Here is a 57,671-nt window from a genome sequence, read left to right as displayed (position 1 = left end):
CGCTAAACTTTCGTTATCAATAGCGCTTTCCACACCATGGATCTGCCCTCGCAACGAATCAGGTAGGTTATCTACCGAGATGTTCACCTTTCGGCTCATTGTTCTTACTTCCAAAATATTATGACAGCTTATAACAACATATTCATAAGCAAAAGTTAATGCCTTAAGTTAGTAAAAATCAGATCCAAATAGAACTTTTCATCTCAGATCGATATTTTACTAAGTGAATCAGCAATGGATCATTATTATACTAAGATAGTTCGTTTAAGTCCCATTCAATGTCACAAAAAGGCGCCAAATCGGTAGATAAATCACTGATTTTTAATCGTCCTGTGAATAACTAGCTAATGACTTAGTAGAGATCAGATCTAAACCAAGAATAGATCAGATCTATACTTGCTGAGAAAGAGATTTACACAGAAACCTGTGTGTAATTCTTTGATTTTACTTAGTAAAAACTTGATCTTCAGTCACCAAATTGTGGATAAGCCTGTTAATAAGCAGTTCATAAGTAAAAGCCTATAAATCAGCTTAGTAAAAGTTCGATCTGTGACTGGATAAAGATCTGATCTTTACTGAGTAAAAAGCTGATCCAAAATTTTAAGTAATACCTATTAAAATCAATAAGTTGCATACTTAATATAGTACTCTAGTCTTTAATACCTATATATTTAACCATACTTAAACTCTTTATTTATTCTTATAGTAGGTAATAATTCATATGTCTCTTTATTTTATTGTTTACTACTAATTTAATGGACATTATAATGTTAGGTATCAAGTAAAGGATATCGTGTATGTCAATCAATAATAAAGCACTATCAACTTATAGTCTTTTAAAAGCAACTGCAGAAGTAGCAGAACAATCTCTTGAAGGACGAATACAACACTATAGAGCACATCTAAAAACTGATGATAAAGAATTAAGAACATATACCCAAAAGGCGGCTGCTGATTTACTCGGTTGTAACAATAGAACCTTAAAAAGAAGACATGATCAGGGCGACTTTGATCACCTGAGCATTCAAAAAGGTGCTAATGGTCACTATGCATATACGTTAGCCAATATCTTCGCGATGGCTGAAATAATGGGCGTAGATGCAGATCAGCGAAAGCAAGGAGATAAATTACAAGTTATCGTCATTAACTCTTTAAAAGGTGGATGTGGTAAAACAACATCGTTGGTTAATATTGCCGCCGCATTAGCAACAACGAATATTAAAAGATATCGTATCGGTATCATAGATTTAGACCCTCAAGGTTCTTCATCAAGCTTTTTTCCTTCCAATGATCCAGAGCCAATAACGGTTGGTGATCTAATGAGAGATTGCATCGAGCTTGAAGAAAATGAAACATGGGAAAGTGTCGTATCAGGTGCGTTTCAAACTACGCATATTCCAAATATTCGCGTTTTACCATCAGGTATGGATGATTTTTATTTTGAGCATGAAACAGCAACTGAGCTCAAAGAAAGCTCGAGTTATGAACAAACACGCCATTACCATAAGTTATATGAGAAAGTAATTGAACCTGTAGAAAAAGAGTTTGATATCATCTTGATAGACACAGCCCCCTCTCTTAACTTCATGTTTTATAACGCACTGATGGCTTCTACCGCAATGCTAATTCCAGTTCATCCAGAAGCAGTAGATTTTGATGCAAATAACAAATACTTGAAACGCTTAGGTGAAATTTATCATACCGTTGCCGCACTTGGTCATGATGGTTGGGATTTCATGCAGTTTTTAGTCACAAATTATGTGAAAGGTAATCATTCGCAAAGAGATATTGTTAAAGACGTACGCAGTGCATTTGGTCGGCAAGTCATGAGCTACCCTATTAACCACAGCTCTGCAATTACCGCTAGCTCGTCGTCTTTTAATACTATTTTTGACCAAAAAACGTCTGATAGCTTAGCAAGCAGAGAATCTTTAATAAAAGCTCAAGAAAATATCAAAGACGTTGTTGATGAATTAGAAATGCTGATCCGCTCAAATTGGCCATCGACTCAATCATCACTGACGTAATTATAATAAGGTTATCCAATGGCAAAGAAACGTAAAAACGATACAAGACTAGACCCATTTGCCTCTCCTGTTGAAGGAAGTAGTCTTGATGATTTGTTAGATCAAGCTAAAGTCGGCGATGTGATCACCATGCCAGCACCAAGTGATCCTAATAGAACGATCACGCTGACATGTCATGTGATCAAACACAAAGAAATAGAGCTAAAAACAAAAGTATACGGTCAGAATCGTCGCGAACAATCACTTTTAAATGAACGCTCAGTTGCAGATATCTTACCTGCAATAAAAAATGATAAACGTAATCTGCATCCTGCTTTATGCTGGCAAAAAGACAACATTCAATGGGTTTTATCGGGTTCCAGACGACGTAAGGCGTGTTTACTCGGTTCAGCAGATTATGTTGTTCTGTCATCTAATGATTTTAATGATGATGACGCAAAGTTACTGGCTGTGTCTTCAGATCAATACATTGCGCCTAGCTTATGGGAGTTAGGTCAAGCATACGCTGAAACTAAGCATAAGCTTCAAGAGCAAGGGAAAAAAGGTTCCTTTCGAGAAATAGCAGCTATTGAAGGTGTTTCTCATACTGCAATAGCAGATGCGATAAAAGCATTTGAACATATTCCTAAAAACGTACTTAATCTTTACCCTACAGCTAATCATGTAGGCAGAGAAGCAGCTAAAAAGATTATCGAAGCGATTAATCTTGACCCTAGTATGTTTCAAGAAATGGTAGATAGCGCGCCAACTCAAGCATTTATGGTAGAACAAATGAGTGATGAAAAGCGTTCGTTGCTGATCACAAAATACCTCACGACATTTGAAGAGAAATCACATCGTAACGAATCATTATTAGAAAGTGATTTCGTAAAAGTACAAAGGAGCCTTAAAAGTGGCGATGTCACTATCAAAATTGACAACCGGGTACTTACAGATAAACGCTTGGAACAGCTAAATAAAATACTTTCTAGTTATAACTAAATTAAAAGTGACCAAGTAGGCGTTTTTCTACTTGGTCTTAACATCAAGCTATGTATCGCAGATCCAACCAGTTGAATAATGAATTTTATTGTTTACCTACCCCTTTTGCTAACAAGCACAATCCCATATACTGGGCGGATAATTAAATTTTAGTGTTGTGCTGATGTCTACGCAGTTATCTAAAGAACAGTTATTAGCCTTGTTTGAAGAAATTAAACAAGAGCAATCTACACAATTTCCACTTTCTGAGCGTTTTTTAAAACAGTATTTTAATACGCAAATGCTCAATAAAGCCAAAGAGTACCTGAAAGACTCACAAATTAGCTTTCTAGAACATAGTGATGACTTTTCAAAAATAGATGCGCAAATCATTGGTAATTATGGCAACACTTTTTCACAGCACATAAGCATTGAGCAAAAGGCGAATGGCCCAAGGGTTGAGGCCCAATGCACTTGTTCAAACAACACGAAATGCCGTCATATTGCAGCGGTATTGTTAAAACTAAAAGTTGAACATTCAGGTGGGTTTGGCGAGGCATATTTGGTTAACGATTGGTTCAACGAGTTGGAGCAATTGCAGTCTCCTAAGTTAAATGAACCTGATAATGTTCTATTGTTTTGTCTTGAGTTACATGGCGAAGAGTTATTACTTGTTCCCAAGATCGCGCCATTTAAGCCTGATGGCTCTTACCCGCTAGGTCGACCACTAACAGAGCAGCAGCTCACGAGTCAATTACCGCCAGCAGGTGTGGCTGATGATGATTTTAGATTATTTACCTGGGTTCGTTCTCAAAACACCCCTGGTCATTATGAGCTGAGCGGGACGTGGGGTTACGCTGCGTTACTACAGCTGTTACAGACAAACAGGTTATTCTTTCAAAACAACCGCACAGCGTTAACTACAGCACATCAGCAGAGCCTTAAATTTGTATGGCAACAAGATAAAGGCTACCAGTTAAAGGCGCAATTGAGCAATATTGAGCATTGGCAATTGCTCAAGACGGATCCCCCCTATTACCTCGATACTGAGCGTCTGTGCATCGGACCCATCAACTCAGAGCTTAACAGCATCGAAATTGCCCATCTGTTGACAATGCCAGCGGTTTCAAAAGAGCAATTAGATCAAGTTTATCAACGTTTTGCGAAATTATACTGTGCGGATGTAATTGAGCCTCCAAAAGGCGTAAGTAACCAAGTCATAACAACTCGCATGAGTAGCTACTTAAGGATAATTGATACTCATGAAGGCATACGTTTTAAGTTAAGTTGGGACAAAGCCAATAAGTTGTCTGCGGACGAGCTCACCAAACAGCAAAAACGCAATGAGCAGTTACTCGTCGGTGCGGGTTTAAATTACATCGATGGACTATTTGCCCTTCCTGCTGGTAATAATCAAGCTTATCATTGGTTTAACAATGAAGTGCGCCCTCAACTATTAGAAAGGGGCTGGAACGTCGATGAGATTTCAATAGACGAGCCCGTTATTGAACCTGTTGTCTCATTAGCTTTACGTAGAGATAAGCATCATCATATTTTTGGCAAAGTGCAATTTGGTGACAAAACCGTGTTGCTTGATTGGGATACTAAGCCGCGTTCAGAAATCAACGAACTGGCTAATCAGTTTCAGTACATCAAAATTGCTGAACAATCCTATGCCGTAAATAGCACCACCTATACTGTGCTGCTGTCTCTTAAGTCGCGTTTTAGTTATTATTTATCAAATAGCCAATTCAAATTTCCGCTTTATTTCGCAAACGATCTGTTTAAGCTTGAGAATATTAAAATTAGTTGTGATGACGAACGGCTATTAAGTTATCTAGACGAGCTACAAAACCCCAAAAATGTATCTAACATCATTCCAGCCAGCACAAGTCAAACTTTTGTCCTGAGAGACTATCAAGAGCAAGGGGTCAATTGGCTTAAATTTTTAAATCGACATCAGCTGGGCGGGATCTTGGCAGACGATATGGGGCTAGGTAAAACGCTACAAGTGATCGCATACTTTATTACTCAACATAATACGTTGGTTAATACACCGAGTCTGATTGTGTGCCCAACTAGTCTTGTTGGTAATTGGCAAAGTGAGTTTGCTCGCTTTGCGCCTCATTTAAACCTAACGACTGTGCATGGCAGTAATCGTGAGGAAAGCCTTGAGCATATTCATAAAGCAAAGTTTATTTTAACTACTTATCCGCTTTTGAAACGGGATTTAGCGTATTACAAGGGCCTTGATTTTGATTCTATAGTGCTAGATGAAGCGCAATATATAAAAAATGAATCAGCGCAAATTTCTAAATGTGTAAAACAGTTAAAAGCGCAGTTTAAATTGTGTTTAAGCGGTACCCCTGTTGAAAATAATCTATTAGAACTCAAGTCGTTACTCGATTTCGTGATGCCTGATATTCTAGGGACTAGGCAACAATTCAAACAGTATTTTCAGTACCCTATTGAAAAAGAGCAAGATAGAGAGCGCGCAAAAGAGTTACATGCCGTTATCGCGCCTTTTATTCTGCGTCGTACTAAAGCACAAGTGGTGCAGGAGTTACCTGATAAAACAGAGTTAGTAAAAGAGTTAGAGTTCTCCCCCAATCAAGCAGCGCTGTATCACAGTGTTCAACAACAAGTCGAAGACAATTTAACGCACTTATTTAAAGAGCAAGGTGTGCAGCGAAGCAAGTTGATGTTCTTAGATGCTTTATTAAAGCTTAGGCAGATTTGTTGTCACCCAACCCTGGTTGACAATCAAAGTGATGCATTGAGTGCTAAGTTTGAGTGGTTGAAAGATCATCTACCTGTAATGCTTGAACAAGGTAGAAAAATCATCATTTTTAGTCAATTTACCAGTGTACTAGATCTAATTGCACAGCAATGTGAACAGCAACAGCTGCCTTTTACAATGCTAACTGGGCAAACTCGTCACCGAGATAAGGTGATTAGCGCATTTACACAAGGGCAGTGTAACGTCTTTCTGATCAGTTTAAAGGCCGGAGGAACCGGATTAAATTTAACACAAGCAGATACTGTTATTCACTTTGATCCATGGTGGAACCCCGCTGTTGAAAATCAGGCCACAGATAGAGCTTACCGGATAGGACAAGATAAACCGGTATTTGTTTATAAACTCATTATGGCTAACTCTATTGAGCAAAAAGTATTTCATATGCAAAAACAAAAACAGGCGCTAGTAGATGCCCTTTTTGAAGATAAGGCGATGAATTTAAACAGCTTTGATGAAGAGCAGATGTTGTCGCTGCTTAGATAACTTAGTTTGTGAGCGATTATTTTTATTTTCTAATGAACTAAACCGATTTTAGCGGGTCTATTGTTATGCTTGTTGTAGCGATAAGCATTTGTTGATTCCCCCTTGATTACCATTTTTGTAATAAAGCCAGCGTAAGCTGGCTTTTTGTTTTTAGTTATTTTTGCTGGTTCTAATACCAATCCGTAGTTTTACCCTGTGAGTGAGCATCTTTTTATATTGCAGTTCTTCTGTTTAGTAAAATTCCATATTTGCTCCACATTATGATGATTAAATGCCCATACTAAAGTTCACTTTTACTGCATTCATTGAGTTGGTTAATTTTAATAAGGAAATATCATCATGCCCCGTCATGAAATACCACCCAATTTAAATTTTATAGAACCTGAATCACAATGCGATTATGATCTTCTAAATGAAGTAGCTGCTAGTCAAGAGGTTGATAATATCTTACTCATGCTGCTTTTGGATGAGACGTTATCTGACGCATTACGACGTAAGGTGAATGAGCAGTTAAAAGCCGCGCACTGTGTCATTGTGAATTGAGGAAGTTTATGCATCGCATTTTGATTGTTGAAGATGATTTTGATATAGCTGAACAACTAGCACTATTTTTTAAAGCGTCTGGCTTTGCAACATCTCATATTGCTGATGGTGCGCTTGTTGTTGATTGGGTTAACAATAATCAACCAGATGCTATTGTCATGGATATCATGTTGCCAAACCAAGATGGTGTTGAGTGTATGAAGCAAATTCGTCAATTTTCAATGGTGCCCATTGTGATGGTTACTGCAAAGGTAGCTGAAGCAGACAGACTCAAAGGGCTTGAATTTGGTGCCGATGACTATGTATGTAAGCCCTTTAGTGCAGCAGAGCTTGTCATGCGTATTAAAGCAATACTGAGACGTTGTACACCTAGTCAGCAAGAGCAAAAAGGTGTGATAGTTAATGAAGCTGAGATATCCATCCGTATTGTTGGTAAATCGCTTGCCCTGACTAAGGTGGAGTTTGATATATTTTTGCTTTTGTATAAAGCACCGAGCCGAGTGTTTTCACGTCAGCAAATTTTAGATTTCATTCAGCCTGACAATTTTGATATCTCAGATCGCGTGATTGATAGTCACATCAAAAATATTCGAAAGAAAATAAAGCAACTTGGGTTTTCAGCAAAGCTAATAGGATCGGTGTATGGCGCTGGTTATCGTTATGATGCCCAGCAATTAGACACGTGAATTAGCCTCATACAACAATTTTGTAGCCTGTTTTGCACACCTACTTACAACCGCCTTTGATAGTGGGCAAAAAAGAGTATTGTTCAAAAACTCTTATCTAAACCTGAGGTTAATTAAGTGCTTGTATTGGCTCATTAAGGTATTATCAAATATACGAGTTACATCTTTGAGATAATGTATGTTTGACACCATTGTTTCGCAAGTGAGTTGGTTACATTTAGTTTTAGTTGGCAGCGGTATGCTTGTCACCTTTCCTTGGTACATCATTCAAAAACAAAAGCTCACGTCACAAGTAGCCATGCTAGAGCAGCGTTTGTTTGAGCAATGTGAACAAGTGTCACAATGTGTAGCGCAAGCTGAGCAGTTACAAGCTGAAAAATTGCAATTACATGGACATTGTCAGCAATATCAAGCACGGCTGAGCGAAAAACAGCAACAAGCTAATCAATATCATCAGCTATGGCAACAAAGTGAAAAATCACTCGCACAAAGTACAGAAAAGTCTCATTGCCTAGAAATAGAGTTAACTGACTTAAAAACAACTTTAGAGCAAAAAACACTCGCATTTGATGCTCAAATTCAACAATTAGAAAAGTCCAAAGCAATTTTAAAACAAGAGTTTGAAAATATCGCCAATCAAATTTTTGAGGAAAAGACAGCACGCTTTAATAGTCAAAGTCAGGAACGGATCAGTCAATTGCTTCAGCCAATGCAGGGCGAGTTGAAAGGATTTCGAGATAAAATGGAAGCAATTCATAGTGAAGAGCTGAAACAACGTGCTTCATTAAAAACAGAGCTGTTGCATTTACAAGCCAACAATAAAACCATTACTGAACAAGCCGACAAGTTAACCACTGCATTACAAGGTCAGAAGAAGACCCAAGGAAATTGGGGTGAATTGATGCTAGAGAATGTGCTTGATAGTGCTGGTTTAAGAGCGGGGTTTGACTACAAACGAGAGGTGTCGTTTACTACTGAGCAAGGTAAATTTCGCCCCGATGTTATCGTGTATCTGCCTCAACAGCGTCACCTAGTGATCGATGCAAAAACATCGTTGAACGCATATACCCGTTATGTAAACTCTGATAATGAGACCAGTGCTCACGAAGCGCTCGCTCAACATTGCCTTGCAGTGCAAGCAAGAATTAAAGAATTGGGTGATAAGTCTTATGAACGCTTGCCAGGCTTAAATTCTCCTGAAGTCGTTATTATGTTCATTCCGGTTGAGTCTGCATTCGTTGAAGCGATAAAGCATAATCCAAACTTGTATCAGCAAGCTCTAGACATGAATGTATTAGTTGCTACCCCAACCACACTCCTCACGAGCTTGAACATTGTTAAGCAGCTTTGGAAATTTGAAGAACAGAGCAAGCATAGTCGAGAGCTTGCATTGCGAGCCGAGAAGTTTTACAACAAACTGAACGCATTTTTACACAGTATGGATGGTGTTGGGAAGCAACTAGACAAGGCGAAAGAAAGCTATGAAAAAGCTTTCGGACAACTATACAGCGGTAAAGGTAATCTGATTAAACAAGCGTCTGAGTTTAAAGAGTTGGGAGTTTCGGTCAGTAAATCTTTGCCTGAGGATCTTGTTGAACAGTCGCGCTTAGAACTTGAGTAGTGTTAACCCCCTTTACAATAGGGGGACACCAGTTTAAGACATATTGGGATTGTTACACATAACCGCTTTGCCCTTGCGCGGAGAGTCGGTAAATAGGTTGATATGCAAATTATACAAGCCCACATCAGACCAAACTTTATGGTTGGTTGGAGGGCACAAAGCCGTTCTTATATATTTAGATGCATGTAACTGGCTCATAGACAGTTGCGTAGGAATTTTTATCATTACCTCGATATCTGATTTGGTAAATTTTGTATCATAAAACTCCCAGCTCCCGATGATGAACTGTTTAGAAAAGTGCCTGGTTATACGTCTCTTTTGTTCGCTACTTAGTTCTGCAATTGAGAGTTGCTGATTCTGATTATGGAAAAGTGCCCAAAGAGCTGCAACAACAAATATGCTAAGCAGCAGTATGGTGATGATTGGCGTGTTATATGCGCCTTTTTTCTGTTGAGCTTGTTGCTTTTTTTGACGTGTTTCAACAATTTTAGCCCAATCTCCATGTTTCATTGTATGTTGTGTCATTTCTATCTTCTCCCATGTGAGTTACTAGTAAAACGAATAAATGTGTAAGAAAAATGGAGTTGGGCAGCGGCCTATAGAGGTTGGACCATATGGAATAAGCGTTCATGAGCTACGCGAGCAATTTAAATGGGGGGAACGTTTAGAAAGGTTGCGATAAAGTTAGTTATCGCCTGATCCATAATGAGAATATAATAGCATTATTAATTAACTCACTGTTTTATATCGTTTATATTGGCATGAACAGTATGCTGGATCAATATTTTACGAAGTGGCGTTTCATCTAATAAAAACTTCTAAGGCATTTTTCACATCTTTATAAAATTTCCGCCTTATCTATTTTTTTACTTCAAAATGCCTCTAATTGAAAGCCTAAACAAGCCTTTTTAGACATTTTCAGCATACATGAATGCACGGAAGTGTGTTTTGTAAAGGGGGTTTACACATTGTTTTTTATTCAATAATTAAAGTTTATTGCAAATTTGCGTCAATGAGTTAGTAAAATTTCGGTTTATAGGCCTTGAGTTAGTAAAATTTCGGTTTATTTGACTACTGCCTTAGTAAAATGTTGTTCTGTAGCTTAGTCTGTTAGTAAAATTTTGTTCTGAAATAAGGCTTTAAGGGTCTTAATATTAGAGAAATAATAATAATCAAATGGGCAACGCTGATTTTGCGCTTTTATGTATCGAATTTGCTTTGTGGTTAATTAATTTAGTAAAAATCTGATCTGGTTGTTTGAGTGTTTTATATAGAGAGCTCGAAAGCTCTCTATAGGGACTCTATTGGTTGGCTTAGATTTAGAATTGGTTCATTGTGTTAGCTTCTCCACCTGCTTTGAGCGCATTCTCACCTGAGAAGTACTCCTTATGGGTGTCGCCAATGTTTGAACCCGCTAGGTCTTGATGCTTCACAGAAGCTTGTTCACGTCTAATTTCTTGTCGTTGCACATCACGCACATAGGCAAGCATGCCTAAATCACCAAAGTAACCTTCAGCTAAAATATCTGTGCTTAATGCAGCGGTATGATAAGTTGGAAGCGTGATCAAGTGATGGAATATACCTGCTTCACGAGCACCATCGCGTTGGAAGTTACGTACGAGTTCATCGGCAGCCGCGGCTAACTCTGAGCTATCCAATTGTGGAGCCATAAGTGCTTTTGGATCTAAACTTGGATCAGGATATTGGCTCAAATCTCGCCCTTCTTGTTGCCACTGTGCATAGACTTGCTCTCTAAACTTTAAAGTCCAGTTAAATGATGGCGAGTTGTTGTAAACTAGCTTAGCATTTGGCACGTGCTCTTTAATTCGGTTGACGAGTTCTGCAATTTGCTGAACATGTGGCTTTTCGGTTTCAATCCATAATAAATCGGCACCAGATCTTAAGCTTGTTACACAATCTAAGACAACACGATCTTTTTCTGTACCGTCTTTAAACTGATATAGACCATTTTCTAGACGGACAGGTTTGCAAAGTTGACCATCTAGTTTTATTGCCATTTCACCATCATTTAAATCATCTGCTGATGTGATTGGGGTTGTATCTAAGAATGCAGTATATTGGCTTGCTAAATCGCCAGGCTCTTTTGATACCGGTATTTTTTGCGTTAAGCTGGCACCTAAAGAATCTGTGCGTGCTACGATGATCCCGTCTTCAACGCCAAGTTCTAAGAATGCGTATCTAACAGCATTGATCTTTGCTAAAAAGTCTTCGTGAGGTACGGTTACTTTACCAGCTTGGTGACCACATTGTTTTGCATCTGAAACTTGGTTTTCGATTTGAATTGCACAAGCGCCCGCTTCTATCATTTTTTTTGCTAGAAGATACGTTGCTTCTTCATTGCCAAAGCCTGCATCAATGTCTGCGATAATTGGCACAACATGCGTTTCAAAATTATCAATGTTATTGATTATTTCTTGTGTATTTGCCCCGGTCGCTTTTGCATCATCTAGTTCGCGATATAGGTGATCAAGCTCTCTTGCATCGGCTTGCTTTAAGAATGTGTAGATCTCTTCGATGAGCTTAGGCACAGATGTTTTCTCATGCATACTTTGATCTGGTAATGGGCCAAATTCAGAGCGTAGTGCGGCGACCATCCAGCCACTTAAGTAAACGTATGAGCGCTTGGTTGTTTTTTGGTGACGTTTAATTGCCATCATCATTTGCTGGGCTGTAAACCCATGCCAGCAGCCAAGAGATTGTGTGTATTGACTGCTATCTTGGTCATAAGCTGCCATGTCTTCTCGCATGATTTTTGCGGTGTACTTTGCGATATCTAAACCGGTTTTGAATCGGTTTTGCAAAGTCATGCGGTTTGCAAATTCTGGATTGATAGATTGCCAAGTTTTACCGTTGGTTTGGCAAAGGGTAGAGAATTTATCGAGCTGTGATTGGTAGCGAGTCATAATTAAATCCTTCGAACGGGTTAGCTATATTTTTGGTTGTGAGAGTTGCGCAATGCTAGACATCAGCGCTTAATTACACCCTAGGCTGGAATGCTAAATTTTTTAAATTTATAGTTGTTATTACGAGTATATTTTTCGTGAATGCTTAAGGGGGTTTGTTTTACGGGTAAATACGATATGGTTATTTAAACCCGTTCAAAAACTCGACTTAGGACCATTGTTATGCAAGCTAGTGTGCAAGAAGCTGGATTAACCATAGATAAAAGGCTTTATGACTTTATAAATCAACAAGCTATTCCCAATACAGGCATTGAACAATCGGCGTTTTGGCAGGGGTTTGCCTGCATTATTGACACTCTCACACCGTTAAATAAAGCGCTGTTATCAAAAAGAGATTTGTTGCAGCAGCAAATCGATTCTTATCATCAACAGCATACGTTTTGGAATAAAGAGCAATATCGGACATTTTTGGAAGATATAGGTTATTTGCATCCAGAGCCAAATGATATTTTTATTGATACTGAGCTTGTTGAGCCAGAGGTCGCTTTAACTGCTGCACCACAGCTCGTCGTTCCGGTCAGTAATGCTAGGTTTGCACTTAATGCGGCAAATGCTCGCTGGGGCTCTTTGTACGACGCTTTGTATGGTACCGACGTGCTTAGCGAAGAAGAGGGAGCCGAGAAAACTTCACGTTACAATCCGGTACGTGGTTTTAAGGTGATGGCTTATGTTCGACAGTTTTTGGATAAGGCACTACCTCTGAACCATGGCTCGCACATTGAAAGTACTAACTATTCTGTTGTTGATGGGCAACTGTTGGTTACACTTAATGACACCACACAAGTGACGCTTGCAAGCCCATCTCAATTTGTCGGTTATCAAGGTCAAGCACAAAACCCCAGCGCTATTTTGCTCAAACATAATGATCTTCATATCGAGATCCAAATCGATCCTCACCATGTTGTCGGCCAAGCAGATAAAGCCGGTGTTAAAGATGTTGTGCTTGAATCTGCTCTAACCACCATTATGGATTGTGAAGACTCAGTTGCAGCAGTTGATGCGCAAGATAAAGTATCGGTCTATCAGAACTGGCTTGGGCTGATGCAAGGCACGTTAAGTGAGACTTTTGTGAAGCAAGGTGAGCAGGTAACCCGTAAGCTTAACGCAGATCGCACTTACACCAGTAAAGACGCAGAGCGAATTACCTTAAAAGGCCGCAGCATGATGTTTGTGCGTAATGTTGGGCATTTAATGCAAAATCCAGCTATCTTGGATCCCCGAGGTGAATGGGTTTTTGAGGGGATCATGGATGCCGTGATCACATCACTATGTGCTATGCACGATCTTAAGGGTAATAGCTCGGTTCATAACTCGAGTGTACAAAGCATCAATATTGTAAAACCAAAAATGCACGGCCCTGAAGAAGTCGCATTTACCGAGCAGCTATTTTGTGAAGTTGAAGCGTTACTTAAATTACCTGCAAACACCATAAAGCTTGGTATTATGGATGAAGAACGTCGCACATCGGTAAATCTTAAAGCTTGTATAGCGCAAGCGAAGTCGAGAGTGGTGTTTATTAATACAGGCTTTTTAGATAGAACGGGAGATGAGATCCACACATCAATGCTGGCTGGTCCCGTTCTGCCTAAAGCGCAGATTAAATCTCAGCCTTGGATAATGGCTTATGAAAACCGTAATGTTGATATTGGTTTAGAGTGCGGGTTTAGTGGTAAAGCACAAATAGGCAAAGGAATGTGGCCAATGCCGGATAAAATGGCGTTAATGATGGAGCAAAAGCTAGCTCATCCCCAATCTGGTGCGAATACCGCTTGGGTGCCCTCTCCTACCGCTGCAACACTACATGCCATGCATTATCACTTCGTAGATGTATTTGCTAAACAAAATGAGTTATTAGCGCGTCAAAAAGCATCTTTGGATGACTTACTTACTCCGCCTCTTCTTTTGGATATGACGTTGAGCAAAGAAGAAATCCAAGTAGAGCTGAACAACAACGTGCAAGGCATTTTAGGGTATGTTGTGCGTTGGATTGACCAAGGGATTGGCTGCTCTAAAGTGCCAGATATAAACCATGTTGGTTTAATGGAAGATAGGGCCACTTTGCGTATTTCGAGTCAACATATCGCGAACTGGCTGATGCATGGAGTGTGTAGCGAGCAACAAGTACGTGACACTTTTGTACGTATGGCGCAGATAGTAGATAGCCAAAATCAGGATGATCCTCTTTATCAGCCGATGGTGAGCAATGGGCAAGATCTCCAAGATAATCTCGCGTTTCAAGCGGCTCAAGCATTAGTGTTTGAAGGCAGCAAACAACCTAATGGCTACACTGAACCGCTATTACATGCTTACCGGTTAAAATATAAAGCTCAAGCAAGCTAAAACCTAAGCAGTTGATATAACAACCAGACCTTTGTCTGGTTGTTTTGTTTTTAGGTCCTAAAGTGCTTGCAAAGTGGTCAATATTATCCAACTATAAAAACAAAATATTTGATGGACTGAACCTATGCACTGTAAAACATGGCTAACTGCGTTGCTCTTTACACTAGCAACGACACAGGTAGATGCTAAATCTGATGTAATGACATTGGAAGAGCTTAGCTTTGCTCAGCTACAGCAGCTCGTTGATGATAAAAAAATAAGTTATCAACATATAACTCAGTATTACTTGTCTCGAATCGCTGAGCTTGATGATAGTGGCCCAAAGCTCAATGCCATTATAAGTTTAAATACTCAAGCGTTAGATATTGCAAAGCAACGAGACGCTCAACATAGTGTTAATAAGGCTCATAGTTTGCTTTTTGGTATGCCAATCGTTTTAAAAGATAACATCGAAACTTCGGATAATATGCCTACAACAGCGGGTGCTATCGCGCTTTCAAACAATTATGCAAAAAATGATGCTGAACTGGTTAAAAAGCTCAAAGCTTCGGGGGCTATTATTTTAGGGAAAGCGAACTTAAGTGAGTGGGCTAACTTTAAGTCAACGCAAAGTTCAAGTGGTTGGAGTGATATCGGCGGACAGACCAAGAATCCTTACGTACTTAACCGTACCCCTTGTGGTTCAAGTTCAGGCTCTGCCGTTGCTGTTGCCGCAAATTTAGCGGTTGCAGCAATAGGCACTGAAACTGATGGCTCTATTACATGTCCTGCAGCGCATAATGCGTTAGTGGGTTTAAAACCTACGGTTGGTTTAGTATCAGGCAAGGGAGTTATCCCTTTGTCTCACTCTCAAGATGCGCCAGGCCCTATGACCCGCAATGTACAAGATGCTGCAATTTTACTTGAGGTGTTATCAGGCTCCTTACCTAATTCTTATCAAAAACACCTAAAAGCAGATGGGTTAAAAGGTAAGCGGTTAGGGGTAGTTCGCAACATCAGCGAGTTTAACAGCATTGCTAGTAAAGCATTTGCCAAAACACTTGATGTACTTGAACGTGAAGGAGCAATCGTTATTGATGATCTTACGTTGGACTATCAAGATGCACTGTCACAAGCTGAGTTTGATATTTTGTTGTATGACTTCAAGCATGACATCGAACAGTACTTGGCTAATACGCCAGAGCAAGTTAAGGTTAAATCGCTCGCTGAGCTGATTAAATTTAACAAGACGCTGGCTCGCAGTGACTTTAATCAAGGTTTGCTTGAAATGGCTAACAATAAGGGTGATCTGCAAAGCGAAGTATATCTCGCTGCTAAAAAGTTAGTTGCTGAGAAAGCGAGAAAACGCGGTATTGATGCTTTATTAGCCGAGCATAATTTAGATGCAATCGTGGCGCCAACAAATGGTCCTGCATGGGTTATCGATACGCTTAATGGTGATCATTACACAGGAGCCAGTTCCAGCCCAGCAGCAATAGCAGGCTATCCGAGTATTACTATTCCGATGGCTTTTTATCGAAATCTTCCTTTGGGTATCTCCTTTTTTAGTGGTGCAAATAGCGAAGCTACATTAATAGAGATTGGATACGCTTTTGAGCAGGCGACTCAAATTAGGAAAGCTCCAGAGTTTTTGAAGAGCATTGACGAATAAGTAAACTGTTAACCCCCTTTACAGTTAACAATAATGGTAAATTCATTCAAATACGTTGTTTAATCCATCGTGATTTGAATAGGAGCCAATAGTAAAAAAATCCATAAAAGTTATACGGTTAGGGGGCAGCTGTTGTTAGTGTGCTTTAAACGCAAATAATTGACCTTGTCTTATGAATGCGTTGTTATCAAAGCTCAATCGAAATAAGAAATGGAGTCCTAATGAAACGAAGTATTATTGCTGTAGCGGCAAGCATATTAATGGCAAGCAATCTTGCTAGCGCTAAGCCGCTCGAACTAGAAGATGTATTTGATCTTGAATATGCAAATCAAATTGAATTTAGTCATGATGCCGAGCTGGTTTATTTTGTGCGCAACCGTATGGATATTAAAACGGATAAAAAAGTCAGCAATATATGGTCGGTTAATGTAAAAACAAAGCAATTACTGCCAGTGACAAGTGGTGTGCATATTGACTATGCGCCGACACTTTCTCCCCAAGGAGATCGCTTAGCGTTCATTTCGACTCGAGATGGTAGTAGCCAAATCTATGTTAAGTGGCTGTCTTCAGGTGCGGTGGCAAAAATTAGTAATTTAACACAATCACCCAATTCCCTGAGTTGGACGCCAGATGGAAAAAGTATTGTATTTAGCCAATTTGTGCCTGAAGCCGCTAAAACGCCAGTTAGTTTAAAGGGTAAACCGAAAGGGGCTACTTGGGCTAAACCGCCTGTTTTTATAGATGATGTTTTCTACCGTGCCGATGGCGCAGGTTACAGCAAATCCGGTTTTACACATATTTTCAAAATTGATGCAAACGGTGGTAACGCACAGCAGCTTACTTCAGGACGTTTTAACCATGGAGGTCAGGTCAGCTTTAGCGGCGATGGTAATACGTTGTATTTCTCAGCCAACCGTCACCCTGATTATGAATTAAAGGTAATCAATAGCGAAGTTTACTCGCTTGATATGAAGACGCTGGAGATCAAAGCCGTTACTCAAAGAGTGGGTCCTGATAGAGCCCCTGCAGTATCGCCTAATGGGCGCTTTTTAGCCTACATTGGATATGACGATAAGCGGACCAATTATGAGAACGCTCACGTTTATGTGATCGATCTTGAAAAAAGTGAAAGTCGAGTTTTAACTCAAGATCTTGACCGCAGTGTCGAGAGCATTCAATGGGATAGTAAAAGCAGAGGCCTGTATTACAGTTATGACTCTCAAGGTCAGACGGTCGTTGCTCACCAGCCACTGAACTCAAAAGCTAAAATCATTACTGAACAAGTTGGTAGTGTGTCATTTGGCAGACCCTATTCAGGCGGAGACTTTGACGTAAGTGTGAAAGGAGACGTTGCATTTACTATGGCGGATACACAAAGGCCAGCTGATGTAGGTGTGGTGCAGCGCGGCAAAACGCAACGTCTAACGCAATTAAATGAAGATGCGCTTGCGAATAAAACACTTGGTAAAGTGGAAGAGCTTTGGGTTAAATCAAAACATGATCAATTGGATATTCAAGGTTGGATTGTTTACCCCCCTAACTTTGACCAAAGTAAAAAATATCCACTCGTGTTAGAGATCCACGGTGGACCTGTTGCCAACTACGGTCCTCACTTTAGTGCTGAAGCGCAATTATTTGCAGCCAAAGGTAACGTAGTGTTGTATATGAACCCGCGGGGCAGCGATTCATATGGCAAAACATTTGCACAAACAATCCACCATAATTACCCTAGCAACGATTTTGATGATTTAATGACAGGGGTAGATGAAGTTATTAAAAAAGGCTTTATTGATGAGTCTCGATTATTTGTAACCGGCGGTTCTGGTGGAGGTGTACTTACCGCATGGACCGTTGGGCATACCGATAGATTTGCAGCTGCTGTTGTCGCTAAGCCAGTAATAAATTGGTTTAGTTTTGTATTAACAGCTGATTTTTATCCATATTTTGCAGATTACTGGTTCCCTGGTAAGCCTTGGGAGCATACAGAGCATTATATGAAGCGCTCGCCTATTAGTTATGTGGGTAATGTTAAAACCCCCACTATGTTACTTACAGGTGATGCTGACTATCGCACGCCAATCTCTGAAACAGAGCAATATTACCAAGCATTAAAGCTTCAAGGTGTCGAAACCGCAATGGTTAGGATCCCTGACGCATCGCATGGTATCACTGCAAGGCCTTCTAACTTGATGAATAAAGTAGCATATATTCAATGGTGGTTTGATAAGCACAGCAATAAATAGTCACAGTGGCTCGCTATTTGTTTTGAATGCCAGCATATTGCTGGCATTTTTTTTATATATTGTCCTATTCTTAATAAACTCATTGATAGTGCTTGGTGGTTGGTTTGTTATCGTGTGTGCTCAAAGCGACGGTGCTTTTGATTTGTTTTTCGGTAAACTTTTGTGCTCTGGCTGTGTCACTTTATCTTGACGATGAACGTGACTTTGCTGTCTATCAAGGTCTCAATCCAGCAACTAACATAGCCAATAATACCAATAAACTCATCCTAGATTTACTTCCCAATGGCAAAGTAACCCTAGTGCCTGCAAGTCACCCCCGTGCTCTGAAAGATATGCGTACCACTGAAAATGTGATTTGTATGACCAATAGAGTCAAAAATAAAAAGCGATTAGAGGAGTTTTTATTTAGTTACCCAGTCAATATTTATTTGAGCCGACGCCTTTACCAACATGCGTCGGAACCAGCGCTATCTGCATCGGTGTTAACTGGCGATGGAGAAGTAAAGTCTTTGCAGGCACTTTTTACATTATACAAAGGTGCATTGATAGCGTTTACACCTACCTTATCTTATGGTCCTTTTTTTGATAAACAATTTGAAAAGGTTAAAAAAGAAAATAAAGTGATTTTGGCGGGAAGTAACCCATTCGCAGAGATGTATCACTTGTTTAAATCAAGACGCGCTGACTTTTTACTTGAGTACCCAGCAGATATGTATCTTTTTTTGAAGGAAAGTCCTGCTGATTACCGTGCCTATGAAGTGGCTGATGCTCCCCGTTATGTTCTTGGCTACTGGATGTGTAACAATAATGCTAAAAGTAGGGCATTTTTAGCTGTATTTAACTCGCTTATGATGGAAATTTACCATTCAGACGCATTTTATGATGCGCACTTAAAATGGCTACCTGAATCTTCAAAAAAACAAACCCGAGCGTATTTAGATGAATTGATCCGGTTACTGACTTCTTCTGAATGAAAAAACGTTGAGGTGTAAAAATGGGCTATCGCTTTATATCATCACCCCATCATTACGTATTCTATTAGTCATTGCTTATTTTGCATTAATTTAGACTAGCACTTTTAGTGCTTGATAGCCTATGCTAGTAAGTGTGAATTATGAAGTGTGTTGTATTCGATGATGTTGATCCGCGTGTTATGTTTGCTCTGTTTTATGTGTTCTTACTGTGCCAATGCGATTTTTTTGCATGTGGAAGATGAAAGTGATTTACGTGTGTTACGCAAAGAAATCCCCCCTTCGAGTATTGGCAACAACACTAACTTGTTAGTAATGAGTTTTTTGAATAAAGGAGATGTTACTTTAGTTCCCTCCAGCTATAAACGTGCTCTGAAGGCTATGCAGACAAAAGAACAATCAGTTTGTGTGCAAAATAGAATTAAAACCCCAAAAAGATTCGATAATTATTTGTTTAGCTTACCCATCAATATTTATTTGAGTCACCGTTTATATCAGCATATTCAATCTCCCCCGCTGAGCGCTGAGCTACTTAACCAAGTCGGTGAAGTGCGTTCTTTAGTGAACATTTTCGACAAATATAAGAATGCGGTAATCGTACTTTCACCTTCGATGTCTTATGGCAACTATTTAGATATGCAAATTAATAAAATTCCCGAAAGTAATAAAGTACTACGCGATGGAACTAACCATTATGACATGACTTTTCAGATGTTTAGGCATCGTAGAGCGGACTTTTACCTTGGCTATCCCGCTGCAATATTTAGGCATTTACAAAAATCACCCTCAGAGTTGCGAGTTTACGACATAGCCGGTGCCCCGAAATACATTGTTGGTCACTGGATGTGTAACGACACTCAACAAAGCCGAGCTTTTTTGAAAAAGCTCGATCAAGCTTTAAGAAAAGCTTATCAAACGGCCGAGTTCTATCACGCACATTTACGTTGGTTACCCGAAACTGCACAGTTAAAGACGAAGGGTTATCTTGACGATTTACTAAAATCTTTCGATATTTTGCCCCCAACAATGGTTGAGCACTGAGAATGCGTGGTTATTTGTAAGGTTATAACGGTTGGTTTTTACTCATAGAGTAGAATATTCGTTAACTGAAATCGCCTGACTAATTGAGAGCATTTTACAAAAGTGTAAATGCTGATTTTTTATACTGATTCATTTCTAATTTTTTGTTTTTAATATATTTTAATTGATTTTGATAGCTTGCTCTAAACCTCATGATAAAGTCTGTTTATTACCAATTGGACCTTTAATCGGTTTATTTGTAACTTTTCTGTAAACATTCACCTCTATATTAGCGCTCGGCTGCGCAGCCTACTCATAAACTTTAAGATTTTTTATAACAGGAAATATAATGAAAACTATTACTTCTATGTGCTTCAGTGCACTATTAGGAGCGTTAGCTATTGCACCAGCATATGCCTCTTTGTACAAAGATCCTGGCTATGTAGAGCAGTCGTCGCGAGTGGTGACAAAAAACAATGCGGTAGGCAGAACTCATCAGTATCGTGATCAGCAAGGTTGGATGTTTGTTGACAGCGTTGCCAATGGCGCTACAAGTGGCTTTTATCAGGCTGGTAACTGGCTTAAGTTACATAACCGTAACTTTAAAATGGCCATTGGCTTTGTAGAGTTTTCTTTTAACCCTTCAAAGTTAGACTGTACGCAAGGTATGAGCTTTAACTTAACGGTTGGTGAAGACTCTGTGGCTGCGTTTAAGCCTAACTGTGATGATTTGCTTGATGCATCTGTTACTTATCCGATTGAATATTATTTTGATTTGATCCCCGAGCCTATTAAACCAAAATTAGAATTGCCATTAGACCCATTAGGTTTATTAAAGCTAGGTGTTAAGTTTGGCGCTGGTATTGAAGCCGGTGCAGACTTTACTGTAGGTGGTGTAATAGGCGGACATGGCAATGAAGAACCTTTTGAGGTTGATGGCGTGCGACGCCCTGATTACATTTATGCGTCTGTTGAGCCATATGTCGGTGGTGTAGTATCAAGCGCGGCTTATGGCTCGTTTGGTCATGGTATTGCTGAAGCTGGTGTGAAAGGTAAGCTGAGCTTGCTTAAGGTTAAAGGTAAGGGCTACGTTGAAGCGGGCATTCGTCGTGTTGTGGTTGATGAACAAGTTCGTGAAGAGGGCTTTTTGGAGCTTAAAGTATCTGGGAAGCTATCAGGGGGAGACGGAAAAATTCAAGGCTATTGTAAAAAGCTTTGGGGCTTATTGGTGTTTAACGTAGATATCATGAAGTGGAAGCCACTTTATGAGCGTGAAAGAACGTTCTACGAGTACGCAAGCCCTAGCTGGGAACAACTTTAATTTTTATGTGGCGGCTAAACGCCGCCATTTTAGGAGTATGTTATGAAAATTAGAGTGTTTGTTGTAAGTCTTTTCGTTTTATCCATAGCCGCTGTTGTTGGTTACTGGATGAGTCAACCCTCTTCTAATAACACGTCAAGCCAGTTAGCGGGGCGTGCGGATACATTTGCTTTTGATGCTAAAGAAGAGGTAAATCAATTTACTTACTTTGTGCAAGTTGATTCTTCTATTCGCTCTGATAGCCAGGTCGTGTTATCGCATTCGCAGCTTAGTTGGCATATGCAGCTACAAAAACAAAGTGATATAAACTTATTGCTTGGTCAACTGAATGATATTGCTTATACCCAAGACAATAAGGTTGTGCCTTTGGTTAACACTTTACCTTTTACCGTTGAGCAGCAACAACATCGTTTTGAACAACTTGACTTACTTGGTTTACCGAGTGAGCATACACTGCAGGTCGTTAATCAGATCTTTGATTTACTCAGTTATGATTTAAGTCAGCCATTAATTATTGAAGAAGCTCAACGCAAGGTTAGTTACCAGTATGAACAAATAGACAATACAATTGTTCGCCAAGCGCAGGAGATCACTTACCATAACGCCAATCATAAACCTAAAAAAGAACAACAAGATTGGCAGTTGTTAATTACGCCTTCTGGCGATATAGAAAAACTAAGCTATATCAACACGTTGCACTGGCAGCAACAGCAAAATTATATTGTTGAACAAAGCGTGAGTGTGACCAAGGTAGCCAATTCGTTTCAGGCACTTACCAGTAAAGGTCCAAATGTAAATGCGCACTTAATCACTGAACAGTTACAAACTAGACAGCACGAAATATCAGACGAAAGCACTTTTAAAGCAGCGTTGGTGGAGTTAAAAGCGTCTTTATCAGTGGAGCTTGCACAAGCTGTTGGCCAATATTTGGTTGATAGCTATAGCGCTTATGAAATTCAAGCATTGTTAAATGCGATGCCAGATTCAAGCTCGGCCATTATTTATGCTTTGCAAAAGTTACAGACCCCTCAAGCCGAAGCTGTGTTGGTTGATCTTATCCAGTTTGAGCAAACGTCTGACTTAGATAAACACAAGTTGGCTATGGCATTGGGTCGTTTTGGTGCATCGAGTGCGCTATCAGTCCAAACCTTGCAATCTATAGCCGAGCAACCAAATCATCAAGTGGCGAATACAGCTTTGTTAAGCTTGGGAACCATGGCGTATTTTTCACCAGAACAAGCGGTCAATGTGAAGCGTTACCTGCAACATAATATTAAAGAGAAATTTAATTTATCAACGACAATTTTGGCGGTTGCAAATAGTAAAGACACTCGCCTACTTGCACAACTGCCCCCTCTACTAAGTAGCAGTGATGACTCAACCAAACTGAATAGTATTAAAGTTTTGAGTAAGCACGCTGATTATCAGGACCAGGTGGTGTCGGCGCTTTTGGCATCCCCTCAGCCTAAGTTTGTAGCGGCCTTTACCCGTACCATGCTTGAAGCTGGGCATAGTTTAAGTGCTGCAAACATGGCAAGGCTTCAACAGCTACAAAGTCAGACGCAAAACCCAGTGGTGCGTAAAAAAATTGCTGAATTACTTGAGGGTAAAAGAAGCTAAAAAGTGAGGTGAGTAAAAGATACCAGCCTATCGATGGTATCTTTTACTTTTTAGCAACTTAGAGCGGGCCTGTATTTTTAGCTGGAGCAAGCCAGTCACTTTGCCAAATATAGTTACCATGGATGTAATACAAGTCATTTTGGTGAATGATTGCACGGTCATTACCTGACCAGATATATGGTATGGTGTCACTATCAGGATACGTAATCACACTACGGCCTATGTAATTCATTTGCTTTTCATTAGGGTCTAGTTCAAATGCTGCTAAAGCATTCTCTCTTGACCACGTGTCTGATGAGGAGCTTGAAGTTGTGTTATGCCATTTTTCTATCGGTAAAGTGAAGCGATATTGACCATCATTCATTTTTAGTATGCTAAATGCGTGATAGTTCGACTCGACTGCGGAGTAGGCATTGTCAAACTTGTGTACATTGAGCTGCAGTGGGTTATTAATATCACTTATATCGAATAAGCTGACTTGTGTGCCTTGAGCGATGACAGGCAAGTCACTATCTAAATCGTTTACGTGTTGGCCTACGCCAAGCAATAAGTGATCACCCACGGGGTGTAGGTAAGATGAGTAACCGGGGATCTCAAGTGCACCGCTGATAATGGGAGCTTGCGCATTTGATAGGTCAATCACATACAAGGGATCGGTTTGTTTAAAGGTAACGACGTAGGCTCTATCTTCTACAAATCTTACCGCATAAATATCCTCATCTACGATGCCTTTGCCGTTGACCTTACCTATTTGGGTTGGTTGAGACGCGTTTGGCAGCTCGCTAATAGTCGCAAGTTGATTACCTTGTTGTTCTAGAACAAATAGTTTGTGATTGAATCCATCCATATTGTTACCATCAGTGGTTACCACTCGCAAAAACTGTTGGTTTTCGCTAAAGCGCAAATTGGGGCTATTCCAACCAAAATGACCCGTCACTTGTCCTGTTGCAGTGTAATCAAGTGTACTATCAGCTAGGGTGAATTTATGAATAACCGAGCTTGAAGCGCCTTCGTTGTAGTGTGTGCTGTACGCATAGAGTGCTTGTTTTGACGCATATAAACCTTCTATATAGGTGTTAACGCATATAGAACTTTGTTGAGTTGGATCTGCTAGTGATATTTTAGTCAGCGTCATGACGGCGTCATAACCATCATTTTGGTTTGCATCTTGATTTATATAACAATCGGCAGGATTGAAGAGAGCTTGGGTTTGCTCATTTAAGTTATTTTGTATCGATGGTAAGAGCTGCTCAACATTTAACTGCTGTATGGCTTTGTAGTCAGCAAGCTTGCTTTGCTCACTGTTATCAATGCCAACAAAACCATCGAATTTAGGGTGAAAATTACTGACGATGTAAAGCTGACCGTCCACTACCCTGGTATCTATTAGCTGTCCATCAATAGTGTAATGGGCCTTTACAGTCGTTTGCTCAGGAATGCTCACATCCATCAAACTCAGCTCAAATTGTTGTGCGGTGGGTGCAGCAATCGAAGAGCTAGCAGACAGCTGTGGTTCAGGTAAACTGATACCAAACCATCCCATGTCATGATTCAGCACAGCAAGCGTTTTATTATGGAGGTACAGTTTCTGATTCTGATATTCAGAATGAGTACTGATAACTTCTTTTACTTGATTAATATCACCTGACTCATCGCGTTTCATAATGCGAACATATTGATTGGGTTGCTCTGGAGCTTGAAGGTTATGTGCAGTGCTTGCACTAATGTACATATATTGGCCGTCATATTTAATTCTATCAGCTTCGTCTACGCCTTGTTCTTGTACATTGGTGCTTGAGGACGTTGCTGTTATAGCCGATGAGTCAGCATTTGACTCGTTACTACTTGTTGGTTGACTTGGTGAGGTGTATTCATAGTGGCGCATGAATAAACCATTTTTTAGGTGCATTGCAAATTGCTCTGCGCTGGCTTTTGTCAGAGGTTGGGTGGACACCTTAATACCATTGAGTTGTGGCAAGCTATCCGTTTTTTTATCTGCAGTATCGTTATCACTTGAACAGGCACTGAGTAATACACTGATACCAACCGTAATTAAACGTGAGTAAAACATTCTATATCTCCTTTTATCAATCTCAGCTACAACTGTACAAAATATCCTCTGAATAACTGTTACCTTTAAACAGTGAATTGTTATTAAGTGTTACTCTAGATAGCAAATTGCAAATACGGTGGTAAATTAGCGTGTGTAGATCATTTTTTGTCAGGTAGGGTGATTTACCGATGAAGCGCTTGCTCGCATTTTCAAACAACGCTAATAACCTTGAGGGGACACGCTTGAAACAGCTTTTATTAACACTGTGTTTTATGCTGACATTGCATGCGAATGCACAGTCATGTGAGCCTGTAAGTACTGAGTGTATTGAGGTTGGACAGTGGCAATTTGGTTTAGCCGTTGGCGCTGGTGTTTTGACTAACCCGTTGAGTGGAGGGGGTAATATCCCGTTGCTGGTCATTCCATACGTAAGCTACTATCGAGACCGATTTTTTTTGGACAACACAACCTTAGGTTACACTTTTAATAGTTCTCGCCATTTCGATGTGAGCATCATTGTTGAGCCCAATGCAGAGCAAGCTTATTTTGAACGGTTTCATGTTCGTAACTTGATAGCACCCGACAGTTTTTTTGCAGCCAGTGGTACTGAAGTCGATAGCGGGATAGTGCCCGATGGCTCGTTGAGTGATAATGAATTATCTCCCACTGTCCCTAAAATTAGTATCGATGATATCTCTAAACGCAAATGGACGATTGATGCTGGCGTGTTAGCACATTGGTATGTTGATGATGGCGCAAAGTTTACAGTGTCTTGGCTTAAAGACCTAAAGGGAGTGTATAACGGTCAGCATGCGACTTTGTCTTATAGCCAGCAAATTGCACTACCTGATGATATTAGCGCTAAATTGCAGCTAAAGCTTGGGGCACATTGGCAAAGCGAACAATTAGTAGATTATTATTACGGCCTGCGAAGTCGCGATAGTAAGGATCGGAAGCTTTATTATCAAGGCAAAAGTACACTCTCCCCTTTTATTGCTCTTGCGTTTAACTACCGTCTTAACGCTCGCTGGCAATTTAAAGTGAGTGCCAAGCATAAATTTTTAGGCGCAGGTATTAGTGATAGCCCATTGGTCAAGCACCAACATACAAGTAGTATCTTTGTTGGGGGGCTATATGAATTTTAAAGCGTATCCGGTAGTTGCGCTGGCATTGATTGTGAGCTCTGCGCAGTCGATGGCTGTAGAGACAAATTCAAGGCAAACGTTACTAGAAATAAAGCCAATCACATGTATTGTTCGCCAGTTGGGAGAATTATGCCAAATGACCATTAAGCTGCACTGGCAGACTATGGCCCCCATTAATGCATGTTTATATCAGGAGCAAACCAAACTGCGATGTTGGCAAGCGAAGCAGTTTGTGAATGAGCAACTTGATATTTCACTACAAAAAAATATGAATTTTCGTTTGCTTGACAATAAAAATGACTTGCTTGCCCAGCAGATTATTAATGTAAATGCTGCGGTAAGCCGTCAATATCGCCGCAAATTAAAAACAGATTGGAGTATTTTCTAATGGCCCATGTGATGCTTGTTGAAGACGATATTCGCTTGGCTGATCTCACTGCACAGTTTTTGCAAAGTCATGGTTTTGCTGTGACCCAAGTGCATGATGGAGAGCAAGCGTGTAAGGATATTGTCGCTGTCCAACCTGATGTTGTGGTGCTAGATATTATGCTACCCAGACGCGATGGGTTTAGTGTTTGTCGCCATGTACGCCCTGATTATCAGGGCCCCATTTTGTTTTTAACGGCAAAAGACAGTGACTTTGATCAAGTAAGGGGACTAGAGATAGGGGCTGATGACTATGTTATTAAGCCTGTTGAACCCCATGTTTTATTGGCTCGGGTCAATGCGTTATTAAGACGCAATAGCGCAGTGATAAATAGTAGTGAGCAGTTAAATTTGGGGCAATTGAGTATCAATAAAGCGAGTCGTAAAGTAACACTTGATGAGCAAGAGGTAGAGCTGACCAGCTACGAGTTTGATTTGCTCTGGGCTTTGGCTAGTCGCGCAGGAGAAACGCAAAGTCGTGAATATATATACAGACACGTGGTGGGGCGTGAGTATGATGGCCTTGATCGCAGTGTTGATGTAAGGATCTCTCGGTTACGTAAAAAACTGAATGATAACTTGGAGCAACCGCAAAGATTGATCACTGTTTGGGGTAAAGGTTACTTGTGCTCTAAATCTGCTTGGGGATAGGTTTTAGATGGTTCGACTGTTGTTCAGCCTATATTTAGTAGTGTTTGTGAGTATTATCGCTATTAATCAAGCAAGTGAGTTTATCTGGCAGCAGTTTGTCTATCAGCAACCTGATGATTTACGTCATGCTTCGCTAGTTGCTAAAAAGTTACAACAAAGCTTGTTGCAAAGCACACAGCTGCCGGATTCACTCGCGCATTATAAAATAGATGAAGTTGCATGGTTGCCAGAACAAAAAACAAGGCTTTTGCAAGGTGATGTCTTAACGACTTACACTGAGAAAAATGAGGCACTCCTTTGCTTTTTATTAACAGGCAACGATACGGTGGTACAGTTAGGTCCGTTCGAGCCGGTTGAACACGCGACTATTCCCAAGTATTTACTAAAGTTATGCTCATTTGTGATCCTAGCTTTATTGCTAATGTTTTGGCTACGGCCTCTGTGGCGAGACTTAACGCAGTTTAGATATGTCACAGAGCAGTTATCCAAAGGCCAATTAGATATTTCAATTGCCCCTTCTCGGTTTTCAGCGATTGCCACGTTAACGAGTCAATTCCACACCATGGCAACAAAAGTGGCAAACTTAATGAATAACCAAAAGCATTTAGTTAATGCTGTTTCTCATGAATTGCGTACCCCGTTGGCTAGGTTAAAGTTTGCTTTGGCGATGCTAGAAAAGCAAGCCCCCGAATCAGTGCCTCAAATGTCTCAAGATGTTCAAGAAATGGAAGTCTTGATAGATGAAATGCTGAGCTATGCGAGATTAGAAATGGCGCAAAGCACGCTAAAGTTTGCACCGTTTGATATTGTCGCTTTAGTACAAGAGCAAATCGATAAACTGCACAGAACAACTATTAAGCAAATTGAACTTGATTGCTCTTACCCTGCATTAACGCTTACAGCAGAGCATTACTACATGGCGCGAGTGTTGCAAAATCTTTTAGGAAATGCGGATAAATACGGGAAAAGCAAAATCTATGTGGCAATACAAAAAATGCCTAGTGACGTTAAAATTATTGTAGGTGATGATGGTAAAGGCATTGAAGAGCATGAACGTGACAAAGTATTTGAACCATTTTCTAGATTAGATAAGAGTCGAAATAAGTGTTCAGGTGGCGTCGGTTTAGGTCTGGCAATTGTCGACAAAATAGTTGCTTGGCATGGTGGACGATGCGAAATAGAACGCTCAAAATGGGGGGGAGCCCAGTTTGTAGTATATTTGCCACATGCCAATGAGCCTAAAACTTTATCTTGCCCCTGAGGTTTTTAGTTTGTCCTCGTTTTACTTTACTCTCTACGCGTTTTCTTTGTGAGCTGCGAGTTGGCTTAGTCGCACGGCGTGCTTTTTGAGTTTTGGTCGCTTCCAATATCAATGCTTTTAGCCTTTGTAATGCCTCTTCTTTATTCATCTCTTGGGTACGGTGAGATTGAGCTTTAATGATCACCACACCGTCTTTAGTGATTCGACTATCATTGAAGGTCAACAAACGTTGCTTATAATAGTCAGGGAGCGCAGAATTTTTTATGTCAAATTTTAGATGAATGGCACTCGATACTTTGTTGACATTTTGACCGCCTGCTCCTTGGGCTCGAATGGCGGTGAGTTCTAGTTCCCAAGCGGCAATTTCGACGTTATTTGATAGTCGTAGCATGTAAGCCTAAATCTAAGTGGCGAATAGGGCAATATTACCATAGCAATGACAATCATAAAAACATGCGACATAGGCAGCGTGTTTTTATGATTTAATTGAGTAACGGGCGAGCTTATACCACTGGCACCATTACTCAATTAACGCTATGCGCATGCAATTGATTCACGGATATGATCACACTCTTGAAGGTAACCATCTTTGATTTGAATAACTCTGTTGGCAAGTGCGGCTTGCTCATTATCGTGCGTGACCATGATAATACTGGTGCCCTGAGCATTGATGTCTTTGAGCAATGACATGATGCCGTCAGCCATTTTTGAATCTAAATTACCAGTTGGCTCATCTGCAAGAATAACGGATGGCGAGCCGGCTATAGCGCGTGCGATGGCAACTCTTTGTTGTTGGCCACCAGATAATTGTGACGGGTAATGGCTTTTTCGCCCTGCTAGTCCCACTTGCTCTAGAGCTTGTAAAATACGTTTATGGCGTTGTGCATAAGTAAACTTGCGATAACGCAATGGCATATCAATGTTGTCGTACAGGTTTAACTCAGGGATGAGGTTAAAACTTTGAAATATAAAGCCAATTTTTTCATTGCGATAAGCTGATTTTTGCTTATCTTTCATTTTTGATACATCTTGACCGTCTAACTCATATAACCCTTCGCTGTGCTCTTCTAGTAAGCCAGCAATATTGAGAAACGTTGTTTTTCCAGACCCTGACGGGCCGATAACGCTGACAAACTCACCTTGTTCAATTTGTAAATCAAATGGCTGTAGCGCTTGAGTCTTGATATTTTCAGTGAAAAAAGCTTTTGCTAGCTTGTGCATTGTTAACATATGTTTTAGTCGTCCTTGCTATTGTAAAATACGAACACGTGGTGCATTTTTAAAAATGTTTGTATCGGAAACCACAACGCGTTCTCCCAGTTTAAGGCCTGAAATGACCTCTACTTGCGCCAAGCTGCGCGAGCCAAGCTCGATAGGGGTTTTGATGGCCTCTTCTCCATTTAATACATAGGCGAACTGGCCATTGTGCGCATTAATAAACTGCCCTCTGGGCAAGTAGGCAATGTTATTCTTTTGCTCAAGTATGATGCGTGTTGTGAGTCTTTGGTTTTGTCTAAGCCCTGTCAAAGAGGTATCTTTAAAGCGGATTTTCCCGCTTACAGCGCCATGAGATATCTCTGGCGAGATGGCAACTAATTCGCCAGCATACTGAGTTTGGTTTAATGTGATTTGCGCTTCCATACCCAACGCTAAGTCATCAGCATAGCTTTCAGGGATTTGTACTTCCAGCTCATATTGTGTTAAATCAACCACGCGTAATAATGCTTGGTTCTTCGCCACAGAACTCTTTTGTTGTACATTTAAATTACCCACTAACCCTGTCACAGGCGAGATTATCTTTAACCCATCAACCTGTCGCTTTAATTCTGTGACTTTGACTTGTTGGGACTCTAGCTCCAACTCTCGAGTTTGTATTTCAAATTTTTGACTCTCTTTGAGTAGTGCGACTTCTTTGAGTACATGTTGGTATTCGCGTTTGGCATTTTGTAACTCATCTTTCGCTTTTTGATAATCTATATCACTGATCACATTGTTTTTCATTGCATCTTCAGAGCGTCGCATTTCTCTTTGTGCGGCATTGAGCGCCACTTCTGCTTTTCCAATTAAGTTGTCTTGCTGTAGTCTTGATTTCTTTACCTGAATTTTCTCACGCTCTAGATGTGTTTTTAGCTTGGTTAGGTTTGCAACTTCTTGATTATATAAACTCTTTAGTTCAGGGCTATCGATGGTTGCCAGAGACTGGCCTACAGCTACACTGTCACCTGCCTCTACATGATATGTTACGGTCCCTTGCGCTGGGCTATAAATTACAGGACGTCTTGCTGCAACAACTTTTCCTTGTAATGAAAAGTCTCTTATGAATAGGCCTTTCTCTACTTGTGCTACTCTAATCTTGTCTAAAGCAACTGAGTTTGTGCCATTGCTCCAATTTGTGAATGCTGGTGTTATAACAAAATATAGCAGTAAAAAAAGCAATACTAACCCGCTCATAAACCAAATGCTTTTTGCTTTAGAAGACTTACCTGAGATTTGTGTATCCTGAGCGCTAGTATCTGGAATATACGTCATATGCAGTCCTTTTTTATCATTTGACGGTCAAAAATAATGAGTGGCTCATTGTAAATTTCATGTTTAAAGCGTTCAAAAATGCGCATGAGTTATGCTTGTATAAAAGTACATTGTTTTTTATAAAATGTCACTAAAGTTAATTTTTTGTTTTTGTTGTTTTTTAATTGTGTGGTTTTCGTCAGTGCCCTCGGTATATTTACGTCTTGTCCCCTTTTTGCTTTGTTAGTTCTAAATATCTGCTTTCAATAAATTTTTTCTCTTTTGTTAAGTGCTTTAATGCTTGTTTGGTTTGTTCCAACTCCGCTTTTATCTCGTTGAGATCTGCACCTTCATTGGTGTTAGTGGCTTGTAAGGATAATTGCTCTAAAGCTTGGCTCTGCTCTGCAATTTGTAATTTATAATTATTAAGTGCCTCGGTCATTCTTGCTTTTTCGCGCTCAAAATCCATTGTCATTTGCTGTATATCACCAGAGGGTGAAGCTTGTGATTGTATTGCCTCGTATTTTTCTTGCAGTTGTTGATGTTCTTTTTGCAAGTTTTCAATTTCATCATGTTGATTGTATAGCTTTTTCTTTGCCTGTTTTAACATACCTGTGCTTTTATCTAGATCGCCTTTTAGCTTTCTGATCAAAGTATGAGATTGGATAAGCTTTTGGTTGAGCGCTTTAATAGAGGCTTGCTCTTTTGGGGTGATATGATCCTTGGTGGAGCTTCTTATTTCAGCAAGTTGCTGCTCTAGGGTATTTTGGATTTGAGAGAGCTGTGCGATTGTTTCACTATTATCATTGACATAATTAAGTGCATTATCGACGGACTCTCGGCATATATTTAATATGTCTTCATTGGGTATATTTGATTGTTGCTTTATCATACTGGTTGCAAAATGCCTAAACTCGCGCAATATTAGCAATAGAATATAAAACCAAGCTGCTAAGATGATTAGGCCAAAGTTAATGGCAATATACTGGTAGACTTCGGTGGATAACTGAAAGCTCTGCATTTTTTTGTTACTTAATTCTTTGAGGACTCCCTTTCAGTTTAGTGATGCATAAAAAATATGCCTATAATAAAAAACAAGTTTTTGTATAAAGTGGTCAAGTGTGAAGATATTAATTGTGGATGATAGCCAAGCGACGCTAGAGATTGTTAAGCGGGCATTACAAAGTTTTGGTTATCGAAAGCTCTTCATTCGAAAAGCGAATAGTGTGAAGACCGCCTTAAAAGAGATAGGTAATTGGCAACCAGACATCGTGTTGACAGATTGGTATATGCCAGACATGTCAGGGCTCACCTTGTTGCGGGCGATTAAAAAGCGACAACTTAACATGACTGTTGCCATGATCACCACCGTTGATGAGCAATCTCAAATTGACGAGGCTTTGCAAGCTGGTGCTCGTTTTGTTTTATCTAAGCCTTTTTCAGACAAAGAACTACATGAGCAGCTGTTACCATTAGTTCAGGGTACTGAAGAAAGTCAGGTAATGCTCGAAGAGGTCGAAATAAACGGTGAACTTGCTTTACCTAAGTTAAATCAACTTGAGCGACTTATTCATAAGCATGTTGATAAAGATTTGGTTATTCAGTCGATTAAACCTCAGTATTTTGATGAAACCAAAGTACCTTGTGTAATGGCTATGTATGAAGATAGGCAAACACAGAAGGTACGGGCGGTTGGTTTACTGGATATTTATGCAACCTGTATCTTAGCCAGTAGTCATCATCAAATTGCGCCCGAAGAGATCCAGCAGGCTATCCATCAAAGTATTTTATCTAATGATATTATAGAGTCATGTAAGCACACATTAAGCGCTACCGCTTATGCGTTTTTAGATAAACGTACTCGCATGAGTCTTCGTATTAAAGCAGTAAAGTTTATTGGCACACCGTTTAAAAAGCTCGAGTCTTTGTATGATACTCCGCTCGATAGCCGCATTGACTTTAGTTGCCAACGAGAAGGTATGGCGCTGGGTAAAGTATTACTCGTCGGGTTTTAGACTTAAGAATCTTAGTTTTTGCTGTGCTTTTTAATTCGGATATGGTTTTATCTCAAATAAAAAGCCTCTCCGTTTAGTTTAACAGCCAGCATTGCTACACCAAGTAATTTTGCTGCCTGCATGTGCTTTTTAAGCACCTGATCAAAACCTTTGGGATTAGGCTTTGTATAAAAATGAATACTTCCTAATTAACAACGTTATTTTCCTAATTGTGGCAAACATACCGTTCTGATTATGTTTAAAGCCAAACGAGCCCAGGGTATGGTTTAGTTTTTAGTGCGTCTAATCTGCTTTTTAGTGAGCCAACGTGTAACTCTAGTTTGTGGCCATCAGGGTCTAAAAAGTACAATGACTGCCCTTCGCTTTTGTTTTCTTTCCAAATTTTTACTCCGTTTGAAAGTAGCTGCTCGCTAAAACGAGCAAATTCATGCGGCGCAATATCAAAAGCGAAATGGGTGTAATCTACTTTGGGACAAGTCTCATCGCAAGAAAGGCAAAGCCACAGCTCCCCAACTGATAGGTATGCACCTTTGTCCCACTTAACATGGGCAGTTAACCCTAGGATATCTTGGTAAAACGCTAAAGAGCGCGTCAAGTCACTAACTGCAATTGTGATATGGTTGAGCCCTAAAATCACTGCCTACTCCTGTTATGACCCCTGCAGAGGATTTAGTAAATTTTATAGTATCTGAATAGCAAGGGTTTTATACTAGGTTCAAAGCCCACTAAACAAGCACATTTGCCAACAATCCCAAATCACCAATGCCTGCTTTTTTGAGGGCATCTTGTAAAGATTGGGTTATGGCCACCAGTTGTAGTTGTAGTTGCGTTAAGGTGTCACCTTGTTGCTTTACTAAAGTGGCTTTGGATTCTTCATCTAGGTCGTTTCTTGCCTTGAGTTGCTCAAGGTGTCTTTTCTGTTCTTTTATTTGTTCTTTAATTTTCTTTTGTTGCTCAATTAATGCTTCAATATGAGCAGGAAGCTCCGGCTTATTACTGTCGCTTTGTTCATTGCTATTGAGTTCATTGCGCTTTGTTAGTACATCTGGAGCCATACGTAATACCGGGGTTTGATAACCGGTTAATGTATTATCGGTAGGTTCTCTCTTACCCTGTTCGGGTTGATATGATGAGTGCGTTGTGGGTAGTGTTTTCACAATGGTCTCGATAATCACGACATCTACATACATCGTTTATCGGCTCAGTGTCAAAAAGCTTGATATGGTTGTAGAAATAGAGCGGCATCCTTTCCGCTGCAAGTGCTTGGGATCAATGGAACTAATGTAACTGTGCTTTGTCTGCAAAAAGGTTGTTTCACTGCATACATATCGCAAAAATAAGGATGCAGGTTAGTGAGTAATTGCGTACTTTTGAGCCAGTAAAAGCTGGCTGTTGTGCAATGCTCTCTTAATAGCCTGTAGCATGTTATTGCCTTTTGCTTTAAGCCTAATGCTGGGTAACCCCGGCAAGTGAAGATGGATGCGACATTGTTTGAGCACTCCGTGCGTTTGAGACTCAATGTCATCAATGTGCAGCTCAACACTACGAATATTTAATGCATATTTGTGTAGTTGAGTAGTGATCAGCTTTGTGAGTTTTACCTTCATCATAGCTGTGACTGTTTTGTCTTTAATCGATAACTTAAGTTTCATTGCTTAGCTCATGTGTTAATTGATTCAACTTATCGCACCGCAATTGCAGGCACGTACTAAATCTACTAAGGTATATGAAAAGAAAAAAGCTGATTATTTCTTACTTATTGGTAGGTATTAACGAATGATAACCAACATCAACTATAACCACTTGTATTACTTTTGGCAGGTTAGTCGTCATGGCAGTATTGCCGCTGCAAGCAAGGTACTGCATCTCACGCCGCAAACTGTCAGTGCACAAATAACAAGCCTTGAGCAGCGTTTAGGCAAGTCGCTATTTTTAAGAGAAGGCCGAGGTTTGCGTTTGACTGAATTTGGACAAATTACCCAGCAGTATGCCGATGATATGTTTACCATTGCAAACGAGTGGTTAGAGACAACGCAAGGGGATATCAGCTCTTTATCACGTACACTGAAGGTGGGCATATCGGATGCGTTACCAAAATCACTAGTGTCTAAGTGGTTGGCGCCACTTATCGAAAACGAACGCATTGCTAATTTACATTGCATCGATGGCCAACAAGCAGAGTTGTTGGCGCAAATGGCCACCCATAAGCTAGATTTGGTATTAGCTGATAAGCCGCTAGACAGTAGTTTGCCGTTTAAAGTATTTTGCCATGAGATAGGTAAAAGCCAACTAGGCTTTTTTGGGGCTAAAGATTGGCAGTATAAATTACAAGCAAACTACCCTAAAACGCTTAGCGAGGTGCCCGTTGTGTTGCCCGCTAAATCAAGTCCGGTTACCAGCGCTATTCATTATTGGCTAGATGAGTTAGGTATTGAAATTAGTATTGCTGGACATGTTGATGACAGTGCGTTGATGGTGGCGTTAGGCCAGCAAGGGTTTGGTTTATTCCCAGCCCCCCTTTCAGTTAAAGATGAAATAGAGCGCAATCGTGATGTTAGCTTTATTGGACCAATAAAAAATGTATATCAACACTACTATGCGTTTACCCCAGATAGGTTGATCAAAGACTCTATTTACTCAGAATTTGTGCGTTATGCACAAGGTGCATAACACTTACATAGTTGCTTTAAAGTTAATTGTGAGCGTGTACTCACTATCTGTTTTAGCATCTTTTTGATGCCAGTTTAGTCGCTGGCATATTTGTTTTATCAGTATGCTACCTAAACCAACGCTTGATGAACACAGCTCGCTATTCCCTATAGGATTTTTTAACTGTAACTCTTGCTCATTTAAGATGATGGTTAAAGGTGATTCACCGTGTTGCTGTGCATTTTCTATGGCTTGTGTGAGTAGCAGTTCAAATAGTTCTGTATGTAATGGTTTGATCACTTCAAACGCACAGAGATTGAGTTCAATTGGTTGTGTTGGCGTTTGTAATTTTTGCACCACACGCTTAACTATACCCCTTAAATCGAGTTGTTGTGTGGCTAAGTTATCTTGCTGCCACAATGCAAGTATCGCGCTACTGGTTGATGTTAGGCGCTCTTGTGAAAGCTCTAAATTATGTAACACCTCTATCGCTTCAAGCGGTAAGTCATCAAGCTGCTGCAAGCGCGAAATACCATGTTGGATCTGAGTTAGTGGGGTGCGTACCTCATGGCTTAAATACGCCGACACCAAGCGCTCTTTTTGTTGGGCGAAATGTTCGGCTTGGCGAGCGATATTGAGCGCTTTGAAAAAGGCCTGTAGTTCTTGGAATTTACTCAGCGCTTCAGGCTGTTTGTTAGTGTTTACAAACTCAATTAATAAATTGATTTCATTGCGTATTTTTAAGGCACTGCGGAACACGATGTAGAGAATAGGAATGCTTAACAACACCAGCAAGAGCAGTAGCCATGGCATGATGGGTAAGGTGTCTTGCTTGTCGAAAAAGTGCAAGATAAATATTGGTATCGCATTAGACGAAGCTGGTTGCCACGGTAATACATAAATGTCGTCTAGTGTGTCACTGACTAAGCTGACTTGGTTCAGTGGTAGCAAGCCTGCTCGCCAAGCTTGTTGTATTGCTATGGGTAAGTCGCTTTGCTGTTGCGTAATCAGTTTAAAATCATCACTGATTGGTAGCTTAACTTGCTGCTGCTCCACAAGCTGAGCATCGTAATATAAATAGTGTTCAGCACTATCATCGAGTGCAAACTCATAACCGTATTTTGCTATGGTTATCCAGCACACCATCAGCAATAACATCAAAAAAATAATGCGGGTACTTAAATAGCGAATGATTGATGTATTACTCATCGATATTTTCCATTCTCAGAACAATGCCTTGTTTTTTTAGGGTATGCAGCAAAGGTGCCTCATTTTCACGGCTTAAATTGTTACGTAAGCGCGTTAGCAGTGATTTGTACATATTGTTATTCGAGTCTTGGTCAGGCCAAATAGCATTGATAATAGTGGCCTTGTCTACCGGATTTGGATAATGCTCTATTAAGAGCGCAAGCAACTGCCATTGCTGAGGAGAGAGCACAATGATGCGCTGCGATCGAGTAATAATTTTGGCACTTAAATCTACATTCAGTGAGTCTAATTCAAAACGTGTGTTGGTTTTAGATGGGGTCTTATTGGCCAGTAACTTAATTCTTACCGCAAGCTCCTCTAACGCAAATGGTTTAGTTAAGTAATCTAACGCACCGAATGAAAAAGCTTTGAGCTTGTCGTCTAATGCATCGCGTGCACTGAGAAATAAAATCGGCTCGCTACGAGTATGTTGCCATTGTTGCGCAAGGCTTAGGCCACTCCCATCCGGCAAATTTATGTCCAGTACAATAGCATCATACCGTTGCTGCTTACTAATTGACTTAGCTTGTGTAACCGTGCTGGCATAGTCGACCTCAATGCCCTCTTTAGCTAAGAAGTCAATGCTATGAGTCGCTAAAAGCGTGTCATCTTCTACCAGTAAAATAATCATGGGTTGCCTATACTGTTACCTTACGGTTACCTCTGTCTTGATAGTGTAGTGCTAACACTAAGGAGTCAACTATGAGTCGTTCTGTTATGTTATTTTCTACCGCACTACTGTCGCTAAGCTGCGTGTTATCTGGATGCTCAGACAACACCCCTACACTATCACAAAACCCTCAAGCTACATCTAATCAAGCATCGGCAAGCAAGGTGTTTGTTAATGCGCAAGTTTACACTGTTGATAGTAAGCAACCATGGGCACAAGCTGTTGCTATTCAAGGTAATAAAATTGTGTTTGTTGGCAATGATGATAAAGCAAAGAGTTATATTGGCGATAACACTCAGGTGATAGACCTAAAAGGTAAAATGGTCTTGCCTGGTTTGCATGATGTGCATATTCACCCATTGGAGTCAGCATCAGAGGTAACGCAAGTCACCCTGCCGGGCTATGCCAGCGAGCAAGAATATATGGATATTCTCTATGAGGCCAATTTACAGCACCCAGGCAGTGGTTGGTTGATTGGTTATGGCCATGAGATTGCAACCTTACTTGAAATGCAAAGCTCGCCGTTATCTGTGCTGGACGAAGCAATCCCAGATCGTCCCGTGATCATTATGGAACAAACTTCTCACTCGATGTGGGTTAACAGTAAGGCTTTAGCGCTTGCTGGGATTTCACAACACAGCGCTGACCCAATTGGCGGTGTACTTGGGCGTGATGAGCAAGGTTATCTTAATGGTATTTTGTACGACAACGCCGGTAATCAAGTGATGGAGCTGGCCATGCGTTCGCGCCCGGATGCCTCTGAGCAAGACTATTGGGGGTTAATTGAGTACACGATGCCCGAGCTAAATAAAGTGGGTATCACCTCAATAAGTGATGCGCGTACTTATTGGCAGCGTGGTCACTTGCAAACTTGGCAGCGTGTGGCGGATGAAGATAAGCTGACATTACGCGTGAGCCTAGGTTTGTGGGCATATCCTCAGATGAGCGACGAAAAGCAACTAGCCAGCTTAAAAGCCATGTTCAGCCGCCCCACTGACAGCCTCTTAAAAGTAGATCAGGTTAAGTTTTATATGGATGGTATTTTGGTCAACAGTACCGCGGCGATGCATGAACCTTACAACGTTGATTGGTTGAATCTGTACGGCAACAGAGGGCTTAACTATTTTACCCAAGCCCGTTTAGAGAAATATATCAAAGCGCTTGAGCCCGTTGGTTTTGATTTTAATATTCATGGTATTGGTGATAGAGGCATTCATGAAGCACTTAACGCCGTTGAGAGTGCCTCAAACGGTGCGGCTCGACACCGCATCACCCATTTAGAAGTGGTTGACCCTGACGACTTCTCTCGTTTTGCTAAGTTGAATGTGATTGCTGATGCACAAGTGGCTGGTGAGTTTAGCGAACCATCCCACTGGCCTGAGAATATCCCGCTTATTGGTGCACAGCGCTCGCAAGATTTAGTGCCAATTAAGAGCTTACAAAATGCCAATGCCACGTTAACGTTAAGTAGTGATTGGAATGTGAGCACATTTAATCCATTTGTAGGGATAAGCCATGCTATCTCACGCGCGCCACAAAACATTACTTTGGCACAGGCAATTGCGGCATATACCATTAACGGTGCCTATGCGATGCGCCAAGAGCAATTAGTGGGTAGTATTGAAGTGGGTAAACGTGCAGATTTAGTGGTGCTTGATAAAAACCTATTTGAACTTAGTGCTGAACAAATAAAGCAAACCAATGTTGTGATGACACTACTTGATGGAGAAGTAGTTTACCAAGCAAACTAGTGCATTAAACCCTTCTGGCATCACAGACTGTTTTGCATGTGGTGCCCTATTTAAAATACGCGTACAATAACGCGCTTGTTTACTCCTAGTTTTTTATTATGACACCATCAGCCCTGCCTTTACTTGATCAACACCTTCGTCAAATTGATAGCTTTCCTTCGCAAGTGAGGCGGCTTTTCCATGGCCGAGGCCAATGTTTTGCGGGTCTTGAGCATATTACAGTGGATTGGCTTGGTGGGCAGATCCTCATTTCATTATTTAAAGAGCCTGAGGCTGAGTTTATCCCTACGTTGTGTGAACTGGTTGAGAGTTGGCAAGCCACCCCGCTTTGGCAAAATAACGTAACGAGTGTGTTATTACACCATCGTAGCCGTCCTGATTGCGAGTTGCAGGTGTTGTCGGGCATTTTCACCGCGCAGCAGACGGTAGTTGAAAACGACCTGACCTTTTTGCTGGACTTAGGCAATAAACAAAATAATGGTTTGTTTTTGGATATGCGATATGGCCGCAGCTGGGTTAAATCGAACGCGCAAAATAAAAACGTGCTGAATTTGTTTGCTTATACCTGTGGTTTTTCGGTTGCTGCAATTGCTGGTGGCGCTAAGCAAGTGGTCAATCTTGATATGGCCAAAGCGGCGTTGAGCAAAGGCCGTGAAAACCACAGAGCTAATGATCACGATCTCAGTAAGGTTAAGTTCCTAGGCCATGAATTGTTTAAATCTTGGGGTAAGGTACGTAAGTTTGGGCCATACGATCTGGTGATCATCGACCCCCCGTCATTTCAAAAAGGCAGTTTTGCTTTAACCAAAGACTACAAAAAAATTCTGCGTCGCTTACCTGAGCTGTTGAGCGAACATGCTCAGGTACTTGCTTGTGTGAATGACCCAAGTGTTGACTCACAATTTTTAATCGACGAAATGGCTCAGCAAGCGCCCGAGATGATATTTGTTGAGCGCTTGGACAACCCGCCCGAGTTTAAAGATATAAACCCAGAGGCGAGCTTAAAGAGTTTACTATTTAACCTCAGCTGCGGATAAGAGTTTTGATAGCTCAGAAGAGAGACATTGCAACCCCTTCAATATCCAATGACGATATTTCGCTCACTATCAAGGCATTTTCGTGAAGTAATAGCGAGCTATTACAAATGAAAATAACGAAGAGAGTGAGTGAAATAGCTTTATTGGGCAAATTCTCTTATGTACAGCTGAGGTTATTTAAACGAGGCGCTTAAGTTAAGCGCGTTGTTTGATAGCTTTGGCTAGATTATCAAGCGCCTCGTCAAAGGAGACTTGACCGTTGATATAGGGTAGCCAGTAGCGCTCTAGCTCAGTCAAATAGTCCCAACGTCCTTGATATAAGTTTTTCTTATTGGCATAAGGTAGGTAGTCTGGGTGTTCGTTTGCTATGGCTTGGCGTGTGACCTCTCCCACCGTGTAAAATAAAATAGGGTGCCAAATACGGGCATGCTCGGCAATTCCATAGTCTACAAAAGTTTGCTCAATACTGTTTTTTAAACGCTCATTATTAAAAAAGGGCACATGGCTCAATTCGTGAAAGAGCAACTCTAACGCATACCAATCACGATAATTTGGCTGTAAAGAGTTGGTGTGCGTCACGAAGTTTCGAGCAGAAGTAAAGGCCCCTTGGCGTGTAAATGGGCGAGCGTGTGCAAAAACACGATGTTTTGTAGCACTGACTAATTCCCCTAAAAATAGTTCACTGAGCTTTGCATCAATGCCATCTCCATAGCGGGTCAATTTATTCTGTAGCTTTGTTTGCCATAGCTTGTTTTGTTGGCAATGCGCTTGCCAGAAGTGTTCTTTGTATAAGCCGATTGTGGCAAAGTAAGACTGGCTGAGTGGATTTACATCTGCGTCAATCAATGGCTCATGCATACCAAACCATTCTGTTAAAAGCGCAAGCTCGCCTTCATTGAAAAGCGGGTGAAAGTACCTTTGCTTGGTGTAGTTTTGGTATTGGGCAATGGCGTTTTTTAATGTTTGCTTGTCCGTGTCAGTTATAGACGAGTCAGACATGAGCAGCGCTAAGCTCTTCGGATTTTTCGCTGAATAAGTCAAAAAACTATGCAAGTTTGCTTCAGGGCTGTTTATAAAGGTTATGTTTTTCCAATTGGTTGACGTGAGATCACAGGTCATTGCCGATGAACTAAAAGCAAAAAAAGCCAATATTGCCAGTGAAGAGCGCAGCATGATGATATTCGTTCCCTGTTATTTTATTTTTAATCATAACTTGTAGTGAAGTTAGGCTCAAGCCGAAGTGTTATTCGTTTTTTGTGAATGATAATAGCTAAAATTACTAATTTTCGTTCTTTTTTGTTCTGATAAAGTGGTGTTATTAGCTATTTTTCGGAGTAAAGAAATGAAAGTAATTCGTAGTCAAAAGGCTTATGCAACAAAAGACGGCGCGGGTGTGCGCATTAACCGAATTGCTGGGTTTGATGGCAAAAGCTTAGACCCTTATTTGATGATTGATGAGCTTAAATCAGACGATGAAAGCGACTATATGGGCGGTTTTCCGCCACACCCTCACAGAGGTATTGAGACGTTTACTTATATTCGTAAAGGTGGGTTTGAACATCAGGACCAGATGGGCAACAAAAAAGCCATCCGCAGCGGTGATGTGCAGTGGATGAGCACAGGCCGAGGGGTTGTACACAGCGAAATGCCATTAGTTGATGAAGATAACGGAATGCACGGTTTTCAAATTTGGCTGAATATGCCAGCCAAAGAAAAAATGCGTCCACCTCAATATCAGGACTCGGTCGATACTGGCGTGCCTACTTTAGTTAACTCTGAGCAAGTTGAATTACGCGCCCTCGCGGGCGCTTGGTCAATGGACGCTCGGTTTATTGAAGGAGCGATTCAGGGTCTTGCCGGCAAGGGGGCAATTGCTGATGTGATATTGCCAAAGAATACGAAAACGGTACTAGATATATCAATGCATGGAAAAGTGCTGGTCTATATTCACAGTGGGCAGCTAGGAGACTCACAGTTTACAGCGGGTAATTTAATTGAGGTTTCTCCTACAGAGCCTTTGGTGTTAGAGGCCTCAGTGATGAATTTAGGAGTGCTGGTTCTTGCTGGGCAGCCAATCAAAGAAGACATAGCACATATGGGTCCTTTTGTGATGAACACTCAAGAGCAACTGCGTGAAGCTGTGAGAGATTATCAATTGGGTAAGTTTGGCGATATCGTTTAGTTAGGAGGATAAAATGGGATTACTTGTAGATGGAAAGTGGCAAGATAAATGGTATGACACTAGTAAAAGTGACGGTAAGTTTGAACGCGAGGCGGCAAAACTCAGAAATTGGGTTACCAAAGATGGCTCGGCAGGTCCAACCGGTGAGGCTGGATTTAAAGCGAGCTCAGGTCGCTACCATTTATATGTTTCTCTTGCCTGCCCTTGGGCACACCGCACTTTGATCTTCAGAGCACTAAAAGGGCTGACTGAGCATATTTCTGTATCTATAGTCAGCCCTGATATGCTTGCTAATGGCTGGACGTTTGACACTGCTAGCGGTAGTTCAGGGGATGATTTATATGGTCATGACTTTATGCACCAGTTGTATACGCTCAACGATAGCAACTACTCGGGGCGAGTCACTGTGCCTGTGCTTTGGGACAAGCAGCTAAAAAGGATTGTGAGCAACGAGTCGAGTGAGATTATTCGTATGTTTAATAGTGCTTTTGATGATATTACAGGTAACACAGACGATTATTACCCTGAACACTTACGTACTTCAATTGATGAAATTAATGACTTTGTTTATAACAACATTAATAACGGCGTATATCGCTGTGGCTTTGCGACAACACAAGAGGCGTATGAGCAGGCGTATGACGCGCTGTTTGCAGCGCTCGATAAGGTAGAAGCTATTTTATCTGATTCTAATTATCTTGTTGGAGACATTATAACTGAGGCTGATTGGCGTTTGTTTACCACGCTGATCCGTTTTGATGCCGTTTATTTTGGGCACTTTAAGTGTAATAAGCAGCAAATAGAAGACTACCCCAATCTTGCTAATTACGTACGCGCCTTGTATCAATGGTCTAACATTGCAGATACCGTCGATTTTAAGCATATAAAAAGACACTATTACTTCAGTCACACTATGATCAATCCAACGCAAGTGGTGCCAAAAGGACCTGATATAGACTATTGGACGAACCACGACCGTCAATAGCTTAGGCATAAAGCGCAGTGTTGTATGGCACTGTGCTTTTTTATTAGCCAAGCTTTAACCCACCAAAATAGTATAAATGAATTTGCACAGCCGTGATTTTTGCAAATATATCGTGCTCAACTAAAGTTATAGCTAATCAAACGTTGTAAAAGCACTTATGGATAAAGTCACAATGCGCGCGAATATCTTGGTTGTGGAAGATGATGAATTAAACTATCTGGTGATCCATAAGATCCTTGCTTCCCACTATTGTGTAGAGCGCTGTATTAGCGGTTATGACTGTCTCCAGTTTTGTGAGTCGAATCTCCCTGATGTTATTTTGATGGATGTAGAAATGCCTGGCCTGAACGGCTTAGACACTTGCAAAGCGTTGAAAAAAAGTGAAGCAACTAAAGATATTCCTGTCATATTTGTGACGTCTCATCATGAAGATCATAAACAGACAGAGTGTTGGCAAGCAGGTGGCAGCGACTTTGTTACTAAGCCTGTGAATGCGTTAACATTGTTTCACAGAGTAGATGCTCAGGTTAAATTGCAGCGTCATTATGCTCATCTAAAGTCAATGGCCTTTATTGATGGCCTCACTCAGGTTTACAACCGCCATTATCTAACCTCAGAGCTTGAGAAACGACTTTCTTATGCCAAAAGAAATGGTACAGCGTTCTCATTGATTATTGCCGATATTGACTGGTTCAAAAATTACAATGACTTTTATGGACACCTTAAAGGTGATGAGTGTTTAAAGCAGGTTGCTCAGTTGATAGAGGGTAATCACTCTCGTGGCGAAGATGCTGTTGTTAGGTACGGTGGTGAAGAGTTTGTTTGTATTATGCCGCAGGCAGGTGAGCATGGTTTAGAAACATTAGCAAACAAACTAATTAAGCGTTTAGAAGATGCCAAAATCCCACATGAGCGCTCACCTTTTGGGCATGTGACGCTCAGTATAGGTGGTGTATATAGTGATGTCGTACAAGAGCTAGATGACCAAAAGTGGTTACAACTTGCAGATGAGCAACTCTACTTGGCTAAAGCGCGCGGCCGCAACTGTGTCTCGATAAAGGAGTTATAGCGTGGTCACAAAAGCATCTTTTTCTCACGCCATTAAAAACCGTTCGCTTTCTGGCAGCTTGCTCTTATTGATAATGGTTATGGTCGCTGTGCTGTGGAAGTATGACGACAATCTTGTGAATCAAACTCAGCATAGCATTACTCAACAACTTTCCAATGCCTTAACTTTGCAAAAAGAAACATTCAAAAATGAGATAAAAATATACCGCAATTACATCAACTTTTTAGTCGATACCCCCCCTATCCAAGGGATATCGAGAGCTCAGCGAAATCAAGGTGTTGACCCAAAAGATAGTACCACCACAGAGCAGTGGAAAACGCGTTTATCAATGATTTTTAGCTCGATGATGTATACTTATGGAGAAATCAATCAATTACGTTTGTTAGATGGTCAAACCGGCGATGAGTTAGTTAGAGCCGATCGTTATGGTGGATTAGTATCAGTACAACCTGCTGCAAAACTGCAAAATAAAGCGCATCGAGATTACTTTTCACAAACGGTAAAGCTTAAAGAGCGGCGCATTTATGCGTCGCAGATAGACTTGAATCGTGAACACGGAGAGATTATTTATCCACTTGAGCCTACTCTGCGTGTGGCGACCCCCATCTATAATGAAAACAATGAGCTATTTGCAGTCTTGGTCGCTAACTTGGATGCGCAAGTCTTATTGGATAAGCTAAAAAATGTATTGCCCTTGAACGTTTTATCAAATGTTTTAACACCAGATGGCCATTTTATTTATCACCCTAATGAAGCCTTACGTTTTACTAAAGATCTTAATGCTAACATCACTTGGCAGTCGCATTTTCAACAAAAGCCATGGTTGATAGATGATGTGTTTGTTGCCAGTTCAAACAATATGAATTACCTAGCAATGAAAACAGATCTTTTCGTATCTTCAAACTCTGAATCGGGTGAGATTCACGGAGTCAGTTTAATTCCTTATGCACATTATGAGGAAGCGTTGTTTACTAAACGGTTTAACGCCTATTCGTTAATTTTTATGGTGGTTGTAATTTTTACGTTAGGGTTGTTGGCTTTATGGGCTTATTTTATAAATAACAGACAGTTACTTGAAACAAGAGCTCAGCTGGCGGATATAATAAATGGCGCATCTGATGGTATTATTGGATTTAATAATCAACTTGAAATAACCAGTCACAATATAGCTGCCAAAAAACTTTTCACTGAGTTGCAGGGGGTTTCTGGTGCCACTTATCAGCTTTTAAAGCGTTATATCCCTGAAGATTACTTCCATTCAACACTTTATTCTGTTTCGCATAAATTGCCACCAGAGGTTTTGGAAATTCAGACTGATGTAGGGGGGGAGATGCGCGATATCTGCATCACGGCATCACCTATTCATTCTGTTGAGGATCATTTAATTGGGTTTGCTCTTTTTGCTACAGATACAACAGAACAAAATAAAGCAAAGACTGAGGTTGTAAAGATCAATGAGTCTTTAGAAGCTCAAGTTGAACAAAGAACTTTAGAGCTTGATTTAGCAAAGCGTCGTGCTGAGGAGTCATCAAATGTAAAAAGTGCATTTATTTCAAGTGTAAGCCATGAAATGCGCACGCCGCTGAATGGTATTTTAGGCACGCTTGAATTGGTGAAACGCGATGCACTTAATCAACAACAGTCTAACTATCTAGAAATGATGAGTACCAGTGCAAAGACCTTGTTAAGGTTAATTAATGATGTTTTAGATTTATCTAAAATTGAGGCGGGCAAGCTGGACATTGATTCTCAGCCATTTAATCCAATTCACCTCATTGAGCATGTTACGAAGTCTGTAGGGATAACTGCACATCAAAAACACCTTCAATATCTATTAGACATAACAGGTGTTAGATATTTAAGTATTACGGGTGATGCTGTTCGATTAAAGCAAGTGTTGTACAACCTGATCAGTAATGCGATTAAGTTTACCTCTAAAGGGGGCGTGTACATAAACGTTAGAACCAGAGATGAGACGGAGCGACTTTGGCTAGATGTATCAATTAAAGATACTGGTGTGGGTATAGCTAAAAAACACTACCAGCGTTTGTTTGAAGCCTTTAGTCAGGAAACAAAACATGTATCGAGTGAGTTTGGAGGCACAGGGCTTGGGCTATCGATATGTAAGCAGTTATGTGAGTTAATGGGCGGCAGCATAAAGTTTCAATCAGTCAAAGGAACAGGAAGTACATTTTCTTTTAGTATCCCCTATCCGCGCTGTGATGCTAAACCGTTGTATGTGCGGCCAATATTAAATGATAAAAAGATTTTCTTAGCCGCAAAAACTGTGCAAGAAGAACACTATTGGAAAAAGGTACTAACTTTATTCGGCGCTTTAATCTGTGATTTAAACCAAGCTGAGGTTTGGTTGGTGGATTATGGTAGCGAATTTGGTCAAAACTTGTCCACAGCACCAAACCTAGACAAAAAGGCGTGCTTCATTTTTGATCCCATAACAGATCCGTCGCCACCCAAATATGCGCTCGCAGCGATAAGTAAACCTGTGTCTTATATTGATGTCCTCATGGCTTTTAATAAACAAGATACTTTAGCACTATTTGAGATAGAAGAGGCTCAGGTAAAGTCTCCTAAGTTTGTCAGTGAGTTGTCAGCACTTAACGGTCAGACTGTGATAGTGGTAGACGACAACCAGATCAATTTAGAAGTGGCTAAAGGTATATTGAACGCGCAGAATATAAACTCAATACTGGTAAATTCGGGTCAAGCATTATTGGAAAAGCTTAATTGTCTTGCAGAAGAAAAAACACAAATACTGGCTATTCTTATGGACTGTAATATGCCTATTATGGATGGTTTTGCAGCGACTGCTGCAGTTCGTTCTGGTGAAGGGAGTGCGTTGTATAAGTCGCTTCCTATTGTTGCATTGACTGCAAGTGCCATGGAAGGAGTTGAAGAGCGATGTAAATCAGTCGGTATGAATGACTACGCGACAAAGCCAATCGATGCTCATAAGTTGTTTAATATTTTGATAAAGTATAGTGACATGGAGCCCCATACTGAGCAAGTAAACAGCGTTAAGGATGAAAGTTCAGATATCCGAGATATTGCTTTAAAAGATACGAACCTCCCCTCGTTAGATAGTGCCTCGGCGCTGTCTCGCTTGATGGAGGATCAGTGTTTATATACAAAAATTTGCGAGCTTTTTAAAGAAAGTGCCAGTGCTCGTTTGGCTGAGATGACAGAGGCTATTGAGCGAGTTGATCACGAAAAAATAAAACAGGCAGCGCATGCTTTAAAAGGTCAGGCGGGTGATGTAGGAGCAAAACGCTTACACTATTTATCTGATCAGTTGGAAATCGCAGCCAAAGATAGAGCGCAAAGCAATACTCATAGCCAAATACACGATGCGATTCAAACTGAATTGCATCATGTATTTAACCTGATTGATTCACAAATCTTAAATGTTGCAAGCTAAGATTATTCTAGCCTTTTGTTTAATAGGTGCTCCAGCAATATAACTTAGTTAACCTCAGCTGCGGATAAGAGTTTTGATAGTTCAGAAGAAAGATTTTGCAACCCCTTCAATATCCAATGACGATATTTCGCTCACTATCAAGGCATTTTCGTGAAGTAATAGCGAGCTATTACAAATGAAAATAACGAAGAGAGTGAGCGAAATAGCTTTATTGGGCAAATTCTCTTATGTGCAGCTGAGGTTAGTTATTAAAACGCATAGATTAGCTTGCTAGTCATGCCAGCCATATTCCATGTGTTGCGCAGTCAGTTTAGCCACTTTTTCGCCAAATTTTCTTTTTACAAGTGCTAGGCACATATCGATCCCTGCTGAAATGCCAGCTGAGCTAGTAAAGTTTTGATCCATAATGTAGCGAACATCATTCACAACATTCAGTTCTGGGTATTTACTTTTTAACTCGTCTATTTCTAGTTGGTGCGTTGTGACTTTTTTGCCATCAATAAGCCCAGCTTGAGCATACAGGAATACGCCAGTAGATACGGATGCGCAAGCTCTCGTATGCTGGGCTGTCTCGGCTAGCCAATTTAGAACAGTTGGGTTTGTCATTATTCCTTGATGTTTGCCGCCAGCGACTATCAGTAAGTCAAAGTGCGGGGCCGCATAAATACTGTAATGGGGGTTGACACTCATTCCTCCCCTTGTTCTTACTGGGGCTTGTGAAGGAGCAACAAGACTTACCCCAAGATGCTCACTAGTATATTTGTTGGCAGAGGAAAAAACCTCATAAGGGCCAGAGAAATCGAGGATTTCAACGCCATCATAAATGAAAATTCCAACTTGCATAAGGTCTCCGCTGTTTGCAATAAAACCCAAGCTAACAGTGTAGTTATAGAGTCATAAAAATGATAACCGAATTTTACATTCACCGCAGTAATTGTATTTTTAACGCGTAAATGTTGCAGTTTTTTGTACCACATTTAGACTGAGGTGGTTTAAATGCAAATTGATATAATATAAAAATTCGAAGAGTATATGATGATCAAACCAACAATAACGGCGTTAAGTGCTGCAATTGTATTGGCCCTGTCAGGGTGCAGTACCACTTCAACCCAACAGCAAGTTGTTACAGAGCAGGTAGTACAAAGTAATCCGCTACTACAGAACTTTAAAGGGCCTTATCAAGGCGTTCCGCAGTTTGATAAGATGGAACTTGCCGATCTAAAACCTGCGTTAGAGTTTGGGATGGCTGAACAACTCGCTGAAGTTGAAGCAATCGCGAATAATCCAGAGTCTCCAACATTTGAAAATACCATTGTTGCTTTGGAAAGAGCTGGGCAAACTTTAGACCGTGTCTACGCATATTATGGTATTTGGCGTGCCAATAAATCGAGCCCTGAACTTCGACAGATCAGTGCTGAGATGGCTCCTAAACTGTCATCTTTCTATTCAAAAATCACTCAAAATAGCAAACTTTTTGAGCGTGTTAAAAAGGTATATGAAAGCAAAAAGCTCAAAGAGCTAACTCCTGAAGAGCAGCGTATCACCTGGATGACCTATAACAGTTTCGCGCGCAATGGCGCAACACTGTCAGGGGAAGCCAAAGAACGCTATACGCAAATTAATCAGGAACTTGCTTCTTTGTATACGCAGTTTTCTGCAAATGTATTAGCAGATGAAGAGAATTACGTAGTTTATTTAACCAAAGAGCAGTTATCAGGTCTTCCTTCATCATTTATTGAAGCGGCTGCCGCAGCGGCGAAAGAACGCGGAAAAGAGGGGATGTATGCAATTACAAACTCACGTTCGTCAATGGATCCGTTTTTGACTTACTCTCAAGAGCGAGCGCTTAGAGAGCAAGTGTGGAAAAATTACTATAACCGTGGTGGAAATGGCGATGAGTTTGATAATAATGCAATCATAAAAGATATTCTTACGCTTCGTCATGAGCGTGTTAACTTGCTTGGTTACGATAATTACGCACAGTGGCAATTAGAGTCGAGAATGGCTAAAACGCCAGAAAATGCGATGGGACTGATGAATAAAGTATGGCCTGCTGCTATTGCCCGAGTAAAAGAAGAAGTGACAGATATGCAAGCGATTGCAGATAAAGAAGGCGCCGGCATCACTATTGAGCCTTGGGATTACCGCTTTTATGCTGAAAAGGTGCGCAAGGACAAGTATGACTTAGACTCTAATGAAGTAAAACAGTACCTGCAACTAGACAAGCTTAGAGATGCGATGTTCTATGTGGCTGGTCGCTTGTTCAACTTCGAATTCTCTGAAGTCCCAGCTGGCGAAGTGCCAGTATTTCACCCTGATGTGCGTGTTTGGGAAGTAAAAGACAAAACCACAGGTAAACATATCGGTTTATGGTATCTTGATCCGTTTGCTCGCAAAGGAAAGCGTTCTGGAGCTTGGGCTACGACATATAGAAGTTACACGACATTTGATGGAAAAACGAATGTACTTAGCTCAAATAACTCTAACTTCGTTAAAGGCGCTGAAGGGAAACCAACTCTGATTTCTTGGTCAGATGCTGAAACTTACTTCCATGAGTTCGGTCATGCGTTACATTTCTTAGCAGCTGACGTTGTCTATCCGAGTTCACACAATGGTGTTCGAGATTATACTGAATTTCAGTCTCAGCTATTGGAGCGTTGGTTAACCACAGACGAAGTTATTAATAAATTCCTTGTGCATCAGAAAACAGGTAAACCGATGCCGAAAGAACTGATCGCAAAAATTAAAAAGTCAGCGACATTTAATCAAGGGTTTGCAACAACGGAATATCTGGCGTCTGCGATAATGGATTTACTTTATCACAGCACGGATCCAGCTTTGATCGACCCTGCGAAGTTTGAAAAAGAGCAGCTTGACAAGCTCGGTATGCCTAAGGAGTTGGTGATGCGTCATCGCAGCACTCACTTTGGTCATGTATTCTCTTCTGAAGGTTATGCAGCCAGTTATTATGGTTACCTATGGGCAGAAGTCTTAACCTCAGATGCGGCGGAAGCCTTTGCCAGTGCACCGGGCGGTTTTTATGATAAAGAAGTATCAGAACGTTTGGTAAAATATTTGTTTTCTGTAAGAAATGCAATGGATCCAGCGCAAGCGTATCGTTTGTTCAGGGGAAGAGATGCAGATGTTAGTGCATTGATGCGAGATAGAGGTTTTCCTGTGACTAAATAATGGGGGGCGAGATAACTAACGTCCACCTCGTTTAAATTAGCTACTAGCGATAAAGTTATTGCTAGTAGCTATTTTTTTAGTGTTAAGCCATTAGTCTTAAGCTATCTTCCTTACCAAATTTTGCTCCGTAAATGTTTTTATTGAATTTAGACTCTAAGGTTCGGCCACAAACTTTTAAGTACGCTGTGCGTCGATTCACTGATATTCAGCTTCAATTGGTAAAGATTTTTAGATAAGGGCGAAGGTTTTTGGTAGTTAAAAGGTGAAGTCGTAATGAATCTTGGTGGTAAAACTAATTTAAGTCGCATTTTCGAACTACGAAAAAGTAGCTTGTAAAGGGGGTTTACGTGGCACCCCGTTAACGATGTTTTTTTGTTAAGTAGCTATATTATTACTGGCTTTTAAGCTGATTTAGGTTAAAAGTGGTTTATTTTTGAACTGGTCAGATGTGTTTGTATTTTATTGATTGTAAATAGAAAAACGTTAATTTTTAGTTTTTTTGTATGGTTTTTAAATTTATTTCTAGTTACTTTGTTTGAGTTTTCCGATTCTGTTTGTTATAACTACTTACACTTTATTAGGTTAAGTATTTTGTTTTGCTAATAGAGTTTGGGGTTGCTTCAAGGATGTGGTGCTTGTTGTTAGTTTGTTTTATTTAGGAGCACATCATGTCATTATTTCGTCAGTTACCTGAGCAGCAGTTAACGTTGCCTTTAACGTTTTTGATAACGTTACTGCTTTTAGCGTTAACCCTATTCACTTTCCCAAGTCAGGCTGAACATGAAAGCCAAACATTAATTCAAAAATCTCAGTGTGTTCAGCAAGACCGATGCGATAAGCCATAATTCTTCTTCTCTTTTTTTGCTCAACGCTTTGTTTAAAATTTAGCAAGGCACGTGACGTTTTCGTATCTATCACCCTCATTGTCTAATCAAAATAGTTAAGTCTCATTGAATATGAGACAAATGTGCTTGTTCATTTGTGCTAACTCGGTATAGTTGTGATTCGCAAAAAATACGCAAAATTATCGAGAAATATTTATGCAGCTAGTCGATTTGAATCCTGAAGACCCAAGTGTTATCGAAGTTTTTTCTGAAATCGACCGTTTAATGAATACTTTGTATCCTATTGCGAGTGACCAATCTCTTAGTTTAGAAGAGTTACGTCAGCCAAATGTACATGCGGTTGGTTTAAAAAATGAAAACGGAATTGTTGCTTGTGGGGCAATCGTTAAACAATTTGATAAGTCTTTGTACGGCGAAATAAAACGTTTATATGTTCGGCCCAGTTATCGTGGAACAGGGCTATCAAGACGAATCATGCAGATTTTGCTCCATTATGCTGGTGAAGCACAAATTCCATTGATCCGCCTTGAAACCGGTAGCAAACAAACCGAAGCTATTAATTTGTATGAAAACTTAGGGTTCAAGCGCTGTGAATGTTTTGGTTTTTACCGAGATAACCCTTTAAGTGTCTTTATGGAGTTATCTTTAAACCAATAAGCTAGTACGCGCCTGCCTTGGTATTCACTTAAGGCTAAGGCGTAACGGGTTGCTTTTGCATAAAAATAGTAACCTCAGCCATCGTAATACCGAACTTTTTGATGTACGAACGATTTACGATGGTATCGTCATTGAAAGACCACATCCAATCGTCAAAGGCGACTTTGTAGCTTGTCTCATCGACGGGTAAATCCATGCTATATTGCCACCGCATGGCGTTGCCAAATAGCTGACCTTGCGCGACCCCTAAAATATCCCCCGCTTGACCTTGCAACGAGTTCGGTGAGCTTTGAGCTGATATTTTCCACACTCTATGCTCAACACCCTCCCCGACTTCGTAATTGAACGTTTCGTCGAGTACCAGTGTGTTTGCACTATCAACAGAACCTTCTATATCTACAGTAAACCGCTGAACTAGCTCGCCAGAACGGTTCTGTACAATACCCCAGGCTTTTACCGAGCCTGCAAAAAATGTATAAGGGTCAAAGGCTGGCTGCATCTTTTTGTAGTTATCAGGATTGATGCTAGAACCACAGCCACTAAGTAATACAGCCACTGACGTGATCAATACATATTTTTGCACGAGAATCTCTCCTACTTATTATTGAGTAAGGCTTTGCGCATGTCTGGTTCTGAAGTTTTTTCACCTAGCCAAATTGCAAAGAAATGCTGAGTAAACTGTGGATCATTAATTTCACCAATCAAATCTTCTCCACGATAAAACTTACTCGTTCCACTGTTTGTTCGTTTTCCATATAACTCAGTTCCGTTTGTTACATCTGGGAATATGCTTTGCATCTGAGTTTGCCACTGCGTTAATTTTGCTTGATTTTGAACTCCCTGCTTTTTCATTTCTTCGACAGAGCGCTGTGCAATATCTTTACCTTTGAGCTCTCTTAAATAATGCAGTTTTAAAACAAATGGTTGATCAGCGCTATACTGCCCGTTCGGCGCATACAGTGTTGCTTGATAGACATCCCAAAATAGATACGTCAATGTTGGTGATGCCCCTACAGGGGCTGACGTAGGTAGTAATTTCTGAGCAATAGATGCATGTACAGTCGGCGCAATAAAGAATAGCCAAGATAATAAAAATAAAATTAGTTTCATAACCATTCCAGAATAGTTTTCATACTTGCTTTATACGTAAGCAACACCTTTGTGGATCGAAACTAAACGTGTTTTTGTAAAGGACCCTTACAGCGTAATAAACTGATTGAATTGCTTAACAAACCAAGTGAGTTTTGGATCGTTCTGCCTCGTTTTATGTAGGTATAACTTAACTCTGTAATTTGGGATATTTAACGGCGGATCGAGTAATACAAGGTCTAAAAGCTCAGCAATTTGCACTGCATAAGCTTGGGGCAATGTGAGTAAGTGATTTGAGTGTTGCAAATAATAGGGAGCAATAAGGACGTGGGGTAATGTGATAGCGACTTTTCTCGATTTTTTTGTTTTAGCAAGCATGGAATCGACCACACCTTTAGTCTCGTTCCATGGCGCAATCAAAATATGTGTATGTGATAGAAAGTCATCTAAAGTTAATGCTTTTTGTTTAGCCAATGGATGTTGGTTGGAAATTGCTGTGACATATTTATCTTCAAACCAATCGTGCTCTAATATGCTTTCATTCTTTTCTTGATGATGTGTAAAGCCACACGCAAAATCTAACCTGCCATCTTGCAGAGCCTCAGTTGGAGTACGTTGTTCTAAGGATACAAGTTGTAAATTTATTTGGGGGTAATGAGCATTAAAGTAGTGCACTAGCGGTTTTAAGCACCAAGCAGTATAGTCCGTCGTAGCGATTGTAAAACGGGTTGTTTTGCTACTGTTAAACGGCTCAAACGGTTTTAATCCAGCACTGAGTTGCTGCATAGCGGGTATAACACTCTGAGCAATCTGTTGAGCGAATATTGATGGCACCATTTCATTGTCTATCCGAATAAAAAGCTCGTCGCCAAGGCGTTGACGAAGCCTTGTCAGAGCATGGCTGCAAGCTGATTGACTTAGATTTAACTCTTGAGCTGTTTTGCTTACTGATGCGGTTTGATAAAGCGACGAAAACAGTTTGAGTAAATTAAGGTCGATATTCGGTAACATAATATGAATTTCCTGCATTCTATAAGTGCAATATATGCACTTATTTCAAGTGTTTTTTTAGCATACACTAGCGTTTTAAGGTTAAACAAGGATCCCACATGAGTATTCAAATTCGTCCAGCTGAAAAAAGTGATGCAGCAACCATTTTATCGTTTATCAAAGATTTGGCTGTGTATGAAAAAGAACCTGATGCGGTTTTTAATACTGTATCTGATATTGAAGATAAGCTATTTTGTGAACACCCAACCGCACATGCTGTTATTTGTGAACAAGCAGCAGAAGCAATAGGCTTTGCTGTCTACTTTTATAATTACTCTACTTGGCTTGGTAAGCATGGTTTGTACTTAGAAGACTTGTTTGTTGCGCCCGAAAAGCGTGGCAATGGCGCTGGAAAGGCGATTATGCAGTACTTAGCTCAGTTAGCGCTTAAAAATGATTGTGGACGATTTGAGTGGGTGGTGCTTGATTGGAACAAGCCCGCTATCGATTTTTACGATAGCATCGGTGCTAAACCACAAAGCGAGTGGATCATTTATCGACTATGTGGGGATGAGCTTAAGGCGTTTGCGGAGCAAGGAAAGCAATAAATCATACATTATGGTTGTAAAACTTCTTTAATACGTGCTCTTAATACTGGGAGCACATCAGCTTCAAACCATGGATGGTGTTTTAACCACATTTGATTTCTAGGGCTTGGGTGAGGTAGAACGATTTGTGTTGGTAAAAGCGTGTTCCATTTACCCACCTGCTCTGTCAGTGATGTGTGTTTCTCTAGATGATAGCGCTGAGCATATTGACCAATAATGATCTTTAGTTCTATGTTGTTTAGTTGGCTAAGTAACGCCTCGTGCCATGTTTTTGCGCATAATGGCGAAGGAGGTAAGTCTCCTAAGCGGCCTTTTCCTGGGTAACAAAACGCCATTGGGATAATGGCAAAGTTATCTGCATTATAAAACTGTGCTTCATCCACATTGAGCCAATTCCTCAAGCGTTTACCACTTGCGTCATTAAATAATTTACCTGTTTTGTGCACGTTTAGGCTCGGTGCTTGTCCTGCTAACAATATTTTTGAGTTTTTATTAGCTTGCAGTACTGGTTTTGGGCCTAAAGGAAGTGATTGTTCACACAGTGTACATGTTTTAATTTGATCTAGTAGTTGCATTAGCATTGTTTGAGTAATCAAAATGATAAGCATAACATAGACCTACAGAGCGAGTTAGAACCTACGCCCATAAACCAAAAAATTACCAACTCATAATTTGGCCAGCAAGAAGTGGATTTCTGAGATCACGATTTTACTTACTGAGTTTGTTTGGAAAGCATTTTTTTGGCTTTTGACAGGCTATTACGTGATATCACAGGTGTGTTTACCCTAAAGAGATCATGTTTTTACTAACTAATGTTAGTAAAATTATGATCTGAGCAGGTTGTTTTTAAATCAAGTTAGTAAAATATCGATCTGCCAGCGTCAAAGTTAGTAAAAAACTGATCTCACTACAGAAGGCAGTTAGTAAAAATATGATCTGTGAGGCTAGTTACGATACTTGTTAGTAAAAATATGATCTGAGTTGGCAAAATGTATTTAAACCCGCCGTTGGTAAGTGTTTCTGAGTTAGTAAAAATTTGATCTTTCCATTGAGAGTTGCCGGGGTGGCGTACTAAATCATGGAAAAATAGGCTGAGTTAGTAAAATATTGATCTTAACTATCTGCTCGATAATATAGCTGCCTTTAAGTTTAACTGTTTGATTTATATTTATTTTTAAAGTCTTAATATGAGTGGCAGGAAAGTGAATGTAAAAGAAAACGCGAGTATCAATATCTACTAGCGCGCTTTTTTAAAACTTAGTTAAATCCTGATCTTTATTAACTTGCAGTCAGATAAGCCTAGTCTAACTGAGTAATTGTAATTACTCAGTTAGTAAAAAGCTGATCTATAGCAGGATCAGCTTAATCGTTGCATTATAAATTTGACCAGTCTAGCTGCATGTCCCACACATAGCGGTGTTCTGGCTGAAGCGGTTGTTGAGACTCATCAACCTGCTGTAACACATTCTGAGCTTCGACAAGTGTTGCGTCGCGACCAAAGATATAACTTTGTTCTTTGACGATAGTCAAATAAGCTTTATTTAATGCCAATGCACGCTCAGGTGATGGTGTTATTAACTCGTATAAATTTTTTGCTTTGGCCACTTTTTTCTTATTCACGCTACCATCGTCGTTAAACCAGCGCATAAGCATTTCTTGGTTTTGACGAAACTCATCTCCACCTCCAACACGCTCCATATAAGTTAAAAATTCGCCATGCTGCTCACCCTTATTAGGCACATCTTGCATTGTGTTTAAGTTAATGTAACCCCATCCTTTCGCCCCAGTTACTTTGCGCGCAAATGAGAATGTTTGGTCGTAGGTTGACCCAACCGTTTTGTGGCAGCCATTACAAAATGCCAATTCTTGCTCATGTTGAGGTCTTAGTTCGCCTTGTGCATCTTCTATATAGCCATTAATGAGCCAGCCAAAAGTAT

Annotated in this window: 49 protein-coding genes (2 of these 49 cut by a window edge); 29 read left to right on the top strand and 20 right to left on the bottom strand. The window is 40.4% G+C overall.

Translation table 11 applies throughout. The annotated features are described in order from the left end of the window. Positions 1-99: the beginning of a replication protein A gene (locus GDK41_RS20065; RefSeq protein WP_152088247.1), read on the bottom strand. Its footprint begins 1,116 nt before the window's first position; only the first 99 of its 1,215 coding nucleotides appear in the window; it begins with the start codon at positions 97-99; the stop codon falls past the left edge of the window. Between the two features lie 698 nt (positions 100-797). On the opposite strand from GDK41_RS20065, the gene GDK41_RS20060 reads away from it, so the two are divergent. The 6 genes from GDK41_RS20060 (at position 798) to rmuC (ending at position 9,120) form a co-directional block, all read left to right on the top strand. Continuing rightward, complete coding sequence (locus tag GDK41_RS20060; RefSeq protein WP_152088246.1) at positions 798-2,027, top strand: AAA family ATPase; 1,230 nt, start codon at positions 798-800, stop codon at positions 2,025-2,027. An 18-nt stretch (positions 2,028-2,045) separates the two neighbouring features. After that, on the top strand, positions 2,046-3,008 hold the full coding sequence (locus GDK41_RS20055) for a transcriptional regulator (RefSeq protein ID WP_152088245.1): 963 nt from the start codon (positions 2,046-2,048) through the stop codon (positions 3,006-3,008). A gap of 163 nt (positions 3,009-3,171) precedes the next feature. Next, positions 3,172-6,270: a DEAD/DEAH box helicase gene (locus GDK41_RS20050; RefSeq protein WP_152088244.1), complete on the top strand. Its 3,099-nt coding sequence runs from the start codon at positions 3,172-3,174 to the stop codon at positions 6,268-6,270. A gap of 339 nt (positions 6,271-6,609) precedes the next feature. Then, entirely contained in the window at positions 6,610-6,813 is a 204-nt protein-coding gene (locus tag GDK41_RS20045) for a hypothetical protein (protein WP_152088243.1), read from the top strand. An 8-nt stretch (positions 6,814-6,821) separates the two neighbouring features. Next, entirely contained in the window at positions 6,822-7,499 is a 678-nt protein-coding gene (locus GDK41_RS20040) for a response regulator (protein WP_152088242.1), read from the top strand. A gap of 178 nt (positions 7,500-7,677) precedes the next feature. Next, entirely contained in the window at positions 7,678-9,120 is a 1,443-nt protein-coding gene (gene rmuC, locus GDK41_RS20035) for a DNA recombination protein RmuC (RefSeq protein WP_152088241.1), read from the top strand. Between the two features lie 33 nt (positions 9,121-9,153). Here the strand turns inward: rmuC and GDK41_RS20030 are convergent, their stop codons facing one another. Further along, positions 9,154-9,645 (bottom strand): hypothetical protein, encoded by a 492-nt coding sequence (locus GDK41_RS20030; RefSeq protein ID WP_152088240.1) that lies wholly within the window; start codon positions 9,643-9,645, stop codon positions 9,154-9,156. 794 nt (positions 9,646-10,439) lie between these two features. Then, positions 10,440-12,044, bottom strand: coding sequence for an isocitrate lyase (locus GDK41_RS20025; RefSeq protein WP_152088239.1), 1,605 nt, complete (start codon positions 12,042-12,044; stop codon positions 10,440-10,442). A 222-nt stretch (positions 12,045-12,266) separates the two neighbouring features. On the opposite strand from GDK41_RS20025, the gene GDK41_RS20020 reads away from it, so the two are divergent. The 7 genes from GDK41_RS20020 to GDK41_RS19990 all read left to right on the top strand — a co-directional run bounded on the left by GDK41_RS20020 (position 12,267) and on the right by GDK41_RS19990 (position 23,270). Then, positions 12,267-14,444, top strand: a complete 2,178-nt coding sequence (locus GDK41_RS20020; protein WP_152088238.1) for a malate synthase G — start codon at positions 12,267-12,269, stop codon at positions 14,442-14,444. A gap of 124 nt (positions 14,445-14,568) precedes the next feature. Next, positions 14,569-16,095, top strand: coding sequence for an amidase (locus GDK41_RS20015; RefSeq protein WP_152088237.1), 1,527 nt, complete (start codon positions 14,569-14,571; stop codon positions 16,093-16,095). Between the two features lie 221 nt (positions 16,096-16,316). Further along, on the top strand, positions 16,317-18,338 hold the full coding sequence (locus tag GDK41_RS20010) for a S9 family peptidase (RefSeq protein WP_152088236.1): 2,022 nt from the start codon (positions 16,317-16,319) through the stop codon (positions 18,336-18,338). A gap of 173 nt (positions 18,339-18,511) precedes the next feature. Further along, positions 18,512-19,312 (top strand): hypothetical protein, encoded by an 801-nt coding sequence (locus GDK41_RS20005; RefSeq protein WP_152088235.1) that lies wholly within the window; start codon positions 18,512-18,514, stop codon positions 19,310-19,312. 195 nt (positions 19,313-19,507) lie between these two features. Next, positions 19,508-20,350: a transporter substrate-binding domain-containing protein gene (locus tag GDK41_RS20000; RefSeq protein WP_152088234.1), complete on the top strand. Its 843-nt coding sequence runs from the start codon at positions 19,508-19,510 to the stop codon at positions 20,348-20,350. 328 nt (positions 20,351-20,678) lie between these two features. Beyond that, the gene (locus GDK41_RS19995) at positions 20,679-21,650 is read left to right on the top strand and encodes a hypothetical protein (protein ID WP_152088233.1); all 972 of its coding nucleotides are present in this window, start codon (positions 20,679-20,681) and stop codon (positions 21,648-21,650) included. A gap of 42 nt (positions 21,651-21,692) precedes the next feature. Continuing rightward, entirely contained in the window at positions 21,693-23,270 is a 1,578-nt protein-coding gene (locus GDK41_RS19990) for a hypothetical protein (protein WP_152088232.1), read from the top strand. Between the two features lie 58 nt (positions 23,271-23,328). Here GDK41_RS19990 and GDK41_RS19985 read toward each other — a convergent pair whose 3' ends face one another. Next, complete coding sequence (locus GDK41_RS19985; protein WP_152088231.1) at positions 23,329-25,341, bottom strand: beta-propeller domain-containing protein; 2,013 nt, start codon at positions 25,339-25,341, stop codon at positions 23,329-23,331. A gap of 224 nt (positions 25,342-25,565) precedes the next feature. On the opposite strand from GDK41_RS19985, the gene GDK41_RS19980 reads away from it, so the two are divergent. The 4 genes from GDK41_RS19980 to GDK41_RS19965 are packed head-to-tail and all read left to right on the top strand — an operon-like array spanning position 25,566 to position 28,806. After that, on the top strand, positions 25,566-26,468 hold the full coding sequence (locus GDK41_RS19980; RefSeq protein WP_172971692.1) for a MipA/OmpV family protein: 903 nt from the start codon (positions 25,566-25,568) through the stop codon (positions 26,466-26,468). After that, entirely contained in the window at positions 26,458-26,856 is a 399-nt protein-coding gene (locus GDK41_RS19975; protein WP_152088229.1) for a DUF3019 domain-containing protein, read from the top strand. Before GDK41_RS19980 ends, GDK41_RS19975 begins: the two co-directional genes overlap by 11 nt. After that, entirely contained in the window at positions 26,856-27,545 is a 690-nt protein-coding gene (locus GDK41_RS19970) for a response regulator transcription factor (RefSeq protein ID WP_152088228.1), read from the top strand. Before GDK41_RS19975 ends, GDK41_RS19970 begins: the two co-directional genes overlap by 1 nt. A gap of 46 nt (positions 27,546-27,591) precedes the next feature. After that, positions 27,592-28,806, top strand: a complete 1,215-nt coding sequence (locus tag GDK41_RS19965; RefSeq protein WP_232056597.1) for an ATP-binding protein — start codon at positions 27,592-27,594, stop codon at positions 28,804-28,806. Here GDK41_RS19965 and arfB read toward each other — a convergent pair. The 4 genes from arfB to GDK41_RS19945 form a co-directional block, all read right to left on the bottom strand. Next, positions 28,784-29,197 (bottom strand): alternative ribosome rescue aminoacyl-tRNA hydrolase ArfB, encoded by a 414-nt coding sequence (gene arfB / locus GDK41_RS19960; RefSeq protein ID WP_152088226.1) that lies wholly within the window; start codon positions 29,195-29,197, stop codon positions 28,784-28,786. The genes GDK41_RS19965 and arfB overlap by 23 nt on opposite strands. Positions 29,198-29,340: 143 nt before the next feature. Next, complete coding sequence (locus tag GDK41_RS19955) at positions 29,341-30,036, bottom strand: ABC transporter ATP-binding protein (protein ID WP_152088225.1); 696 nt, start codon at positions 30,034-30,036, stop codon at positions 29,341-29,343. 18 nt (positions 30,037-30,054) lie between these two features. Continuing rightward, positions 30,055-31,335, bottom strand: a complete 1,281-nt coding sequence (locus GDK41_RS19950; RefSeq protein WP_152088224.1) for an efflux RND transporter periplasmic adaptor subunit — start codon at positions 31,333-31,335, stop codon at positions 30,055-30,057. Positions 31,336-31,531: 196 nt separating this feature from the next. Continuing rightward, positions 31,532-32,335, bottom strand: coding sequence for a chromosome partitioning protein ParA (locus GDK41_RS19945; RefSeq protein ID WP_152088223.1), 804 nt, complete (start codon positions 32,333-32,335; stop codon positions 31,532-31,534). Between the two features lie 100 nt (positions 32,336-32,435). Between GDK41_RS19945 and GDK41_RS19940 the strand changes: the two genes are divergently transcribed. Beyond that, a complete protein-coding gene (locus GDK41_RS19940; RefSeq protein WP_152088222.1) occupies positions 32,436-33,329 on the top strand; it encodes a response regulator in 894 nt (297 codons plus the stop codon). A gap of 238 nt (positions 33,330-33,567) precedes the next feature. Here GDK41_RS19940 and fos read toward each other — a convergent pair whose 3' ends face one another. The 3 genes from fos to GDK41_RS19925 all read right to left on the bottom strand — a co-directional run bounded on the left by fos (position 33,568) and on the right by GDK41_RS19925 (position 34,981). Beyond that, positions 33,568-33,966: a fosfomycin resistance glutathione transferase gene (fos, locus tag GDK41_RS19935; RefSeq protein WP_152088221.1), complete on the bottom strand. Its 399-nt coding sequence runs from the start codon at positions 33,964-33,966 to the stop codon at positions 33,568-33,570. Positions 33,967-34,054: 88 nt separating this feature from the next. After that, positions 34,055-34,486 carry a hypothetical protein gene (locus GDK41_RS19930; RefSeq protein WP_152088220.1) on the bottom strand — a complete coding sequence of 144 codons (432 nt, stop codon included), beginning with the start codon at positions 34,484-34,486 and terminating at the stop codon, positions 34,055-34,057. Between the two features lie 192 nt (positions 34,487-34,678). Further along, complete coding sequence (locus tag GDK41_RS19925; RefSeq protein WP_152088219.1) at positions 34,679-34,981, bottom strand: hypothetical protein; 303 nt, start codon at positions 34,979-34,981, stop codon at positions 34,679-34,681. 124 nt (positions 34,982-35,105) lie between these two features. Between GDK41_RS19925 and nhaR the strand changes: the two genes are divergently transcribed. Beyond that, entirely contained in the window at positions 35,106-35,999 is an 894-nt protein-coding gene (gene nhaR, locus GDK41_RS19920; protein WP_152088218.1) for a transcriptional activator NhaR, read from the top strand. Between the two features lie 3 nt (positions 36,000-36,002). On the opposite strand, the gene GDK41_RS19915 is transcribed toward nhaR, so the two are convergent. Together GDK41_RS19915 and GDK41_RS19910 are read right to left on the bottom strand one after the other, a co-directional pair. Next, positions 36,003-37,187 (bottom strand): HAMP domain-containing histidine kinase, encoded by a 1,185-nt coding sequence (locus GDK41_RS19915; protein WP_152088217.1) that lies wholly within the window; start codon positions 37,185-37,187, stop codon positions 36,003-36,005. Then, complete coding sequence (locus tag GDK41_RS19910) at positions 37,180-37,857, bottom strand: response regulator transcription factor (RefSeq protein ID WP_152088216.1); 678 nt, start codon at positions 37,855-37,857, stop codon at positions 37,180-37,182. Before GDK41_RS19910 ends, GDK41_RS19915 begins: the two co-directional genes overlap by 8 nt. 71 nt (positions 37,858-37,928) lie before the next feature. Between GDK41_RS19910 and GDK41_RS19905 the strand changes: the two genes are divergently transcribed. Beyond that, entirely contained in the window at positions 37,929-39,647 is a 1,719-nt protein-coding gene (locus GDK41_RS19905) for an amidohydrolase (RefSeq protein WP_152088215.1), read from the top strand. 98 nt (positions 39,648-39,745) lie between these two features. After that, positions 39,746-40,684 carry a class I SAM-dependent methyltransferase gene (locus GDK41_RS19900; RefSeq protein WP_152088214.1) on the top strand — a complete coding sequence of 313 codons (939 nt, stop codon included), beginning with the start codon at positions 39,746-39,748 and terminating at the stop codon, positions 40,682-40,684. 195 nt (positions 40,685-40,879) lie between these two features. On the opposite strand, the gene GDK41_RS19895 is transcribed toward GDK41_RS19900, so the two are convergent. Next, the gene (locus GDK41_RS19895; protein WP_152088213.1) at positions 40,880-41,857 is read right to left on the bottom strand and encodes a hypothetical protein; all 978 of its coding nucleotides are present in this window, start codon (positions 41,855-41,857) and stop codon (positions 40,880-40,882) included. A gap of 169 nt (positions 41,858-42,026) precedes the next feature. Here GDK41_RS19895 and GDK41_RS19890 point away from each other — a divergent pair, with 169 nt between their 5' ends. The 4 genes from GDK41_RS19890 (at position 42,027) to GDK41_RS19875 (ending at position 48,356) form a co-directional block, all read left to right on the top strand. After that, positions 42,027-42,866, top strand: coding sequence for a pirin family protein (locus GDK41_RS19890; protein WP_152088212.1), 840 nt, complete (start codon positions 42,027-42,029; stop codon positions 42,864-42,866). A 13-nt stretch (positions 42,867-42,879) separates the two neighbouring features. Beyond that, a complete protein-coding gene (locus GDK41_RS19885) occupies positions 42,880-43,851 on the top strand; it encodes a glutathione S-transferase family protein (protein ID WP_152088211.1) in 972 nt (323 codons plus the stop codon). A gap of 157 nt (positions 43,852-44,008) precedes the next feature. Then, positions 44,009-44,920: a GGDEF domain-containing response regulator gene (locus GDK41_RS19880; protein WP_152088210.1), complete on the top strand. Its 912-nt coding sequence runs from the start codon at positions 44,009-44,011 to the stop codon at positions 44,918-44,920. A 1-nt stretch (position 44,921) separates the two neighbouring features. Continuing rightward, the gene (locus GDK41_RS19875) at positions 44,922-48,356 is read left to right on the top strand and encodes an ATP-binding protein (RefSeq protein ID WP_152088209.1); all 3,435 of its coding nucleotides are present in this window, start codon (positions 44,922-44,924) and stop codon (positions 48,354-48,356) included. 270 nt (positions 48,357-48,626) lie between these two features. On the opposite strand, the gene GDK41_RS19870 is transcribed toward GDK41_RS19875, so the two are convergent. Continuing rightward, entirely contained in the window at positions 48,627-49,199 is a 573-nt protein-coding gene (locus tag GDK41_RS19870) for a DJ-1/PfpI family protein (RefSeq protein WP_152088208.1), read from the bottom strand. Between the two features lie 192 nt (positions 49,200-49,391). Here GDK41_RS19870 and GDK41_RS19865 point away from each other — a divergent pair, with 192 nt between their 5' ends. The 3 genes from GDK41_RS19865 (at position 49,392) to GDK41_RS19860 (ending at position 53,047) form a co-directional block, all read left to right on the top strand. Next, the gene (locus GDK41_RS19865) at positions 49,392-51,545 is read left to right on the top strand and encodes a M3 family metallopeptidase (protein WP_152088207.1); all 2,154 of its coding nucleotides are present in this window, start codon (positions 49,392-49,394) and stop codon (positions 51,543-51,545) included. Positions 51,546-52,213: 668 nt separating this feature from the next. After that, positions 52,214-52,390 (top strand): hypothetical protein, encoded by a 177-nt coding sequence (locus GDK41_RS20305; protein WP_172971691.1) that lies wholly within the window; start codon positions 52,214-52,216, stop codon positions 52,388-52,390. A gap of 195 nt (positions 52,391-52,585) precedes the next feature. Continuing rightward, the gene (locus tag GDK41_RS19860) at positions 52,586-53,047 is read left to right on the top strand and encodes a GNAT family N-acetyltransferase (RefSeq protein ID WP_152088206.1); all 462 of its coding nucleotides are present in this window, start codon (positions 52,586-52,588) and stop codon (positions 53,045-53,047) included. A gap of 34 nt (positions 53,048-53,081) precedes the next feature. On the opposite strand, the gene GDK41_RS19855 is transcribed toward GDK41_RS19860, so the two are convergent. The 3 genes from GDK41_RS19855 to GDK41_RS19845 all read right to left on the bottom strand — a co-directional run bounded on the left by GDK41_RS19855 (position 53,082) and on the right by GDK41_RS19845 (position 55,147). Then, the gene (locus GDK41_RS19855; RefSeq protein ID WP_232056596.1) at positions 53,082-53,630 is read right to left on the bottom strand and encodes a DUF3833 domain-containing protein; all 549 of its coding nucleotides are present in this window, start codon (positions 53,628-53,630) and stop codon (positions 53,082-53,084) included. 11 nt (positions 53,631-53,641) lie between these two features. Then, on the bottom strand, positions 53,642-54,157 hold the full coding sequence (locus GDK41_RS19850) for a chalcone isomerase family protein (protein ID WP_152088205.1): 516 nt from the start codon (positions 54,155-54,157) through the stop codon (positions 53,642-53,644). A gap of 87 nt (positions 54,158-54,244) precedes the next feature. Beyond that, positions 54,245-55,147, bottom strand: a complete 903-nt coding sequence (locus GDK41_RS19845; RefSeq protein ID WP_232056595.1) for a LysR family transcriptional regulator — start codon at positions 55,145-55,147, stop codon at positions 54,245-54,247. 98 nt (positions 55,148-55,245) lie between these two features. Between GDK41_RS19845 and GDK41_RS19840 the strand changes: the two genes are divergently transcribed. Further along, positions 55,246-55,734: a GNAT family N-acetyltransferase gene (locus tag GDK41_RS19840; protein WP_152088204.1), complete on the top strand. Its 489-nt coding sequence runs from the start codon at positions 55,246-55,248 to the stop codon at positions 55,732-55,734. Between the two features lie 8 nt (positions 55,735-55,742). Here the strand turns inward: GDK41_RS19840 and GDK41_RS19835 are convergent, their stop codons facing one another. Both GDK41_RS19835 and GDK41_RS19830 read right to left on the bottom strand, forming a co-directional pair. After that, the gene (locus tag GDK41_RS19835; RefSeq protein WP_232056594.1) at positions 55,743-56,342 is read right to left on the bottom strand and encodes a uracil-DNA glycosylase family protein; all 600 of its coding nucleotides are present in this window, start codon (positions 56,340-56,342) and stop codon (positions 55,743-55,745) included. Positions 56,343-57,108: 766 nt separating this feature from the next. Beyond that, positions 57,109-57,671, bottom strand: the 3' portion of a protein-coding gene (locus GDK41_RS19830) for a hypothetical protein (protein WP_152088203.1). It continues 1,081 nt past the right edge of the window; the window shows 563 of its 1,644 coding nt (coding positions 1,082-1,644); its start codon lies off the right edge, out of view; the stop codon is at positions 57,109-57,111.

The organism is Pseudoalteromonas sp. A25 (genome assembly GCF_009176705.1).
Classification (GTDB): Bacteria; Pseudomonadota; Gammaproteobacteria; order Enterobacterales; family Alteromonadaceae; genus Pseudoalteromonas.
Note: the sequence above shows the minus strand (reverse complement) of the source record. Positions and strands in the feature narration are given on the sequence as shown.

Coding starts and splice junctions, on each gene's coding strand:
- GDK41_RS19985 (WP_152088231.1), bottom strand. CDS start 25,341: ATGTTTTACTCACGTTTAATTACGGTTGGTATCAGTGTATTACTCAGT.
- GDK41_RS19885 (WP_152088211.1), top strand. CDS start 42,880: ATGGGATTACTTGTAGATGGAAAGTGGCAAGATAAATGGTATGACACT.
- GDK41_RS19850 (WP_152088205.1), bottom strand. CDS start 54,157: ATGAAACTAATTTTATTTTTATTATCTTGGCTATTCTTTATTGCGCCG.
- GDK41_RS19840 (WP_152088204.1), top strand. CDS start 55,246: ATGAGTATTCAAATTCGTCCAGCTGAAAAAAGTGATGCAGCAACCATT.
- GDK41_RS19835 (WP_232056594.1), bottom strand. CDS start 56,342: ATGCTTATCATTTTGATTACTCAAACAATGCTAATGCAACTACTAGAT.
- GDK41_RS19845 (WP_232056595.1), bottom strand. CDS start 55,147: ATGTTACCGAATATCGACCTTAATTTACTCAAACTGTTTTCGTCGCTT.
- GDK41_RS20010 (WP_152088236.1), top strand. CDS start 16,317: ATGAAACGAAGTATTATTGCTGTAGCGGCAAGCATATTAATGGCAAGC.
- GDK41_RS20060 (WP_152088246.1), top strand. CDS start 798: ATGTCAATCAATAATAAAGCACTATCAACTTATAGTCTTTTAAAAGCA.
- GDK41_RS19910 (WP_152088216.1), bottom strand. CDS start 37,857: ATGATTATTTTACTGGTAGAAGATGACACGCTTTTAGCGACTCATAGC.
- GDK41_RS19995 (WP_152088233.1), top strand. CDS start 20,679: ATGAAAACTATTACTTCTATGTGCTTCAGTGCACTATTAGGAGCGTTA.
- GDK41_RS19870 (WP_152088208.1), bottom strand. CDS start 49,199: ATGCAAGTTGGAATTTTCATTTATGATGGCGTTGAAATCCTCGATTTC.
- GDK41_RS20015 (WP_152088237.1), top strand. CDS start 14,569: ATGCACTGTAAAACATGGCTAACTGCGTTGCTCTTTACACTAGCAACG.
- GDK41_RS19890 (WP_152088212.1), top strand. CDS start 42,027: ATGAAAGTAATTCGTAGTCAAAAGGCTTATGCAACAAAAGACGGCGCG.
- GDK41_RS19925 (WP_152088219.1), bottom strand. CDS start 34,981: ATGAAACTTAAGTTATCGATTAAAGACAAAACAGTCACAGCTATGATG.
- GDK41_RS19895 (WP_152088213.1), bottom strand. CDS start 41,857: ATGCTGCGCTCTTCACTGGCAATATTGGCTTTTTTTGCTTTTAGTTCA.
- GDK41_RS20045 (WP_152088243.1), top strand. CDS start 6,610: ATGCCCCGTCATGAAATACCACCCAATTTAAATTTTATAGAACCTGAA.
- GDK41_RS19880 (WP_152088210.1), top strand. CDS start 44,009: ATGGATAAAGTCACAATGCGCGCGAATATCTTGGTTGTGGAAGATGAT.
- GDK41_RS19860 (WP_152088206.1), top strand. CDS start 52,586: ATGCAGCTAGTCGATTTGAATCCTGAAGACCCAAGTGTTATCGAAGTT.
- GDK41_RS19865 (WP_152088207.1), top strand. CDS start 49,392: ATGATCAAACCAACAATAACGGCGTTAAGTGCTGCAATTGTATTGGCC.
- GDK41_RS19945 (WP_152088223.1), bottom strand. CDS start 32,335: ATGCAGAGCTTTCAGTTATCCACCGAAGTCTACCAGTATATTGCCATT.
- GDK41_RS19970 (WP_152088228.1), top strand. CDS start 26,856: ATGGCCCATGTGATGCTTGTTGAAGACGATATTCGCTTGGCTGATCTC.
- GDK41_RS19990 (WP_152088232.1), top strand. CDS start 21,693: ATGAAAATTAGAGTGTTTGTTGTAAGTCTTTTCGTTTTATCCATAGCC.
- GDK41_RS20050 (WP_152088244.1), top strand. CDS start 3,172: ATGTCTACGCAGTTATCTAAAGAACAGTTATTAGCCTTGTTTGAAGAA.
- GDK41_RS20040 (WP_152088242.1), top strand. CDS start 6,822: ATGCATCGCATTTTGATTGTTGAAGATGATTTTGATATAGCTGAACAA.
- nhaR (WP_152088218.1), top strand. CDS start 35,106: ATGATAACCAACATCAACTATAACCACTTGTATTACTTTTGGCAGGTT.
- GDK41_RS19975 (WP_152088229.1), top strand. CDS start 26,458: ATGAATTTTAAAGCGTATCCGGTAGTTGCGCTGGCATTGATTGTGAGC.
- GDK41_RS19955 (WP_152088225.1), bottom strand. CDS start 30,036: ATGTTAACAATGCACAAGCTAGCAAAAGCTTTTTTCACTGAAAATATC.
- rmuC (WP_152088241.1), top strand. CDS start 7,678: ATGTTTGACACCATTGTTTCGCAAGTGAGTTGGTTACATTTAGTTTTA.
- GDK41_RS20020 (WP_152088238.1), top strand. CDS start 12,267: ATGCAAGCTAGTGTGCAAGAAGCTGGATTAACCATAGATAAAAGGCTT.
- GDK41_RS20025 (WP_152088239.1), bottom strand. CDS start 12,044: ATGACTCGCTACCAATCACAGCTCGATAAATTCTCTACCCTTTGCCAA.
- GDK41_RS19905 (WP_152088215.1), top strand. CDS start 37,929: ATGAGTCGTTCTGTTATGTTATTTTCTACCGCACTACTGTCGCTAAGC.
- GDK41_RS20305 (WP_172971691.1), top strand. CDS start 52,214: ATGTCATTATTTCGTCAGTTACCTGAGCAGCAGTTAACGTTGCCTTTA.
- arfB (WP_152088226.1), bottom strand. CDS start 29,197: ATGCTACGACTATCAAATAACGTCGAAATTGCCGCTTGGGAACTAGAA.
- GDK41_RS20030 (WP_152088240.1), bottom strand. CDS start 9,645: ATGACACAACATACAATGAAACATGGAGATTGGGCTAAAATTGTTGAA.
- GDK41_RS19915 (WP_152088217.1), bottom strand. CDS start 37,187: ATGAGTAATACATCAATCATTCGCTATTTAAGTACCCGCATTATTTTT.
- GDK41_RS19900 (WP_152088214.1), top strand. CDS start 39,746: ATGACACCATCAGCCCTGCCTTTACTTGATCAACACCTTCGTCAAATT.
- GDK41_RS20000 (WP_152088234.1), top strand. CDS start 19,508: ATGTGTTCTTACTGTGCCAATGCGATTTTTTTGCATGTGGAAGATGAA.
- GDK41_RS20055 (WP_152088245.1), top strand. CDS start 2,046: ATGGCAAAGAAACGTAAAAACGATACAAGACTAGACCCATTTGCCTCT.
- GDK41_RS19950 (WP_152088224.1), bottom strand. CDS start 31,335: ATGACGTATATTCCAGATACTAGCGCTCAGGATACACAAATCTCAGGT.